This window comes from Actinomycetospora sp. NBRC 106375 (assembly GCF_030269665.1).
GTDB lineage: Bacteria > Actinomycetota > Actinomycetes > Mycobacteriales > Pseudonocardiaceae > Actinomycetospora.
The window spans coordinates 115,343-172,161 of the sequence record NZ_BSTS01000007.1 but is presented as its reverse complement, the minus strand read 5'-3'; the positions used below and the strand labels follow the sequence as shown (position 1 = coordinate 172,161).

Here is a 56,819-nt window from a genome sequence, read left to right as displayed (position 1 = left end):
CGTCGGACGGGCCAGGCGCAGGGCGCCGACGAGCGAGAACACCGGCACGAGCAGGCCGAGCAGGCCGAGCAGCGGGCGGCCCTTGAACAGGGCGACGACCGAGAGCAGGCCGCCGACGACGATCGTCACGACCACCGCCACGACGCCGTCGTTCGTGTCGGAGTCGAACGGGTTGGCGCCGACCACGAGCAGGGCCATCAGTGCGCCGACGACGAGCACGGCGTCGACCGAGACCCGGCCCTCGCGCTCCCAGTAGACGTCGGAGAGGTGCAGCCAGAGCGCGAACTCGTCGAGGGTCAGCGCGGCGCCGGCGCCGAACGCGGCGGCCAGGACGTAGAGCCACGGCGGCTCGGGCTGGTAGGTGAACTCGCCGACGCCCGCCAGGAGCATGAGGAAGATGCCCCAGACCAGGTGGTGCAGGTGGACGCCGCCCACCGACTGGTTGCGGAACGGCCCCCTGCCGGCCCGGATCATCCGCACGATCACGCGCGTGAGCACGAAGACGGCGACGAACGACCCGAGCATCCAGGCCGCCGCCGCGCGGTGCTCGATGTCGAGGGTGATGGTCACGGCACCTCCACGGGGACGGGCGCCGGGGTCGCCGCCGCGGAGGACCGCGACAGCGCCGCGGTCGCGGCGATCATGAGCGCGACGAGCACGGCGATGAGCCCCCACTCCACGCCGTCGGCGCGCACCTGCTCGGACAGGACGACGACGCCGAGCACGGCCGCGACGACCGGCTCGCCCACGGTCACGGCCGGCAGCGACGCCGCGAGCGGGCCGGCGCCGAACGCCGTCTGCTGCAGGAACGTGCCCCCGGCCACGGCGGCGACGAGGGCCCACGTCTCCCAGGAGGTCAGCAGCGCGACCGGGCCGTCGCCGAGCGCGTCGACCACCGACTTCGTCAGCGCCGCGACCAGCCCGTAGACGAGGCCCGTCGCCACCGCGAGCATCGCGGCGCGGCGCGGGCCGCGGCGGCGCCCGGCCAGCAGCACGCACGCGGCGACGAGCGCGAGGAGCACGACCAGCGACGGCGCCCAGGTGCGCAGCGGGGCCCGGTCGGCCCCGGCCGCGGGCTCGCCCACGACGACGAACAGCGCGAGCGCGGCGACGAGGACGCCCGCCCACACGACCTCGGCCCGCCCGATGCGCCGCCCGGTCAGGCGCGCCTCGAGCGGCAGCGCGAACAGCACGGTGGTGACGAGCAGCGGCTGCACGAGCAGCAGGGCGCCGAGTCCGAGCGCCGCGGCCTGCACCACGAACCCGCCGGTGTCGCCAACTGTGCCCGCCCACCAGCGCGGGGAGCGCACGAGGCGGGCGATCAGGCGCCCGCCGCGCGCCTCCTCGTCGGGCACGTCGGCCGCCGCGCCCCGCTGGGCGACCGACGCGATCGCGAAGAGCAGGGCGGCGAGGACCGCGAGCGCGCCCGCGAGCAGCGTCACCACGTCGTCCCGTCGCCGGCCGTCACCCGGACAGTGCAACATCGGGGTGGTACGCAGCGCGATATCCGGACGATCACGCCACCCGATCGGTGCACGGGCGTCCGATTCCGCTGTCGTGATCATGACAGCGTGTACGCGGTCGGCGCATTACCGGGGCGGGATGCCGCGTTTGGGAGGATGCGCCGGATGCGCGCGACCCCTGCGGTGACCGCCGTGACCGCCACCGCTCTCCCGGCCCTCGCGCTGGCGTTCCTCGGCAGCACCCACCCCGCGATGCTGACCCCCGAGACGGCGCCGTGGTGGCGCGACCTGCACGTCATCGGCCTCGTCCTGTTCCCGCTGCTCGCGCTCGGGCCCTGGGCGGTCGTGCACGTGTCCCGGCCGGCGGGCCCGCTCGGGTGGGTGCTCTCGGGGCTCGCCGCCGTCCTCGGGCTCGTCTACGCGGGCTTCTACGGCGCGCTCGACGCACTGGCCGGCGTGGGCGGCGGTCACGAGACGATGCGCATGGGCCCCGGGCCCTGGGTCGGGTGGCTGTTCGAGATCGCCGACGAGCTCGGTGTCGTCGGGTCCTACGCCTACCTCGCCGCGACGCTGCTCGCCGCGGTCCTGGCCCTCGTCCGCGCCCCGGGGCTCTGGCGCCTGGCCGCCGGCATCGGGGCGCTGTTCGCCGTCGTCGGCGCCTGGTCGTTCCTGACCAGCCACATCTACTACCCCTACGGCGTCGCGACGATGGTCATGCTTGCGATCGGGCTCACCCTGCTCGCGGTCGCGGCGTCCCGGCGCCGGTCGGCGATGGTGTCGACCTCGGGCGGTCACGCTGCAGCCGGACGGTCGATGAGCGGTTCGTAGACCTCCGCAGTCGGCGACCAACCGGTAGCTAGGCTGCGGAGGTTCCGAGACGGCTTTTCGGCCAGGTCGACGCGCGGCAGGATGAGGAGGAGGGCACAGTCCGGTCTGATGACTCCGAAGGTCGACGAGTGGCCGGGCAACGGAGCGGCCTCGCCCACCGGCACCCGTCACGGCTGCGCCGCTGCCGGCGCGGGCAGCTCCAGGGCACGCTTCCGACCAGAGATCGAGGGGCTCCGTGCGCTCGCGGCCCTTCTGGTCGTCGTCTACCACGTCTGGATCGGGCGCGTCTCCGGGGGCGTCGACGTCTTCTTCGTCCTCACCGGGTTCCTGGCTCTCGGCCAGCTCCTGCGTGCAACGGAGCGCGGCGGTATCGACCTGCTGGCCCATTGGGGCCGTACGCTGCGACGTCTGGTGCCCGCGGCGGCCGTCGTGCTGGTGGGGACCGTGGCCGCATGCCTCCTGGTCCTGCCCCAGACGCGGTGGTCGCAGACGATTGTCGAGGTCGTCGCCTCGGCCTCCTTCATGGAGAACTGGAAGCTCGCCGCCGACTCGGTCGACTACTACGCCTCCCACGACACGGCGAGCGTCGTCCAGCACTTCTGGTCCCTCAGCATCCAGGGGCAGTTCGCCGTCCTCTTCCCCCTGATGCTCCTCGGCGCGATCGCGCTCGGCCGACGATGCGGGTGGACCTCCCGCAGGGCGATCGCCGGAGCGGTCGCCCTGGCCGCCGCCCTGTCATTCGCCTTCTCCGTCTGGTTGACCGCCGCGGATCAGCAGCTCGCCTACTTCCATTCCCTGACCCGGGTGTGGGAGTTCATGCTCGGCGCGCTCCTGGCCCTCGTCATCGACCGCATCACCCTGCCGCTGGCGGCGCGTGTCGTGGTCGGCTGGGTTGGCGTCGTGGGTCTGGTGGCCTGCGGGCTCGTGCTGGACGTCGAAGGAGGGTTCCCGGGGTACCTCGCGGCCTGGCCCGTCGCCTGCGCCATGGCCGTGCTCGTCGCCGGGACCACCGGCCGTCGACTCGCCGCCGACAGGACCCTGAACGCACCTCTGATGCAGTACCTCGGCCGGGTCAGCTTCCCTCTCTACCTCTGGCACTGGCCGGTCCTTCTCGTCACGCTCCACCTCGCGGGTCGCGAGGAGCCGGGCCTCCTGCTCGGTGTCGTCATCATCGCCGTCTCCCTCGCTCTGGCCGTGGCGACGGGGCGGTGGGTGGAGGAGCCGGTGCAGCGATTCTCCGGAGGCAGGGGTGGGCGGTCGCGGGAGTACCGGGTGGCCGCCCTCTTCCTGGCCCCGGTCCTGGTCGCCGCGCTCTGCTGGCAGGGCTTGGCCACGACGCAGGGCCGAACGGTGGGAGCCGTCGGTGACCCCGACCATCCCGGGGCGGCCGTGCACATGGCGGGCTACGTCGAGCGGGGCTTGCCGGACGCCGAGCCGCTCCCGCCGGCGGTGCGGGCCGCGGAGGACTGGGTGTACTACCAGGACATGGGGGACGGGTGCTCCGAGGTCCCCACCCACCCCGATCTGTCGCTGTGCTCCGTCGTTCCCCAGCCCCGTCCCGACGCACCGACGGTCGCGGTGGTCGGCGACTCGAACATGTCGCAGTTCCTCGGCGCGGTCATCCCCGTGGCCCGGGAGCGGGGCTGGCGCCTCGAGGCGCTCCTGAAGTCCAGTTGCCCGTTCTCCACGGTCTCCGAGCTCGCCCCGCATGACGAGGGCTGCGTCCGCTGGAACCAGCTGGCGATCGACTACCTCGCCACCACGACGCCCGACGCTGTCGTCGCCCAGGCCACCCTCGACGTGCACGCCGGCCTGACGGAGCGCTCGACGCCTGAGATGGTCGAGGCCTGGGACCGGCTCTCCGACGCCGGGATCCCGATGCTCGCGGTGCGAGGCACCCCCCGCTTCGACGAGGCGCCCGCGACGTGCTCGGACCGGAACGGTCGGGACAGCCCCGCCTGCGACGTCCCGCGGACCGCGTTCTATCCCTCCGATCCGCCGGTGCTCCTGGACACACCGAGCTCGGTGAGCGTGCTCGACCTGGCCGACCTGGTCTGCGAGCCGGCCGTCTGCCGACCTGAGGTCGGACGTGTCTCGGTCTACCTCGACGAGCGGCACCTCACGGCCACCTTCGCGGCGTCCCTCGCCCCGGTGGTCAGTCCGGCGCTCGAGGAGCTGCTGTCGTGACCGGGCCTTCCGCTTCCCGCCGGAGCTGGCTACGGCGCGGCGGCTCGACCCACAGCCCGTCCGACCGGAGCGTGTTCCCATGACCGACGTGCAGACCTCGTCCACGGCACCGCCCACGGACCTGTCCACGGCCCGAGGCGAGTGGTCCGTGGTCGGCCGCGGGCTCTACCTCGGTCCGACCGTCGATACGCCGGAGGAGCTCTACGCCGAGGTGCACCGTGGACGGGCAGAACGGCGCCGGGACCGCATCCGCGTGGGCACGAACAGCCACGTCGGCACCAACACCTACTTCGGGCGTTTCCCGGCCAGCTACTGGCAGCGGTGGACCACGGCGAAGGACGTTCGCTTCGAGGGACGGACCACCGGTTCCGGTCGTGTGCTGCTGCGGGCCTCCGACACCAACGGCGTGCCCCGCACGGTGGCCGTCCACGACGCCCGTGCGGACGATCACGTTGTCCTCGCCGCGACCCTCGACCGGTTCCTGGACGGCGGCGGCCTCTGGATCGAGATCGTCACGGAGGACGACGAGCTGGTCCTCCGCGACGCCCGGTGGACCGTCCGCACGCCGCAGCGCTCCCGCGCGACCTCGGTGGTCATCTGCACCCACAACCGGGCCGACGACTGCCTCGCCACCCTGCAGACCCTCGGCGCGGAGCAGACCGTCCTGGACATGCTCGACGGGGTGATCGTCGTCGACCAGGGCACGGACCGGGTCGAGACCCGGCCCGCGTTCGAGGAGGTCGCCTCGCGCATGGGCGCCGGCTTCCGGTACATCACCCAGCCCAACCTCGGGGGGTCCGGCGGCTTCACCCGGGGGCTGTTCGAGGTCGTGGAGCGCGGCCGGCCCGACACCGACGTCCTGTTCATGGACGACGACATCCGGTGCGAGCCCGAGGTCGTGGTCCGGCTGGCCGCCTTCGCCCGGCACACCGCCGACCCGACGATCGTTGGCGCGCAGATGCTCAACCTCCTCCACCCGACTCAGGTGCTGGCGGGCGCCGAATACGCGGTGCTCGACGAGCTGGCCAACGGTCGCGTCAGTCCCGGAGCGGTGGGCGAGTCGGACGTGACCACCTACTTCCCCGACGGCACCAAGAACGTCCAGGACCGTCGGGTCGACGCGGGGTACACCGGCTGGTGGACCTGCCTGATCCCCGCCGAGCTCGTCTGCGCCGCCGGGTACCCGCTGCCGTTCTTCTTCCAGTGGGACGACGTCGAGTACTGCCTCCGCGCCCGCGCCCACGGCGTGCCGACCGTGACGCTCCCGAGTGCCGGGGTGTGGCACGCCGACTTCCCCTGGAAGGACTGGGACGACTGGCACCGGTACTTCAACTTGCGCAACGCCATGATCACGGCCGCATTGCACTCCCCCTTCCCCGTGCGCCGCATCGCGAGGACGGTTGGAACCCTCCTGTCCCGCTACCTGGTCGCGATGAACTACGGACTCGCTGCGACGCTGGTGCGCGCCGTGGCGGACTTCCTCGCGGGACCCGCGGTGCTCGACGACGGCGGGGTGTCCGCGACTGCCGCCGTCCGACGTCTGCGCGCCGAGTACGGGGAGACCGTGCCGCACCGGATCACCGAGGCGCCCGGGATGGGTCCCACCGAGATGCCGATCGCACGTCCCGGTCCCGCGCCGTCACGCACCGCGCTCGTCATGGCCAAGCGCGTCGCGCAGCAGGCCCTCGGCCGAACCCCGCGCCACGAGGGGCTCGTCGGGGCCGGTGAGGCGGACTGGTGGCACGTCGCCCTGTTCGACCGGGTCGCGGTGACCGACGCCGGTCAGGGTGGGGTGCGGGTACGCCGGCGCGACCCCGACCAGCTCCGTGCCCTCAGCGCTGAGGGTGCACGGGTGCTGTGGCGTCTCGTACGCGAGGGCAGCGGGGCCGCGCAGCGGTGGCGCGAGGCCGCCCCGGAGCTCACCTCCGCCGCGAACTGGCGCCGCCTGTTCGGCTCCTGAGCGCGGTCACCTCGGCACCATCGGGTCGGGCTCGGGCGAGAGTCGCCCCCACTGGTGCACGCCGGGGGCGCGGGTGATCGGCCAGTCTCCGGGCTGGTGGTCGGGATCGCCGAGATCCACGCGGTAGCGCACCGGCACTGGGGGCGGGACGCGGTAGTACCGGTAGTTCACCTCCCACCCGGGATGGAACCGGCGCCACCGGGACACCAGCCCGTCCACACGGCCCGGGTCGGAGAGCACGGGGTCGACGACGTGACACTCCGGCACGCGGTCCTGGCAGTAGAAGGCGTAGGAGCCGATCTCGCCTCCCATCACGACGCCGTCCGTCGGGAGCTCCGCGATGATCGCCCGGTACTCCGCGACCGTGGCGATGTTCTGCCGCATCGGGGCGAGGCCCTCCGCCCACAGCGGGCCGTGCGCGACGGACAGGACGACGCAACCGGCGAGGATGCCCGTCGGGACCGCGAGCGCCCACCGTGGACCACGGGCCGTCACCAGGAGGAGCGCCGTCGCGAGTCCGGCGATCGAGGGGCCGAGGTAGTACTCGATGGGTGGGGTCTCGGTGCAGGCCAGCGCGCCGAGATGCGCGGCGCCGCCGAGCCCGATCGCCGCGGCGTCCCACTGCCGTCGCCACGCGGCGACGGCCACGGCGACGCCGCCGGCCACGAGCGTCGCCGCAATCGTCAGCGCGGGCCCCGGGAACGTCCCCCACCAGTAGCCCGGGACGGTGAGCGTCTCGCCTCCCCACGACCCGTTGGCCCACTTGACCGCCACGCTGTTGGACCAGGCGGATCCGAAGTGGACCCACGAGAACAGGACCCAGGGGGCCACGACGGCCGCGCCGAGGGGCAGGGCGAGGAGCAGGCGACGGCGGGACGTCACGGCGAGGACGAGCACGACGACGACCGCGGGGATCACCAGGTCGGGCCGGGCCAGGTACGACGCGCCGACCAGCACCCCGGCGGTGCTCCAGCGGCCCTCGGCCGCCTGGACCAGCAGCCACACCAGGACCGCGGCGGCGAGGTAGGTCTCCAGCCCGAGGGAGGAGGTGAACACCGGGGAGGTCGCGAGGAGCGCCGGGCCGAGCACGGCCGCCGGCGCGCCCCCGAGCCGCCGCAGCCCCAGGCCGACGAGCGCGAGGCTCACGCACAGGAGCACGGCGGCCGCGACGACGGCCCGGTACCCGGTGGCGATGTGCAGCGCCGCGAGCATCCAGACGTTCAGCGGCGAGGTCGCCGTGTTCGTCTCGATGCCCGTCGTGATCGCCCACTGCCCGTGCTCGGCCAGGTTGCGCGCGAAGGAGAGGCTGATCAGGCCGTCGTCGGGCATCGCGTCGCGCGCCACCAGGAACAGGGCGGCGCCGAGAGCTGCGCCCCAGGCGGCCGGCCATCCGAAGACCAGCCACCGCCGGGCGAGCCGGGCGCCGCGCCGATCTCCGTCGACCGGGGGCGTCCGGTCGACGGCCAGCTCCTCGACTGCGCTCACGGGGTCCATGGTCCCGGAGGTCGGCCGGCGGAGCGCCGGGGGTCCCCGCAACGGTCACCGGGAGCAGGCGGTGCCGTCAAGCGGCGGGCAGTCCTCCGAGACGCGGTAGTAGGCGAGGACGTCAGCGGGCGTGAGCGGCGGCGTCCGCCCGTTGCGCTCGTCGAGCATGTAGAGCATCGCGAGGGTGCGCGTGCCACCCCAGCCGTCGCCGACCTGGTCGACGGTCAGGCGTCCGGCGCGCAGGTCCTCGGCGAGGCGGGCCAGGGTCGACGTCTGGTCCCCGCCGGGGTCGAGCGGGAACGGCCAGTCGATCGGCAGTGGTCGCTCGCCGGAGGCCACCTGGGCCCGCCAGGTCGTCGTCGGTCCGACCAGCGGAGCGACCACGGCGACGGCGGCCACCACGGTGACGACGGCCGCGACGAGGGCGGGGAGGCGCCCGGCGAGCACGACGTCCAGCCCGACGCCGGCCAGCAGGGCTAGCACCACCACGGCGAGGACGAGGCGCCGGGTGCCGGGGACACCGCTGGAGACCGCGTAGAGCACCAGCGAGGCGCCGAGGGCAGCGGCCCAGGGCCACACCAGCGCCGGGCGGGACCACGTGGCCACGGCCGCGCCGGCGAGGAGGACCACGGCGATCACGGGCCCGCCGAGCGCGGGGAGGTCGGAGAAGTAGTAGTAGGACGCCCCGGATCGGACGGCGTAGCCGAGCATCTCCGCAAGGTGCGCCCCCGCCTGCGCCGGGTCGGCGCCCGCGCGGCCCCCACCGGTCACGACGATCCCGCCGTTGCTCCACCACGCCAGCGGCGCGAGGACGATGGCGAGGCCCCCCGCCACGCCCGCCGCGACGGCCACCGCGTCCCGCCACCCGCGGATGCGGGAGAGGGCGACGAGGACCACGGCGGCGGCGCCCGCCAGGCCGGCGGTGTAGGTGGAGACCGCGAGGCCGGCGATCGTCGGGCCGGCCCACCAGCCCCGCCGGGAGGAGGTCACGACCAGCAGCGCCGCGAGACCGACGACGACGTCGAGCGGCGTCTCGATAGCCACCCAGGCGAGCATGGAGACACCGGGCAACGCGACCGTGAGCACGGCCGCCAGGGCGGCGGGGCCCCGGCGGCACGCGAGGCGCCTCCGCGCGGTGCCGAACACGAGCGGCGCCAGCAGCGCGGTGCCGAGCGCCTTCCACGGCCGTGCGTAGAAGAGGCCGTAGTCGCTGCTCAGGTGACCGGCCGCCCAGTAGTAGAGCTGCGCCCCGACGTTCGTGCTCCAGACCGAGGGCTGCCACCCCAGCCGCAGGGCGAGGGTGTCCCGATGCGTGATCGACGCCTCCTCGCCGGTCAGGACGCCTTGGGTCGAGGCGCCCGCCGCGAGCCAGTGGAACCAGATCGCGGCCCCGAGGAACAACGCCACGGCCAACGCGGTGTCGGCGCCGGTCCATCCCCGGGCCGCCGCGGAGTCCGCCGAGGGAGCCGCGCGGCCCGTCCGCTGGTCCGCTCCCGCGGTCGCCGTCATGGGCCCGTCCTCCCGCCGTCCTCAGCCGGCCGCCGCGCGGGCGACGTAGAGCCGGCTCGCCCACCGGGGGCCTGCGCTCGTGTCGGGATCGGCGGCGAGCACCTCGCCCCCGCTCGCCGCGACGAGGGCGCGCACCTCCTCTTCCGGGGTGCCGTGCATCTCCATGCCGCGGCGCAGACGTCGCGCCAGCGCGGCGGGCAGCAGGCGCAGGACGGTGCCGGCGAGGTTTGCCGCCGGGGCGGTGGGCAGCTGGAAGACGACAAGGGCGCTCGGCTTCGCGAGGGCGAAGAACCGCCGGACATAGCGGTGCGCGAGATCGGCGGGCATGTGCTGGAGCACGCGGTTCGTGTAGACGAGGTCGGCGCTCCCCGCGGCGACGCCGTCGAGCTCGGGGCCCTCGGCCAGCTGGAACCGGGCGGCGGGGTCGTCGACGATCTCCCGGGCCTTCTCCAGCATCGTCGGCGAGATGTCGAGGCCAACGACGTCGGCGAAGCCCGCTCGGCACAGTCCGTGCGTCAGGCGCCCGGCGCCACAGCCGAAGTCCACCGCACGGCCGCGCTCCAGGTCGAGGCCGAGCTGCCCGAGGCGGGCGAGCAGCGCCTCGATCTCGGACCTGCCGGTCGCCAGGAAGGCCTCGGGCGTCCAGCCGCCCCCTGCCTTGTCGCGCTCGGTCAGCACCGCCCACATGGGATCCTCCCGACCCAACCGCGTCCAGGTCCGGGAGACCTCGTCGATGCCCACGTTTCCTCCTCCGTGTGCCGGGCTCACTGGCCGGTCTTGGCGAGAACCGCCTCGTAGGCGTCGAGCACAGCGTCGACGCTGTAGAGCGACGCCGCGGACGCGGCGCCCTCCGCGACATCGGGCGGGTCGTCGCGCAGGCGCGCCAGCGCCGACGTCAGCCCCGGCACGTCGCGCGGCGACACGACCGCGCCGAAGCCGGTGTTGTGGACGACGGTCCGCACCCCTGGCAAGTCGCTGACCACGGCCGGGACGCCCGCCATCATCGCGACCACCTGCACGATCCCGAAGGCCTCGAAGGCATTCACCGAGGGCAGGGCGAACACGTCGAGCGAGGCGTAGAAGTCGTCAAGGTCCTCCTCGGGCACGAAACCGAGCATCTCGACGCGCGGGTCGTCGCCGATGTGGCGACGCACCCGCTCCACGACGCTGCCCCCGGCGACGTCGACGTAGTCGCCCCCGACGAGCAGGCGGGCGTCCGGGTCGTCGAGGGCGAGGAACGCGTCGACCAGGTGCTCGACGCCTTTCTCCTCCACGATGCGTCCGAGGAAGCCGACGTGGAACCCGCCGGTGCGCCGGAACGACGGCCGGCCCGCGCGGCGGGGCGGGCAGGGCGGGGGGACCGCCACCATGCCGCCACGGATCGCCGGCCACAGTCGGCTGTGCCGCGCGTAGTCCTCGCTGGAGACGACCACTGAGGCCGACCGGCGCAGCGCCACGCGGCTGGACAGGTCGATCGCCCGGTGCTGCGCGGCGTTGACCAGGCGACGGGTCAGCGGGCCGTCGCCCGTGGGCAGCGACACGTCGCAGTGGTAGGTCGACACCACCGGCACTGGGGACAGGCGCGCGAGCAGCCCGGCCTCCACCAGCGGGAGGTGCAGGTTCGCCACCCTCGAGCGCGCCATCTCCCGCAGCGCGAGGCGGGTGAGGTTGAGACCGATCGTGCCCTTGCCCACCTTCGCGAGGACGGGCGCACGGACCACCTGCACCCCGTTGACCACCTCGTGGGTGGGCAGCGCGGGGTCGTGCTTGGAGGCGACGACGCACACCCGCCACCCGCGAGCGGCGAGCCCCTCAGCCAGGTCGCGGGCGACGTTGGTCAGTCCGGAGACGTACGGGCTGTAGTAGGTCAGGACGAGGCAGAGGTCGTGGTCCGGGTGCTCGTCCAACGCCTGTTCCGCGTCCTCCGCGTCGGCCCCGCCGCGTCGGGTCGGGGATGCGGGACGGTCCCGCGCGGCCACTGTAGAGCGGCCACTGTAGAGGGGACGACACGTCCGACGTGCCGTCGGGCGGCGTCGCGCTCGGCGTGGGCAACCCCCACCCGGGGATCGCGTGCACGGCCGCGGCGGGGCCACATCGGCCGACGGCGCGGTGGCGTTGCTACGGTGCGTCATCCACCGCCGGACCCCGGAGCGCGCTCGGTGACCGCGACCTCGCGATCCTCGTCCCCGACCGACGAGGACGACCTCGACCGTGTCGGGGCACCGCGGGGTGGCTCGACCGAGGGGCATCGGCCGTCCTGGCCGACCCTCCCCACGCTGGCGGGACTCCTCGCCCTGGTCTGCGCGGTGCTGCTGCCGCTGCTGCCGGTCGACGTCTCGACACCGGGAGTCGCCTGGCCGCTCGACCCCGGGGTCCCGCGGTCGACGGCCCTGCAGCTCACGACGCAACGTCCGCTCACCCTCGACGTCCGCGCCGACTGCCGCGCGGCCCGCGCGGCCGCGTCGGCGGACACGGGCCGGGCGCTCGGGGAACCCGGCGACGGCCTTCTGCTCGCGACGCTGCCCCCGGTCTCCCCGGCGGCGGGGGCCGGCCTGCTCGCCGCGGTCCGGGACGGCCGGCTGTCGGTCGTCTCCCGCGGCGTGCCCCTCGTGGACCGACCCCTCCCCGCCGGCCCGTGCACGATCGGGATCGTCGGCGACCTCCGGTCGACGACCGTGACGCTGGACGGGCAGGTCGTCGCGGCGGCGGGCCTCGACGCCCTCCCCGACGTCGACGCGCTGGTGACCTCGGTGCCACCGGCGCCGGGCGGGGCCGGTCTCGCCGTCCGGCTGACCCTCGACGACCAGTTCGCGACCTCCTCCACCCCAGTCAAGATCGCGGTGACGGTGCTGCTGCTGGTCGCGGTCGCGGTGGGCGTGGCCGCCCTCCATCGCCGGGACCGGGCGGTGCACGCGCCGCCCGCGGGCGCAGGGGCGCGCGGCTGGCGCCGGTGGCGGGAGCTGGGCCGGTGGCGGGAGCTGGGCTGGTGGCAGGAGCTGGGCCGACCGCGCATTCCCCGCCCGCGGGCGGTGGACGCGGTGGTGCCCGCGCTGCTGGCGCTCTGGACCGTTCTCGCCCCGATGACCGACGACGACGGCTACTACGCCGCGATGGCGGCCAACGTGCCGTTCACCGGCTACGTCGCGAACTACTACCAGCTCTACAACCAGGGCTTCACACCCTTCACGTGGATCTACTACGTCCTCGCGGGCTGGCAGACCGAGGTCGGCGTGTCGCCCGTGCTGCTGCGGGTGCCGTCTCTCGTGCTGGGCCTGGTCACCTGGGTGCTGCTGCGCGCCTACGTCGCCCGGGCTCTCCCCGCCGGCACGGGTCGTGGCCGGGCGGTCGCCCTGCACGCCGCGCTGGCCGTCGGGTTCCTCGCCTGGTGGCTGCCCTACGACGTGGGTGTCCGCGCCGAGGCGGTGGTGGCGACCAGCATGGTGGGCAGCCTCCTCGCGCTGGCGGTCGGGCTGGAGCGCGACCGGTGGAGCCTGCTCGCGCTGGCCGTCGGGATCGCCGCCTTCGGCGCAACCGCCGCGCCGACGGGGTTCGTCGCCCTCGCTCCGCTCCTGGCCTGCCTCCCGGCGGTCTGGCGCCGCCTGCGGGCCCGCGCGACCCGGTCACGCGCGCTGGCCCACCTGGTCGGGCTCGCCGGACCGGGAGCGCTCGTCGGCGTGCTGGCGTTCGCCGACGGGTCCCTGCGCGACTTCCTGCGGGCCCAGCAGATCTTCCTCGGCATGCAGTCCCAGGAGACCTGGTACACCGAGATCGTCCGCTGGACCTTCCTGCTCTCGAACGAGCCGATGGGCGCCTACGCCAAGCGAGCCCCGGTCCTCCTGGGGCTCCTCGCGCTGGTCGTCCTCGGACTCCTCGCCGCCTTCCTGCGGGGCCGGGGCCGACGGCTGCCGGCCCGTACCGGGCTCGCCGGCACCACACTGCTGCTCGGTCTCGCCCTGCTCTGGCTCACGCCGAGCAAGTGGACCCACCACTTCGGCACCCTCGCCGGGGTCGGCGGCGCCGTCCTCGCCCTCGTGCTCGTCGGGACGCCCGTCCTGCTGCACGACCTCGTGAGCGCCGACCGCTCGCCCCGCCCGCCCATCCGCACGTCGGTCGTCGCCGCTGCCGGCCTGGCGGTCGCCGTCGTCGGGGCCCTCGCCGGGCACGGTCGCAACTCCTGGCCGTACTCGTGGCTGCTCGGTCTGCCCGATCCCGGCGAGATCCCCACGGTCGCCTCCGTCTCCCTCGACCAGCCGGCGTGGTGGGTCCTCGCCGGGATCGTCGCGGCCGCCGCCCTGGTCCTGCTAACCCGCCGGTGGGCGCGCACGTGGCGGCCGATGGTCGGCGTGGTCGCGGTCGCCGTCGCCGCCGCGTCGGTCCTCCTCGTCACGTCCACCTACCTCGTCGGGAGCTTCGTCCTGGCGACCGCCCGGACCGCCGACACCTGGTCCCCGTGGGCGGACGCGCTCCGTGACCCGCTGGGCCGCGACTGCGTGGCCGCGTCCCAGATGCAGGTCCTCGACCCCGCGAGCGCCCGGCCGATGGCCCCGCTCCCCGGGTTCCCGCCGCCGGGCGGCTCCGGCTTCGTTCCCGGCGGGTGGTTCCCGGCCAGCCCGCCGCCCTCCGGCGCGGTCACCTGGGGCAGCTTCACGCCTCCCGCCCCGGGATCGGGCGCCGCGGGCGGCAACGACGGATCGATCGGCACCTTCGCCACCCCGTGGTACGCCATCCCCGACCGACCTGGCGCCGCGATGACCACGTCGGTCTCGGGACGCACCGGCGGGGGCAACGTGCTGCGGGTCGAGTACGCCCGTCCCGAGGGCGGCCGGCTCGTGCCCGTGGCGAACCGGGTGCTCGGCCTCGACCCGGACGGGTCCGCCGTCGACTCGCCGACCTGGCGAGGGCTCCTCCTCGAGGTCGGCAACGGGCCGCCGGAGGGCGCCACCGCGATGCGCCTCGTCGCCGAGGACACGTCGACGGCGGCGGGCGGGTGGCTCGCCTTCACGGCCCCCGGGGTCGCGCCCTGGACCTCCCTGCAGGACGTCGCGCGGCCGGGCGAGGCCTCGGCGGTCAGCTGGCAGTACGCCTTCCTCTTCCCCTGCCAGCGCAAGCCGGTGCAGGCCGACGGCATCAACGAGCCCTCGACCCTTGCGGTCGTCTGGGGCGACCAGCAGCTCGCCTACACCCTCGACGGCATCTGGCAGATCGGCCGCGGCGGCCTGTTCGCCCAGAGCGCGCGGGACTCCGTCATGACCGGCATGGTCACGCGCCTGCGCGACGCCCCGGAGGCCGAGGCGGGCACGGTCTACCGGCTGCGACCGTACGTCCCGGACACGGGCGCCTTCCGTCTCGAGCGGGGGACCACGCGTGTCGCGGGGTGGTCACCCGCGCCGAACACCACGATGTCGGTCCCGGTCGACGGCGGCTAGCGAGCTCGTCAGGGCCGGCGCAGGACGAAGATCGAGGACTCGCCACGACCGGGCGGCAGGACGAGCCGGCCGGACAGGAACTGCAGGAACGCGGGCACCGCGTAGCGTGCCGCGTCGACGAGCTTCGGCAGGCGCGAGTACGGGACGTCCCAGAGCCCGTCGGTGCCCTCGCGCTCGACCTCCAGGCCGTGGTCGGTGACGAACCGGCGCCACTGCGCGTGTGTCTTGAGGTTGATGTGCGTCGGGTCGGCGAAACCCATCCACCGCTCGCCCGCCAGCCGCCGACCCCGGCCCGCCGGGTCCGGCATGACGACCAGGGCGCGGCCGCCCGGACGCAGGACGCGTCGCCACGTCGCCAGGGTCTCCGACGCCATGGCGTCGTCGAGGTGCTCGAGGACGTGGATGGCCGTCAGCGCCCCGAACGCGGCGTCCTCGAGCTCGGCGGGGTCGGTCGAGACGACGCAGCCCGGCGCGTTGCGCCGCGCCGTGCGTGCCGAGTACTCCGAGACCTCGAAGCCCGCCGCCGGGCCCAGCGCCGAGAGCCGTCGCACGAGGTGGCCGGTGCCGCACCCGAAGTCGAGGTAGGGACCGCCGGCGGTGTAGCGACGCACCAGACGCGTGTAGTACCGCAGCGCCGGACGGTCGTCGGCCTGCCCGTTGGAGCGGTAGTACTGCTCGTCGTACTCCAGGCTCACGGCCTTCCTTCCCATGGGGAACGGCGGCGCGAGACCGCCAGGATCGAGCAGCTCGTAGCGGCGCCGACCACCGATCCGACGAGGAAGGCGACCTCGCCGGAGAGGATGACCCCGGGCACCGACCAGAACGTCACCCCGGCCGCGAGCAGCCCCGCGAGCCAGCTCAGGGCGACGTCGACGTGCCGGCCCCGGGCGACGTGGACCTGGGTGACGACGACGAGCCCGATGTGGGCAAGCACCCCGCAGATGATGAGCGCGAGGTCGATACCGGCGATGACGTAGTCGTCGCCGAAGACCAGCGAGATGATCGTCGGCCCCGCCCACCACGCGAGGGGCACGCCGACGGCGGCCGTGGCGAGCAGCCCCGCCGCCCCCTTGACGAGCAGGACGAGCACCTCGCGCCGGCGCCCGCCCGCGATGAGCCGGGTCAGCGTCGGGACGACCGCCGACTGCAGGGGCACCACCATGGACAGGGGGGCCTTGGCCAAGGTGAAGGCCGCGACGAACACGCCCGCGGCGGCCATCTGCGGGCCGTCGGCGGCCTGGGCCACGACGAGGACCGGCAGCCCGTTGAGGAGCAGCTGGGCGCACACCGAGCCGACCAGCAACGGCAGCGCGGCCCGGGTGACGTCGCGGGTGGTCGCCCGCGGGGCGCTCGGGTCCGCGGCGGGCCGTCCCCAGGCCACGGCGCGCCGCCAGGCGCCCGGCAGCTGGGGCACGTGGGCCAGGGCGATGGCGGCGACCAGGGCCCAGCAGAACGCGGCGGCGTCGGCTCCCGCGGCGACGAAGAGGACCACGGCCAGCCCGAGGCGGACCACCGCGTCGAGCACCATCACCGCGGCGTGCCGGACGAGCCGGTCGGTGCCGATCAGGGTGCCGCGGACGAGGAACTGCCCGGCCGACACGACGCACAGGGCGGCGAGGGCCAGCAGCACCGAAAAGTCGTCGTCGAGGGCGCGGTAGAGGATCGGGAGCGCCCCGCCCAGCACGAGCAGGGCGAGGACGGTGAGGACCCCGGTCGCGCCAGTCGCGGCCCGCAGGAGCGCGCGCCGGTCACCGGGCAGGGGGAGCCGCCGCGCGAGCTCCTGCTCCAGGGGCAGGAAGGCGCCGAACCCGAGCACGAGGGCGAGGGCCCAGAAGGACCCGAAGGTGGCGTACTCCGCCGGCGGCAGCGCCCGCGCGACCACGGCCAGATAGATGTTGACGACGATGCCGGAGACGAGCACGCCGAGGCTCGCCGCGCCGACCAGTCGTCTGGCCCCGACCTTCCCGGGTGCCCGGTCGCCCACGGCGAGCGACTCCTCACTCGGTGCTGCAGCGATGGCGCCACGATACGGCCTCGACGAGGGGACGCCGTCGGCCGCCACACCGTCGGTGCGGGTTGTCGTCACCGGCGCAGGAGTGCCTCGAGCGGCATCGTGGGATGGGGGAAGCGGAAGCGGTTCTGCGCCAGCTCGAGGAACATCCCCTCGGCGACACCCGGCAGACAGTAGTTGCCGAAGTACCGGTCGGGCGACGTCAACGGCGCCACCTCCTCGTGCACGACGCCCAGCTCCCGGTACGTCGGGTCGGGCCCGAACACCGCGAAGACGGCCGCGTCGACGAAGCACATGAAGCGCAGGTCGCTGCAGCGCAGGTGCGTGTCCTGCACGGCCAGGGCCGGCACCCGGTCGCGCACGAACCACAGCGATGCAAGATCCCGCACCACCTGGTCGAACTCGTGGGCCCCGTCGTGGTGCACGACCGCCCGCTCGGCGGTCTCGACCATGAGGACCTCCCGCACGTAGGTGGGGAGGTCGCCGTGGAACATGCGCACCCGCTTCGCGACCTTCGGGAACGCGCGGCGGAGGCGCTCGTGGGTGAACCGCAGGTAGGTCGGGCTGGTGTCGACGAGGTCGAGCGAGAGCCCGAGCTCCTCGGCGCACCCGGCGAAGACGGCCGAGGTCCCGCCCATGAAGACGCCGACGTCGACGATCCTGGTCGCCGGTGCAGGTGCCGGTGCCGGTGTGGCAGCGGCCCGGCGCGACGTCCGCCATCGGGACCAGCGCGCCGGCCAGGAGCTTCCACCGGCGGCCCCCGCCACCGGCCCCGCCTGGAGCTGCTCGATGCAGCGGACGACGTCGGCGTAGTGGCGCGCCGAGCACTGGTCTTCGTAACCCACCCCGGACCGGTCGATGGCGTCGGCGACCCGGGTGAGGATCCCGCCGCGCTCGTCGGCCGATCGCAGGTCCGCGCGGTGCCCGCTCTTGATCTCGATCTCGAGATGGTCGTGGAGGCTGGTCACGTGTTCGAGCGCCGGGTCGGGCTCGAGGAACTCGCCGACCGCATCCGCCATGCGCGGGCCTCCGTGGGTGTCGTCCGTGGCTGGGTGATGGAGCCCGCCACGTCGCATCCGACGGTGTCCGGTCAGACCGGGGCGAGTGGCCGGCCAACATAACGGACGAGTCGGTCGCCGACGCGCAGGACGCGCCGTCGGCGGGCGTCGGGAGGCCGAGGAGAGGTCGATGCCATGCTGTTCGGGTCGACCCCGAGGTCGGTGGAGAGGACGGGATCGTTGTCGGTGCACCCTCCCGGTCGGGCCGATGCCCCCGGACACGCGGACCCCGCCGCCGTCGACGGGCCGGCAGAGAGCGTCACCTCTCGGCTGGTCACGCGACTCCTGCGGCTCGTCACCGACGGCTCGCTGCGGGTGCTGTCGCTCGACGTGTTCGACACGCTGCTGTGGCGGCGGGTGCCCCGGCCCGTGGAGCTGTTCGCGGTGGTCGCCCACCGGCTACGGAGCGAAGGGCTCCTCGCGGAGTGGGTGACCGACAGCGCCTTCGTCGGCCTGCGCGCCCGGGTCGAGGGTCTGGCCCGCGACGCGCGCGGCCCCCTGGGGCCCGAGGTCTCGCTGCGTGAGATCTGGCTGGCCATGCCGCCGGAGCCCTTCAGCGACGTGCCGGTGGACATCCTCATGGGTGTGGAGATGCAGGTCGAGCGGGAGTTCACCGTCGTCGACCTCGACACCCGCCGGCTCGTGGACGCCGCGCGCCACGCCGGGCTGCCGCTGGTGCTGGTGTCGGACACCTACTTCGACGACGAGCAGCTGCGGTACCTGCTCGACCGCCCCCAGCTCGAGCTGCCGCCAGGGACCCGCATCTTCCGCTCGCAGGAGTACGGCACGGCGAAGGGTGACGGCCTCTGGCCGGCCGTGCTCACCGCCCTGGGGGTCGCTCCCGACGAGATCGTGCACATCGGGGACAACCCGGTGGCCGACGACGAGGTCCCCGCCCGGCACGGGATCCGCACCGTGCACTACGAGCGCGTCGACGAGGAGTTCGCGCGCGTCCTCGAGCGGGAGCGGACCACCCCGACCGCCCTATCGACGGCGGGCACCCTCGTCGATCCCGAGCACGGCGACGCCGGGCTGACCACGATGCGGGCCCGCGCGGTCGGGCTCGCCGGGCGGGACGGACGCCGTACCGACGTCGCCCGCCGCTTCGGGGCCGGCGTCCTCGGACCGGTGCTCACCGGCTTCGCGGAGTGGGTCGCGCGCTCGTGCGCCGCCCGGCGTGTCCGGACCGCGTGGTGCCCGATGCGGGAGGGCGAGCTGCTGGCGGCGCTGGTGAACGACGCGGCGCGCGCCCACGGCCTCGAGGTCGAGGCCCGGCCCCTCTGGCTCTCGCGCCACGTCGTGTGGCTCGCCACCGTCGACGAGCTCGACGCGGACTCCGTCGCGGACATGATCCGCCGCAGCTACGGCGCCACGGTCCGCTCGCTGCTGTCCACCCTCGCGCTGCGGCCGGGCGACGTCCCGTCCCTCGCGCCGCACCTCGACCGGGTGCTGGACGACCAGGAGATGGTGGACCGGGTCGCCGCGGCCCTCGTCGAGGCGCCCCACCTGCGCCACCGGCTCGCGGTCACCGCCACCGGGAAGCGGCGCCGGCTCGTGCGGGCCCTGCGGGATGCCGGCGCGCTCGACGAGCCCGAGATGGTGCTGGTCGATCTCGGGTGGGGGGCGACCATCCAGCTCCAGCTCGCCGCCGCCCTCGACAAGGCGGGCGTCGACGTGGTCCCGAGCGGCATGTACGTGGCCACCGACTTCCGCTCGCTCCGGCTCCTCGCGCGCGGCCTGCGCGTCGAGGGCTACCTCGGGGCCGCCGGCCGTCCCGCGCCCCTCGTCGAGAGCCTGGCGCGCAGTCCCGAGGCGCTGGAGATGTCGGTGAACGCGCTGTGCGGCTCGCTGCTCGACTTCTCGGAGGACGGCACGCCGATCCTCGGGCCCACCGTCGGGACCGAGGACCAGCACGCCGAACGGCGGGCGGTCCAGACCGGCATCGTCGACTTCCAACGTCGGTGGCACGCCTACCGGGCGACGGACCGGGACTGGCCCTCCCTGCTCATCCCGTCGGCACGGGACCACCTCGGTGAGGTCCTGCGTGCCGCGATCTGCGCGCCGACAGAGCAGGAGGCGTCGCTGTTCGCGCTGTGGTCGCACGAGGACAACCTCGGGTCGGACCACGCGGCCCGCCTCGTGCCCGACGACCTCGAGGGGGTCCTGCCTTACCTGTCCCCGAACGACCTCGCCGATCTGGGCATGCGCGACGCCTTCTGGCCGCAGCTGCTCGCGCCGGGCGACGCCGGCCTCGCCGCCGCGGCCCGGGCCCTGGCCGCCGGGGCGATCGACGCGGACGCGTTCGAGGCCGCCGAGCCGTCGCGGGCCCGGCTGATGGTCCACACAGTGGACGACCGCTGGTCCCCCGGGTCGGAGCACCAGGTCCGGATCAACCACCACGGGCTGAGCTTTGCGCGGCTCGCGCTGGAGCCCCGTGCCGCGGACGACGCGCCCCGGTCCACCCCGCACGTGCTCGACGTGTCCGTCGAGCTCACCGGGCGCCCCGCGGTCGTCCGCGTCGACCGCGTGATCGTCTCCCTGCGCACCGTCGACGGGGTCGAGCAGGAGCACCGCTGGGAGACCCCCGCGGACCTCGCCGGCCTCCACCTCGCGGACGCCGCCTGGCTCGGCGGCAACCTCGTGGAGCTCCGGTCGGCGACGTCGGCCGTCGTCCTCCCGCTGGCGGCCCGCGCCGGCGCGCCCGTGGTCCACGCCCGCGTGACCGTGGCGTTCGCCATGCTCCCCCAGTCCCCCTCCGGTCTGTCCCCGGTGACGCGCGGGGCGCCCACGACGGCGCGGATGTCGGGACGCCTGCTGGCCGAGTTCCGCCGCGGCGGCGTGCGCGGCGTCGCGTCGGGGGCGACCCGCCTCGCCCTCCGGCGGGTGGTGGATCGCGGATGACCGCATCGCGACCGGTGCCGGCCGCTCTCGGCTCCCGGGACGACCCCCACGCTCAGGCCCGCGCCGCGCGCACCGGACCCCTGCTCCTGCACTCCCTCACGTTCTTCCGCGACGTGTTCGTCACGCTGTTCGCCGCCCGGCGGATCACCACGGTGGTCGAGGTCGGTGTCGAGTCGGGCGCGGTCACGGCTATGTACGCCGACCTCGGCGCGACCGACGTCTTCGCCGTCGACCCCTCGCCGACCGTCGATCTACAGGAGCGCTACGAAGGCGACGAGCGCCTTCACCTCGTGTCGCGCCACTCGCCCGCCGCCCTCGACGACCTTCCCGTCGCCGACCTCTACGTCATCGACGGCGATCACAACTACGCGGTCGTGCGGCGGGAGGTGGACTGGGTGCTCCGCCACGCGCCCGACGCGCTGATCGTGCTCCACGACGTGCTGTGGCCCTGCGGGCGGCGCGACCAGTACTACGCGCCCTCCACCGTCCCGGAGGGGGAGCGTCACCCGTCCTCGGAGGAGGGCGCGACCGTCTGGCACGACGACCTCACCCCGGCGGGATTCGTCGGGCTCGGGGCCTTCACGGCCGCCCTGACTGCCGGCGGCGAGCGCAACGGCGTCCTCACCGCCGTCGAAGACGCGCTCGAGGACGCGGCGGGCACGTGGACCCTGCGCATCGTCCCCGCCGTGTTCGGCCTCGGCGTCGTGGTCCGCGAGGGGGCGCCCGGCGCGCAGGAGATCCTGCGCGGCGTCGAGCCCTTCGCCTCGTCGACGATGCTGGCCACCCTGGAGAACAACCGCCTCGCGCTCTACACGCGGGTGCTGGAGATGCAGTACGAGGCGGGGCGCCACGCGGACGACGCCGACGCCATGGCCGAGGCCCTGGTCGAGCGGACGCGTCGGATCGAGGATCTCGACCGGGAACTCGCCCGGACGCGCCGGGAGCTCGACGAGGCGAGGGCACCGCGCCCGGAACCCGAGCCCCGCCCGCCGAAGGAGCTGGCGAGGGCTGCGGTCCGGCGGCTGCGTCGCGCCGTCAGTCGGTGACGAGGGTCGGTCGTCCCGACGCCCCGCCCTCACGGGTGGCGTCGGCGAGGTGAACGTCCCGACACGAGGCAGAGGAGCAGCGGCAGGGTGAGCACGGACGCGCCGCCGGAGGTGTCGGCTCCGGCGACCGACCCGTCCCCGGACCTGCACGCTCCCGGCCGGGCCGGCTCGCTCGCGTGGGCTGTCACGGTGGTCTCCGGACTCGTGGCCCTCGTGGGCGCCGTGCTCCTGCCGTTCGCGCCCGTCGCCATGAGCACCCCGGAGGTGACCTGGCCGGTCGACGTGAGCGACCCCGCGCCGACGATGCTCATGCTCACGGCCTACGAGCCCGCCGACATCGATGTCCGCTTCAGCTGCCGGAGCGCGCGTGCCGCTGCGGCCACCCCGGACGGCGTGGTCCTCTCGACGATGGGGCCGGCGTCGGACGATGCGGCGGCCGAGGCGCTGACCGTGGTGGCCCGCGGCGAGACGGTGACCGTCCGCAGCGGCGGAGCCCAGCTGTTCGCCGGTCCCCTGCCGACGGGCGACTGCCGCTTCCTCGTCACCGGCGACCCCGCAGGGATGCGGGTGGTGCTCGACGGCGCGGTAGTGACCACGACGCCGACCACCCTGCCCACCCCTGACCTCCCGACCGACGGCGACCGCTCCGAGATCCTCCCCGACTCCCGGCCCGAGGTCGCCCCGATCACGCCCCTGCCCGAGGTCGACGCCCTGCGGTCATCGGTGCCGTCGCTGCCGGCCCCGACGTCCGACGACCTGTCGGTGCGCATGAGCCTCGACAACTCCTTCGACCACACCCCGACACCCGTCAAGTCGGTGCTCATCGCCGTCATCGTCATCGCGCTTGCCGTCGGGGCCCTGGCGATCCCGGTCGGACGCGCCGCCCCCGAGTGGGGCACCCGCGGACAACAGCGGCTCCTACAGTGGGCGCGCCGCCGGTTCGTGCGGGCGGGGACGCGGCTGCGAACGCTGCGCCCTCGTGTCGTGGACGCCGTGGTGCCGGCGGTCCTGGTCGCGTGGCTGTTCCTCGCGCCCATCACCGACGACGACGGGTACTACAGCGCGATGGCGGCCAACGTGCCGTTCTCCGGGTACGTCACGAACTACTACCAGCTCTACGACCAGGGCTTCACGCCCTTCTCCTGGCCCTACTACGTCCTGTCCTGGTGGCAGACCACCTTCGGCACCGCGCGCGTGGTTCTGGGTGGCCCGGCCCTGGTGCTGGGTCTCGGCACGTGGTTCCTCGCGCGGGCGTTCGTGGCGCGGACCCCGATCGGTGGCTCCGGTCGTCTGGCGGACACGGGCGCGCGTGCGGCCCTCGCCGCGGCGTTCCTCGCGTGGTTCACGGCCTACGACATGGGCGTGCGACCGGAACCGGTCGTCGGCTTCTTCACGGTCGCCGCACTCGTCGCCGTCGCCGAGGGACTGGAGCGCCGTCGTCTGCCGCTGCTCGGTCTCGGGGTCGGGCTCTCCTCGGCCGGGCTGATGGCCGCACCCACCGGGTTCATCGCGCTCGCCCCGCTCGTCGCCGCGGCGCCCGCGACCTGGCGTCTCGTGCGCGAACGCGTGCGCGGCTGGTGGGCGGTTGCGGGGTGCTGGACCGTCGTCCTGGCCCCGCTCGCCGTGGGGAGCCTGCTCGGCTTCGCCGACGGCGCGTACCGCGACTTCGCCCGGGCCCGGGACATCTTCGCCCCCGTCCAGCGTGCGCAGACCTGGTATCAGGAGGTCCTGCGCTACACCGCACTCCTCGACACCACCTCGCACCACGGCTCCTACGCCCGGCGGACCGCCGTGCTGGTCTGCCTGCTGGCGCTGGTCTGGTTCCTCGTGCTCGTCGTCGCCGCCCGCGCCCGCGACCTCGTCGTTCCCGCACGCCTCCTGCTCGCCGGGTGGAGCACGCTGCTGGCGTTTGTCCTGCTGCTGCCCACCCCCAGTAAGCCGACCCACCACCTCGGCGCCTTCGCGGGCCTCGGCGCGATCCTGATCGCACTCGTCCTGGCGGCCGGCCCACGACTGCTCGCGGCCCTGGACCGCGGACGGCGGGTGTCCCAGCCCGCGCTGGTGGCGGCCGCCCTGGCGACCGTCCTCGTCGCCGCCCTCGCCGGTCACGGTCGGGCGATGTGGCCCTACGACTGGGGTCTCGGGCGGCCGGCGTTCGGTGACTACCCCTCGGTCCGGGGGATCGATTTCGACCAGCCGCTGTGGTGGGCGCTCGGTCTGGCCGTGGCGTCCGTGGCCGCGCTGCTCGTCGCCCGGCGGCGGGCCCCCGAACTCCAGCGCCTGGCCCTCGGGTTCTCGGTGCCCGTGCTCGTCCTGGTGCTCCTCACGGCGACGACGGTGTGGACGGTCGGCGACTTCGTCCGCGCCGCCGACCGGACCGCGACCAGCTGGTCCCCGCAGGTCGACGCCCTCGCCGACCCCGCCGCTACCCGCTGCGGGCTGGCCGGGCAGATCGACGTCCTGGACCCCGCGAGTCCCCGCGGGCTGTCGCCCGCCGGACCGCCCGAGCCCGCGCCGCTCCCCCTCGACGCCGCCGATGCCCCGCTACCCGAGCTGCGCACCGAACCCTTCCTGCCCGGCGCGTTCTTCTCCGCCAGCCCGCCACCGCCGGACATCCCCGCCGGTGTCCCGGTCTGGGGAAGCTTCCTGGTGCCCGAGCCCGGCGCCAACGCCGACGCACGCACGGGGACGTTCACCACTCCGTGGTCGCGACTCCCGCCGGATCCGGCGGGCACGGGCCTCGCCGTCTCCGTGTCCGGCCGCACGACCGGCGACGTCTCCCTGCGAGTGGAGTACGGGCGGCTCGTGCCCGACGGCGTCACCCCCGTCGCCGGGGCACCGGTCGGGGACGGGGAGCCCGAGTCGCTCGCATGGCGCGACGTGCCGCTGCTCGACGGGGCCGCCGCCCCGCCCGGGGCGGACGCCGTCCGGCTAGTCGCCCAGGACTCGAGCACCACCACGGGGGGATGGCTGGCGTTCTCGGCGCCGGTCGCCCGCTCGTGGGTGCCGCTGCCGCAGTTCTTCCCCGCCACCGCCCCCGTGGGCGTGTCGTGGGCGATCCGCACGCTCTTCCCGTGCCTGCGCCAGCCCCGCCAGCAGGCCGGGATCACCGAACCGGCCGTCGGGGCGATCGGCTTCGGCTCGACCCCCGAGCAGGCGCTCCAGGACTGGACGTTCGACCCCACCCGTGGCGGGCTTCTGGGTCACGCTGACCGCGAGGTCGGCGGCGCGACCGCGCTCATCACCCGCGTCCGCGACGTCGGGGAGACCGTCGACGACGTCTACGTCTTCGACCTGCGCCCGCCCTACCGGAGTAACGGGTACTCGCTCGTCCGGGAGCGGCAGGTGGTGTCCGGCCTGCCCGACGAGGGCCTGGACCTCGAGCCGACGCTCAGCCGTCCTGCTCCGCCAGCTGACGGATGAGCCCGCCGTCGAGGACCATCCGGACCTGGCGCTCGGAGAGCTGGTGACGGAACGTCATCTCCTTGCCGTCGACGTGGCCGGTGACCTCGTGTCCCTGCTGCAGCTGCTCGTGGAGGTTCTCGAACGACAGCGTGGCGCCCTGCTCGATGCCCTCGCGATCGCCGTCGGAGGCGAACTCGAGGGCGAGGATCCCGAAGTTGGCCAGGTTCTGCCAGTGGATGCGGGCGAAGGACTCGGCCACCACGACACGTAGCCCGAGGTAGCGCGGGCAGATCGCCGCGTGCTCGCGCGACGAGCCCTGGCCGTAGTTCGCGCCGCCGACGATGGCGTGACCGGTGCTGTCCTTGATCTCCTCCGCGTTCGCCGGGTAGTCCGGGTCGATGCGGATGAAGGCGAAGCGCGCAAGCGCGGGGATGTTCGACCGGTAGGGCAGCGCCTCCGCCCCGGCCGGCGAGATGTCGTCGGTGGAGATGTCGTCGCCGACCGCGAGCAGCACCGGCACCTCGAGGGAGTCCGGGAACGGGTCGAACTCCGGCAGCCCGGAGATGTTCGGGCCCTTGACCAGCTCCACCTCCCGCGCCTCCTCCGCGGGCGGCGGCTCCTCGAGCATCCCCGGGATGACCGTCGGTTCGGGCAGGTCCAGCCCGTCCCACGCGAGGCCGAGCTCGTCGGCGAGCGCCCGCGGGTCGGTGATCTCCCCGCGCAGCGCACTGGCGGCCGCCGTCTCGGGCGAGCACAGCCAGACCCGGTCGTCGACGCCGCCGCCGGAGCGGCCGGGGAAGTTGCGGGGGAACGTCCGCAGCGAGTTCGTGCCCGGGGCCGGCGCCTGCCCCATGCCGATGCAGCCCATGCAGCCGGACTGGTGGATGCGCGCGCCGGCGGCGACGAGCGAGGTCGTACCGCCCCAGCGCGTGAGGTCCACGAGGATCGGGCGCGAGGTCGGGTTGACGTCGAAGCTGACGCCGGTGTGCGTCTGACGGCCGTCGACGATCCGCGCGGCGATCGCGAAGTCGCGCAGCCCCGGGTTCGCCGAGGAGCCGATGACCACCTGCCCCACCGGCGTGCCGACGACCTCGCGGACCGGCACGACGTCGCCGGGCGACGACGGCTGCGCGATCAGGGGCTCGAGCTCCGAGAGCTCGATGTGCTCGGTGACGTCGTAGGCGGTCCCCTCCTCGGCGAGCAGCTCGGTGAAGTCGTCCTCACGGCCCTCGCCAGCGAGGAAGCGACGCACCGCGTCGTCGGCGGGGAAGACGCTCGTCGTCGCGCCGAGCTCGGCACCCATGTTGGTGATGACGTGGCGGTCCATCGCGCTGAGCCCCGCGAGCCCGGGCCCGTGGTACTCGAGGATGCGGTTGGTCCCGCCCTTCGTGCCGTGGCGGCGCAGCATCTCGAGGATGACGTCCTTGGCCGAGCACCAGGGCGGGAGCTCGCCGGTCAGCTCGATCCCCCAGATCTCCGGCATCCGGATCGAGAGCGGCTTCCCGGTGATCGCGAGCGCGACCTCGAGGCCGCCCACCCCGATCGCGAGCATGCCCAGGGAACCGCACGCCGGCGTGTGGGAGTCCGACCCGATCATCGTCTTGCCCGGCGCACCGAAGCGCTGCATGTGGGTGGGGTGCGAGACACCGTTGCCCGGCTGGGAGTACCAGAGCCCGAACCGCCGGCTCGCCGAGCGCAGGTAGGCGTGGTCCTCGGCGTTCTTCTCGTCGGCCTGCAGCAGGTTGTGGTCGACGTACTGCACCGACACCTCGGTGCGCACCCGGTCGAGGCCGAGCGACTCCAGCTCCTGCATGACGAGCGTGCCGGTGGCGTCCTGCGTGAGCGTCTGGTCGATCCGCAGGGCGATCTCCTCGCCGGGGGTCATCTCGCCCTCGACCAGGTGGGACGCGATCAGCTGCTGAGCAACACCGTGCGACATCGGGCCTCCCGGGGACGTGCGGCGGTGAGGACCCGGGTACCCGATCTTTCCCCAGGCCCTGCACGGCCGCCCCGGTGTCAGCCCGGCTTCGCGGCCGCCTGCGTCACGTAGGTCTCGACGACCTGGCGGGCGTCGTAGACGGTGCGGGCACTGCCCCACGCGTTGGGGTCGAGGCGGTTGTGGGTCCATCCACCCGGCAATTGCCGGGTGCCGAGGACGAGATATCCCACCTCGCGCTGCCAGAGAATCTCCGACTGGAATCCGCGCGGGTCGTCCCAGTGCCACGAATAGCCGTAGTCCTCCGACTGCTCGAAGACCTCCACGCCGTCGATCTCCATGGCACCCGCCTCTCCATCGGGACCCTGCGGTGCAGGCTCCGCGATCTAGGATCGGTGGCCGCCGTGGTTCGCATGCGTGGCAACCGGAGCAATTTCGCACCGGCGCCCGGCGCAATGTCCCCGCCGCCGGACGGAACGAGGTGGAGGAGAACCATGACGGTCTACGTGTCGCTGCCCCAGATTCCGCTGACACTGAAATTCGAGGAGGACCTCGAGAGGGTCGTCACCCGCTTCCAGGAACTGATCCGGGACGGCGAGGTCCACCGCTACGCGTTCGCCGACAGCCAGGCGGTGCTCGTCAATTACGGCGTCATCGCCTCGGCGACGTTCTCGGAGGGGCCACGCACGCTCGAGGTGTCCGAACTGAACCGGGGGCTGTCGGCCCGGATCGACGACGCCTGACCCGGAACCTGCGCCGCCCGGCGCATCCTGATCATCCTTTGTGGTCAACGAGAGCACCGCTCGCCGCACCGCGCGTGACGGACACGACGGTGGCGGTTACGGTACGGAGCATGCAACGGGTGGTAGGGCTGATCGTCCTGGCCCTTGTGCTGTTCTGGATCATCGACTCCCCGGCCACGGCCGCGGCGACGGTGACCAGCATCCTCGCGATCCTGGCGAGCTTCGCCGAGTCGATCATCGACTTCTTCCAGGCCCTCGTCTGAGCTGCACGTCCTCTCCCGCACGCCCCCACGTGTGAACGTCCGGGGCTGTCGGGCACCCGCGCGCGTCACGGACCCGTGAACACGCGAGAGGAGAACGATGCAGCAGCAGGAATTCGTCAGTGCGGTCAAGGAGAGCCTCGATCTCCCCGACAACCAGAGCGCCGAGCGCGCCGTCCGCGCCACGCTCACCGTCCTCGGGCAGCGGCTCGAGGGCGGCGAGGCCAAGGACCTGGCCTCCCAGCTCCCCGCCGGGCTGAAGGAGGCCCTGCCGGACGAGGGCGCGGGCGAGCGCTTCGACGTCGACACCTTCTACCAGCGCATCGCCGACCAGGAGGGTGACGGCGTCACCGTCGCCCAGGCCCGCCAGCACGCCCGCGCCATCGCGAAGGGCCTGGAGACCGCGCTGACCGACGGCGAGTGGCAGAACTTCACCAGCCAGCTCCCGAAGGACTTCCAGGACTTCCTCGGCACCGAGCCGGTCGAGAAGCACTAACTGCTGGTCGACAGCGCCCGGGTCGCGACGTCGACGACGTAGGCGCCGTAGCCGGAGCTGGCCTGGCGTTCGCCGAGCGCCAGTGCCTGCTCCGGGCTGATCCAGCCCTTGACCAGGGCGATCTCCTCGAGACACGCGAACCGCACGCCCTGGCGGTGCTCCAGGACCTGCACGTACTGGCTGGCCTCGATCAGTGATTCGTGGGTGCCGGTGTCGAGCCAGGCGAACCCGCGCCCGAGGTCGAGCAACCGGGCGTTGCCTCGGGCCACGTAGGCCCGGTTGACGTCGGTGATCTCGAGCTCGCCCCGCGCCGACGGGGTCAGGCCGCGGGCGATGTCGAGCACGTCGTTGTCGTAGAAGTACAGCCCGGTGATCGCCCGATTGCTCCTGGGTCTCTCGGGTTTCTCCTCGATCGAGAGCAGCCGGCCCGCCTCGTCGGCCTCCCCGACCCCGTAGCGGCCGGGGTCACGCACCGGGTAACCGAACAGCACGCAGCCCTTCTCCGCCTCCAGCCGCGCCCGCTCGTGGGCGAGGATCGTGGAGAAGTTCTGGCCGTGGAAGATGTTGTCGCCCAGCACCAGCGCGGCGGTGTCGTCACCGACGTGCTCGGCGCCGATGAGGAACGCCTCGGCCAGCCCGTTCGGCGCCTGCTGTTCGGCATAGGAGAACCGCACCCCCAGCTCGCTGCCGTCGCCGAGCAGCCGCTGGAACGCCGGCAGGTCGACCGGGGTGGAGATGACCAGGATGTCGGTGATCCCGGCCAGCATGAGCACCGAGATCGGGTAGTAGATCATCGGCTTGTCGTAGACCGGCAGCAGCTGCTTGGACACCGCCCGCGTCACCGGGTGCAGCCGCGTCCCCGACCCACCGGCGAGCACGATCCCCTTCACCGGCTCTGGCTCCAGTTCGCGTCGGCGCCCTCGACCACCGGGGAACGGCCGATCAGGGGGCGCCACCAGGCCTCGTTCGCGCGGTACCAGTCCACCGTGGCCGCGATGCCCTCGTCCCAGCCCACCTGCGGGGCCCAGCCCAGCTCGGCGCGCAGCTTCGAGGAGTCGAGCAGGTAGCGCCGGTCGTGGCTGGGCCGGTCGGGCACGATCGTCTTGTACTCCGGGCCCAGCCCGAGCGCCCCCAGGATCGTGTCGGCGATGCCCTCGATGTCGACCTCGTGCCCGGACCCCACGTTGTAGGTCTCCCCCACCCGCCCGTGACCGATCACCGCGTCGATCGCGCGGGCGTGGTCGTCGACGTGCAGCCACTCCCGGCGGTTCTTCGTCGACGCGTACAGCGGCAACGCCTCCCCGGCCAGCGCCCGGGTCGTGAACAGCGGGATCACCTTCTCCGGGAACTGGAAGGGCCCGTAGTTGTTGCTGCAGTTGGTGATCGTCACCGGCACGTCGTAGGTCAGCCCGTAGGCGCGCACCACGTGATCGCCGCCGGCCTTCGCCGCGTTGTACGGGGTCCGCGGCCGATACGGGGAGTCCTCGGTGAACGCCGTGCCGGGACCGTCCACGTCCAGGGGCAGGTCGCCGTAGACCTCGCAGGTCGAGATGTGGTGGAACCGCCCCACCCCGACCCGGCGCACCGCCTCCAACAGCCCCTGGGTGCCCATCACGTTGGTCGCGAAGAACTCCCCGGGCCGCAGGATCGCCAGGCTGTTGTGCGACTCCGCGGCGAAGTTCACCACCACGTCCACCGCGCAGGTCCGCAGCAGGTGCTCCACCAGCTCGGTGTTCGCGATCGAGCCGTGGACGAACTCCACCCCGTCGAGACCCTCGACGTTGCCCCGCACCCCGGCATAGGTCAGCGCATCCAGCGCCACCACACGGTCACCCGGGTGCGCCGCCCGCCAGTACCGCACGAAGTTCGACCCGATGAACCCCGCCGCACCGGTCACCAGAACCGAAGCCATCGTTCCCCTCGGAGAGACGTCCCGGCGATCCTGCCACGGGCGCGCGCCTAGGCTGCCCGCCGGTGGACATCGAGCAGCTAGCCGTTCCGGGTGCGTGGCGCTTCACGCCGCCGGTCTTCCCGGACGACCGCGGCGCCTTCGCGGCTCCCTTCCAGGCACGCGAGTTCCGCGCGGTGGTAGGCCACACGTTCCCGCTGGCGCAGGCCAACACCAGCGTCTCCCGTCGCGGCGTGCTGCGGGGCGTGCACTACGCCGACGTCCCACCCGGCCAGGCCAAGTACGTCCAGTGCGTCGCCGGTTCCCTGCTCGACGTCGTCGTCGACATCCGCCTCGGCTCGGACACCTTCGGACGGTGGGACGCGGTGCGCCTGGATCCCGGCACCATGTCCGCGGTCTACGTGTCCGAAGGCCTCGGTCATGCCTTCCTCGCCCTCGAGGAGGACACCGTGGCCAGCTACCTGTGCTCGACCCCCTACAACCCGAGCGCCGAGCACGGAGTCAACGCCCTCGACCCGGCGCTCGGGCTGCCGTGGGACAGGTTCGTCGCAGCCGCCGACCTGATCGTGTCTGCGAAGGACCGCGAGGCGCCGTCCCTCGCCGACGCCAGGGCTGCCGGAGCTCTACCGACCATGGCCGCCTGCCGGACCCGCCTCGACGCACTCGCCGAGTGAGTCGGCCCGACCTCAGAGGGTCGCGCCCGGCCGGGGCGGAGGCGGGGGCGGGGGCGGGGTGGCGCCGGCGTCGGCGTCCTCGCCGCCGGGGAGCTGCACGTCGGTGATGACGACGTTGAGCTCGACGACCGTGACGCCGGCGATCTCCTCCACCGCGCGCGGGATGTGGCGGCGCAGGGCGCGGACCAGCTCGCGGGCGCCGACGCCGTACTCGATGGCGACGTCGACGCCGATGCGGGCGGTCTGCTCCTCGAGCTCGACGCGGACGCCCGCTGTGTTCTCGGTGTTGCCCGTCAGGGTCTGGCGCACGGCGCCGACGGCGCGCGAGGCGCTGCCGCCGAGGGCCGCGACCCCGGGGATCTCGCGCGCCGCGAAGGCGGTCACCTTCTGCACCACCGAGGGGAGGACCTCAGTGGTGCCCTCGACCGTGGTCGGGTCGCCCGCGGCGCCACCGACGGAGGTCGCGGTGGGGGTCGGGCTGTCGGGGGTGCTGCTCGGACGCTGAGCGCTGGTCATGCCCCGGGAGTACCCCGAGGCGCCCGCCCGGAGTCCGCCCGATCGGCGGGGTCAGCGGTCGCGCGGGAGCAGCGGGCCGAGCGGGCCCAGGTCGAGGTTGAGGTCGGCCGGGGTGAGCCCGAACTGCTCGGTGAGCTCGTCCATCGCCTCGGCGAGGAGCATCAGCGACGTGCCGAGGTCCTCCTCCTCCTGCTCGGTGAGGTCGCCCTGGTCCACCCGGCGGATCGCCTGCCGCTCCATGAGCTGGCGCAGCAGCTCCACGATCGTCAGCACGAGCTTCATGAGATCCCGGCGGACCTCGTCCTTGTCGATCTCGATCCGGTTCGGCCGGTCAACCATCGCCGGCCTCCAGCTCCCGCTGCGCGCGTTGCTCGAGAGTCCCCTGGCGCTCGACCGGTGCGATCGACGTGATCAGCGCCCGCAGGGAGACCCGCACGAGGTCGACCCCGGCGAGCGAGATCGTCAGGTCGCCGGCCAGCACCACACCGCCGGCGAGGAGTCGGTCGAGCAGGTCGACGAGGGCGACCTCCTGGTCACCGAACAGCGACGTCGCCCGCGGCTCGAGCTCCCCGGAGTGCGGTGCCGTCACGGGGCCGCTCCCTCCGGGGCCTGCGCGAAGGAGTACGGCACCCACGGCCCGGTGAGCTCGACCCGGATGCGCGGGTGGCCCTCGAGGGACGCGACGACCTCCCGCAGGTCGGCGGCCCGATCGATGGGCACGAGGTAGGCGCGGTTGAGCACCATCGGGTCGGACTCGCCGGACAGCGTCGCGTCCTGGAGACGGTGGCTGCGCGACGCGGCGGCGAGCGTGGTGACCGCGGCGTCCACCTCCGCGGCGGCGTCACGCGCGTCGTCGAGCGCGGTGTCGGTCTCGCGGAGCGCCTGGCGGCGTCGTCGCAGGTACTCGGCGCCCGACCCCGGCTTTTCCTGCGTCGCGGCGGCCGCGGCGCCGCCCGGACGGCCGTAGACCTTGACGCCCCACTCCGCCCGGCCCGAGAGCTGGTCGAGCACCGCCGCGAACGTCGCGCGCCCCTCGTCGAGGACGGCGCGGACCCGGTCGTCGTCGAAGTACACGGTGGCCAGGGCGAGCGGGGCGACGAGGTGGTCGTGGCCGAGGGTGTCGACCACGTGGTGGTGCGCCCGGGCGGTGGCGGCGAGCCACTCGAGGTCCTCGAGGCGCTCCTCCAGCGCCCGCTCCTCGAACTCCCCGCGGTCGACGTCGCTCACCACCGCGAGAACCCCGCCCGCGTCGAGCGTCCGGACGGCACCACCGCCGACGCCCTGGAGCGCGGCGACCGCCGCCGGGTCGACGTCCCTCGCGATCGCGTAGACGTAGGTCAACGTGTCGCTCACCGCGTGGTCCTCCGCCGGCGCTGCTGGCCCGAGCGCTGCTGGCTCGAGCGCTTCCGGGCGGGAGCGGGCTCCGGCTCCTCGTCGACAGGCTCGTCCCCGGCGTCGTCGGGCTCGTCCTCGAGGTCCTCCTCGAGGTCGTCGCCGGCCTCGTCGTCGGGCTCGTCCGCGCGCTCGGCGTCGTCACCGCGGTCGAGGGCGGCCGGCGCCCGGCCGTTCTCCAGCGCCTCGAGACGGTCGCGGAGCCGCTGGTTCTCCTCCTCGAGCTCGCGGTGCCCGGACGACAGGGTGGGGTCGCGTTCCCACCAGTCGATGCCCATCTCCTTGGCCCGGTCCACCGAGGCTACGACCAGCCGCAGTTTGATCGTCAGCAGCTCGATGTCGAGCAGGTTGATCTGGACGTCGCCGGCGATCACGATCCCCTTGTCGAGGACCCGCTCGAGGATGTCGGCGAGGTTCGTGCCGTCCCCGCCGCCGTTCTGGCTCGCGGGCTGCCGCCCCTGCTGGGGTGCGGACGGCATCTGCCCGGTCCAGCGCACCGGGTCACTCATGGTCACTCCCTCTCGTGCCCCCTGGACGGTCAGTCGTCGTCGCCGCGGCCGCGGGTGTAGCGCTTGACCCGGTGGTAGCTGACCAGGTCGCCGTCCGCGTCCATCTCGGCCTCGTAGGTGGCGAGCAGGTCGCTGGTCTCGGGGATCTTGCGGCTCTCCACCACCTCGAGACCCACCACCCAGCCGTCGTCGGTCTTGCGCACCGACGTGACGGCCTCGCTCTCCTTGCCGCTCATCTCCTGCACCTGCTCCGCCGCCCACCGCGCGATCTTCCGCGCGGAAATCTTCTTGGGCTGCGGTTCGGGTTCGGGTTCGGGCTCCGGTTCGGGTTCGGGTTCCGGCTCGTCCTCGACCTCGTCCTCGGCGTCGTCGACGTCGTCCTCGAGGTCCTCCGGTTCGGGGTCGGGCTCGGGTTCGGGTTCGCGGGTGCGGCGGCGGGGCCGCTCCTGGTCCGCGTCGCCGTCACCGGCCGGCCGGCGCCGCCGACGGGGCAGCTCGTCCTCCGACACGTCACCGGCCTCCGTCTCGGGCTCCGCGTCGGACGCCGCCGCGGACGGGCGCCGTCGCCGGCGCGCACGTTCCTGGTCCGGTGCCTCCTCGTCGGGTGCCCGGCGGCGCCTCCGGGGAGGGTCGTCCGCATCGGCACCCCCGTCGGCCGAGCGACGGCGCGGCGGACGGTCGGCGTCCGACGTTCCGTCGCTCGCGGCCCGGCGACGCCGGCGCGGCTGCTCGCCGTCCGACGTGTCCGTGCGGCGCCGGCGCTGCGGCCGGGCCTCGCCGTCGGTGCCCTCCGCCGCGTCGTTGGTGCGCCTGCGCTTCCGCGGCGTGGCCTCGCCGTCGGTGCCCTCGGCCGCGTCGTCGGTGCGCCGCCGCGTGCGCGGCCGGGTATCGCCATCGGTGCTCTCGTCGGCCGCATCGTCGGTGCGGCGTCGCTTCCGCGGCCGGGCCTCCTCGTCACCGCCGGCATCGGCCCGGCGCCGTCGCGGACGGTCCGACTCGCCGTCGCCCTCGCCGCTCGCCCGTCGCCGCCGAGGCCGTTCCGCCTCGCCCTCCTGCTCGTCGGAGGACCGGCGGCGCCGGGGCCGCTCCTCGTCGGACGACGCCGCCTGCGTGCGCCGTCGGCGCGGGCGTTCCTCGGCGCTGGAGCCGTCCTCCGCCGACCGGCGGCGACGTCGCGGACGCCCCTCGCCCTCGGTGGCCGAGGTCTCCGAGGTCTCCGAGGTCGCCGAGGCCTCCGCGGTCTCCGCGGTCTCCGCGGTGCGCCGACGCCGACGCGGCGACTCGGTGTCCGCGTCGTCGCCGCCCACCTCGTCGCCGTTCGACCGACGCCGGCGCGGCCGCTCACCGTCGTCAGCACCGTCGCCGTTCGACCGTCGGCGGCGGGGCCGCTCCTGGTCGGTCAGGGGTGGCGGTTCGTCGTCGCGGGTGTCCTGGTCCTCGGGTGCGGCCTCGCGGTCGGCGGAGCGCGTCACGCCCCACCTCCGCCGACGAGACGCTGCAGCAGGACCTCCTGCTGCTCGTCACGGTCGGCCTCGGTGATCTCGCCCCGCTCGAACGCCGCGTCGAGCTCGTCGATCTGCGCGCGGATGACCGCCGGGTCGTTCATCTGGTGGTCGACCTGGTCGGCGATCTTCTCTCCCACCCACGCGACCCCGCGGACCGGGGCGAGAGGCAGGAGGAGGAGCTCGGTGAAGAAACCCACGTCGCTGCCGCCCTCAGGCCTTGGCCTCGTCGGGTGCGTCGAACTCGGGGAGGAAGTCGAACGCCGCGGTGGGCCCGATGAGCCGCAGCTCGACCCGCCCGGACCATTCGTCGCCGAGGTCGTCGACCGCACGCTCGAAGTCGCTGCGATTGTCGGTGCGGACCAGGAACGCGAGGTGGACGGCGCCGTTCTCGCCGCCGGCCTCCTTGACCTCCGTCGCGACCGCGAACTTCGAGAGCGCATCGACGCAGGCCTGCGCGTCGTCGGCGCGGAACTGGTCCATGGCGTTCGAGATCGCCTCGCCGAGGCGGATGCGGTCGTAGTAGCTCGCGTCCTCGTCGACGCCGGCGATCTTCTCGCGCATCTGCTGGATGCGCGGGTCGGCCTCGACGATGCGGCTCAGCACCGCGTCCTGGTCGTAGTCCCCGCGCAGCCGGAACTCGAGGTGTCCCTTCAGCTGCTCGAGCGCCCGGACGAAGTAGTCCTGGTGCGGGGCCAGCAGCTCCTCGGCCACGGCGTCGTCGTCGGTGACGACCGCGCCGAAGCGCATCGGGAGCACGGGGATCTCCTGCGCGATCGCGTTGAGCACGGCCTCGTGCGCCATGAGGTCGCGACGCGTGCCGAGCGGCCGGTCGGCGGCGACGTCGCTGACGACCGCCGCGAGGTTGCCCTCCGTCACCAGGCCCAGCTGCCCGGCGTCGTCGCCGTGGGGGATCGGGTCGAGCCCGTCGGGGATGCGGATGCCGGCCGGGACGATGCCGTAGATGTAGGACCCGCGAGTCGTGTCCCGGGCCTGCGTGGTGTTCTCGGTGCTGGTCACGTCGGCCTCCTCACGCCTTGTCGCGCCGGCTCTGGCTCTGGCGCTCGCCGCGGACCTCGTCCCACTTCTCCTTACCGGCGTCGAGCACCCCCTTCGTCTTGCCCTTCGCCCCGCCCTGCGTCACGCCCTCGGTGGCGCCGCCCAGGAACTCGCCCAGGTCCTTGCCGCCCTTGGCGTGCAGATCGAGGCGGTTGGTCGCCTCGGCGAACTTCAGATAGGTGTCGACGCTGGCGACCACGATGCGGGCGTCGATCGTGATCAGTTCGATGCCGACGAGCGACACCTTGACGAAGGCGTCGATGACGAGGCCTTTGTCCAGGATCAGGTCGAGGACCTCGGCGAGCCCGCCCTGCGGCTCCTTCTGCACCCCTCCGCCTTGCCGTTGGCTGACGGTCACGGTGCCCCCTCTCTGTGCGACGAGGAATGGCACCGGACCCCGACGGCGTCGGGGTCCGGTGGTGCGACGGTCGACCCGGCTGTGATCTCAACCGGGGGTGGGCCGGTCAGGCCGGCGTGCGCTGACGGCGCGAGCGGCGACGCGGACGGTCCTCGCCACCGTCCTCGTCCTCCGCGGGCACCTCGTCCTCGGCGTCCTCGGCGTCCTCGTACTCGTCTTCGTCCTCGAGGTCCTCGTCGACGTCGTCGAGGTCGTCCTCGTAGTCGTCCTCGAGGTCATCGTCCTCAGCGTCCTCGTCGAGCTCCTCGTCCTCGGCGGCCAGGTCGTCGTCGACCTCCTCGTCGTCACCGAGCTCGTCGTCGGCGAGCTCGCCCTCGTCGAGGTCGTCGGTCTCGCCGTCCTCCTCGGCTGCCCGCTGCTCCTCCTCGAGGGCCTCCTCGTGGGTCTTGACGACCTCGCTGTCGCGGATCTCGCCGCGCCAGCCCTCGAGCTCCTCACGATTGATGAGCGTGTCCATCATGACGTGACGGCAGAAATGCTTGAATTCGAGACGCGCACGTCGGCCGACCGCCCGCCAGAGATTGCCGGTCTTCTCGAAGAATCCCTGCGGGTAGTACTCCATGATGAGCACGATCCGCGTGAGGTTCGGCGCCAGTTCGCTGAAGGTGACGATTCCGTCCGCCGAGCCCTTCGCTCCCGACGAGACCCACAGGATGTGACTGTCGGGGACCTGCTCCCGAATCGTCGTCTGCCAGGAACGCCGCGACCAGAAGACCTTCGCGGTCCAGGTGACCTTCTCGTCGGACTCCTGGTTGACCGTCTCGACCTTCTTCATGAAGCTCGGGAAGTCGGCCATCTGGGTCCACTGGTCGTAGACCACGCGCAACGGGACCCCGACGTCCTGGACCTCGTAGATGTTCATGAACTTGAACTTGCCCCGGCCGGTGCTGTTGCCGCCCCCGCCGCCCCCGCCTTCGCTCTCGCTGTCGGAGTCCTCGTCCGAGTCGTCGCCCATGCCGAGTGCTCCCATGGCCTTGTCCTTCACGGCCGAGAGGCCGCCCTTCAGTGCGCCCCCGACGCCGCTGCCGCCCTGCAGCATCGACGAGCCGCCCCCGAGGGCGGCCGACAGACCGACGCTCGGGTTCTCCGCGACGTCGGTGAGCTTGTTGGTGAGGCCCTCGACCTGGTCGAGCGCAGCGTTCAGCGCCTTGTCACCCGCCGCCTTCAGCAGCGCCGTCGCGGCCTGCTTGAGACGGTCGGTCGGGAGCATGTCGGTGAGCGATCCGGCGTCGGCGTCCGGCCGGTGCCCATTCGAGGAGACCTGCTCCGTCGCGGCATCAGTCATCGCGCTTCTCCGTACCGCGGCGCGAGCCCGTCCCGGCGGTGGCCCGGCTGCGCGAGCCGCCGGACGACGAGGACTTCGCGCGCCCGCCGGACCCGGAGGTCGACTTGCGAGTCGAGCCGTTCGTGCTGCTCGAGCTGCGGCCCGAGCCGGAGGAGGACGAGTCGTCGGACGACGTGCTCCGGCGCTTGCGCTCGCCACCCGAGGAGCTGCCCGACGAGCCCGACGACCGTCCGGAGCTCCCGGACGACGAGGACGACGAGGACGACCCCGACGAGCGGCGACGACCGGAGGACCCTGACGCAGACCCGGACGCAGACCCGGACGCGGCGCGGGCCGGAGCGGGCTCCTGGGCCGACTCGTCGCCGTCCTCCGCGTCCTCCGCGTCGCCGGTGTCGGCGGTCTCGTCGGCGACGTCCACGCCCTCGTCCGCCGGCTCCTCGTCCGCCGCGCGACGCTTGCGTCCCGTGACACCACGGGCCGTGCTGCCGACCGCGCCACCCACGGCACTGCCGGTGCTCGCGGCCGCGTCCCCGACCGCACCGCCGGCCTGACCGACCGCGTCGCCGGCGGCCCCGGCCGTCTCGCCGACCGCCTGCCCGGCCGCGCCGGCGGCGTCCGTCGCCGGCTTGCCGATGTTCTCGACGCGGTTGACGAGGTTGTCGGTCAGCGACTCCATCCGCGAGCTCGCGATGGCGAGCGCGGCGTCCTTGCCCGCCTCGAGCAGGCGACCACGGACCGCCGAGTCGAGCCGCTGGAGCTCGGGCGACGCCTGGATGAGCTTCGAGGCCTGACCCAGCAGCTGCGCCGGATCAGTGGTGATCTTCTTCCCGGCGAGCGCACCGCCCAGCATGATCGCGAGCTTCATCTTCTTCGTGCGACCCAGTAGATAGCCGCCGATGATGGCCAGGGCCAATTTCAGGCCGGTTCCAGGCACCGTGCACCTCCGAACGGTTTGGTCTCACCTCTGCGGTGGACCACGCGCCCGCCGCCATGCGAGCCGGACATTACATCGCGCCCTTCCGGAAAGCGCTAGACCAGGAAGATCAAATCGGCGGTGCGCCGAACGACGCAATTTTCGATCACTGGGGGAGGGCGATGTTTGACAGTCTAGGTCATGATTCTTCTGCGAATTGGTCGCCCGCCGTTTGCGTATTCTCCGATGGGCGCGCCGCCAGAGCGTGATGGGCCGTATGCGCTGTGTTCTCAACGCGGGTCGTGGTCACCGAGAGCACACGATCTCTGCCTGCTGGTGACCGGTTGCAGTGAGCTGGGTCACGAGGACCTGAGCGTACGCCCAAGTCGTCGTCTCGGTCATGAGAAGAACGGCGCAACCCGCTACGTCCAGTTGCGCACGGCCGGAACCCGGGGCGGCGTCCTCAGGTCTCGTCAACGGTGTCCACGACCGCGTCGACCGCCCGGCGCAGGGACCGCCAGGCGCGGACGCGCGCCCGGACGATCCGCCTCCCCAGCTCGGTGAGCCGGTAGCACCGCCGTTCGGTGTCGTCCGCACGCTCGGCGAGACCGTGTCGGACGAGCTGGTGCAGGGTGCGCTGGACCGTCGTCGGCGGCGGTGCGAGATCACCGGCGCTGTCGGTCCGGAGCCGCCCCGCGAGCTCGCGACCGTCCGCCGGACCCCGGCTCAGCGCCACCAGCACCAGCAGCTCGACGTGCTCCGGCGACGCCAGACGGACGGAGCCCCAGCGCCGGTTGCCGGTCGTGGCACGCGCCTCGCGGCCGGTCGTCCGTCCCGCCGATCGCGCTGTCGTGGTGGGCCGCCCGCCGGGCCGCGGCGCCTGCTCCGGCGCCGCGCGCTCGGGTGGGTGGGCGCCGGGTGCGGCCGGGGACGGCGCCGCACCGTCGGGCGCGGCGTCGGGCGCACCGTCGGGCGCGGCGTCGGGCGTCGCGGCGGCCGCGTCCGGGGTCTCCGCCTCCGTGGTGTCGGGTTCCGTCGCCTCCGGGGGCCGGGCATCGGACGTCGAGGCCTCGGGCTCCGTGGTCTCGGGCGCGGGGACATCCGACGTCGAGGCCTGCGGCACCGCGTCGCCCGGCGCCGCATCGTCCGGCACCTCGTCCGGCACCTCGTCCGGTGTCGCGTCGTCCGGCGTCGCCTCGCTCGGCGTCGGGGCATCCGGCCCGTCGACCGGCGGCTCCGTGCGCGTACCCGGGACGCTGCGCAGGGGCACCGTGTCGGCGGCACGGATCGGCGTGCTGTCGGTGTCGCGGCGGGGCCGCGGCGGCAGCAGGCCGCGCAGGGAGGCCGTCGCCGGGCGGCCGAAGGCGTCGCTGAGGTCGGTCGTCGAGCGGTCCTCGGCGTCGCCGGATTCCTGGGGAGCTGGCGCGGTCACGGGGTGGCCTCCTGTCCGCGGGCGTCCGCGGTGCTGGTGGGGTCCTCGGCGGTGCGGAGCAGCGTGAGGAGCTCGACCCCGAGGTCGCGGTAGTCGCCGGCGACGCTCGCGGCCGTCGTCGAGAGCCGGCGTGGTGGCGGGGCTCCGGCCGCGGTCTCGCGCAGGGCCGCCCACCACGCGGGCTGGGCCGCCGCCTCCTGCTCGAGCTCGTGGGCGAGCCGGCCGAGGCGCCGCGCGTCCTGGGCCGTCCGTTCCGCGTGCCGGATCGAGGTGGTGAACAGCGGGGAGTGTCCGCCGAACGCCTGGGCCACGGCGTCGCGGACCTCGGCGTGCACGACGCGCGAGCGCGAGCCGGTGGCGAAGAGGACCGCGCCGAGCAGCCCGAGGTCCGGGTTGAGCTCGCGGGCGAGCGCGAACCGCTCCCCGACCAGGCGCATGCCGACCAGCCCGCCGCCGTCCGACTTGGTGGGCATCAGCACCCAGCGGGCCGCGGTCAGGGCGAGGTCGGTGAGGATCGTCGTCTCGGGAGGGCAGTCGACGAAGACGAGGTCGTAGTCGCCGGCCACGGGCGCGAGGACCTCGGCGAGCACCCCGAACGCGTCCCGGCCCCGCTCCTGCACCCGCGACACCATCACCGGCACCAGATCGGCCAGCCGTGCCCCGCCCGGCACGATGTCGAGACCGGGGCGGACGTCCGCGGCCGGGCGCAGCGGCGTGCCGGCGACGACGGACATGAGGAGCCCGGCTCCCTGGTCGTCCGCGGGCCCGTCGCGGAAGCCGAGGTCGTCGGCCAGGTTCGCCTGACGGTTGAGGTCGACCAGCAGGCACCGGTACCCGGCGGCGGCGAACTGTCCGGCGAGGTTCGCGACCAGCGAGGTCTTCCCGACCCCGCCCTTGTCGTTGACCATCGCGATGGTGCGGGCCAGCGCCTCCCGATCCGGGGCGACGGGCTCCGGTGCGGGCTCCGGTGCGGGCTCCGGGGCGGGCCGCACGGGCCGGACGCGGCCGATGCCGCGCTCCCGGCGTCCGGCGGAGCTGCGGGGGCGGCCCGCCGGTCCGGTCATGCGGGGGAGGGTGCGTCGCGACCCCCGCCCGGGCAAGGCGACACCCGCACCGGCCGCGCGCTTGGGTACGGGCGGCCGCACGGCTCCGCGCGGGTGGTCCACGTCGCGCGTGCCGACGGGTCAGTCGACTCCGACCGACGCCACGGAACGTCACGGGGCGGGGTCGCGGCCCTCCCGCTCGTACACGTCGGGCACGCCGTCGGCGTCGCGGTCGATCCGCTCGCGTTCCTGGATCCCGCGGTGCACGCGGTTGCGGTAGCGCAGCACGACCGTCGCGAGCAGGGCGGCGAGCAGGGAGGCCGTCAGGACCCCGATCTTGACGTGATCGTCGGCGGCGCTGCCGGTGCCGAAGGCGAGCTCGCCGATGAGCAGGGACACCGTGAAGCCGATCCCGGACAGCAGCGCCAGGCCGAGCACGTCGCTCCAGGCCAGGTCCTCGGACAGCCGCGCCCGCGTCACCCGCTGGACGACCCACGTGGCGCCGAGGATGCCGACGGTCTTCCCCGCCACGAGCCCGGCGACGATGCCCCAGGTGACCGCGTCGCCGAAGGCGGCGCCCAGCCCGCCGCCGACGACCGTCACGCCGGAGGCGAAGAACGCGAAGACCGGCACGGCGAACCCGGCGGAGAGCGGCCGCCAGCGGTGCTCGAAGTGCTCGGCGAGGCCCGGCCCCGGACCCTCCTTGCGCCGGATCACGGGCACCGCGAAGCCCAGGAGCACGCCCGCGACGGTGGCGTGCACGCCGGATGCGTGCACGAGCCCCCAGGTCAGCGCGGCCAGCGGCAGCAGCAGCCACCACGAGCGCACGCGGCGCTGGACGAGCACCGTGAACGCCCCGAGCGGCAGCAGCGCGAGCAGCAGCGGGACGAAGGCGAGCTCCTCGGTGTAGAAGACCGCGATGATCGTGATCGCGAGGAGGTCGTCGACCACCGCCAGGGTGAGCAGGAAGGTCCGCAGCGCGTCGGGCAGGCACGACCCGATCAGCGCGAGCACCGAGAGCGCGAACGCGATGTCGGTGGCGGTCGGGATCGCCCACCCCGCGAGGCCGTCACCGCCGGCGTTGATCGCGGTGTAGATCAGCGCGGGCGCGATCATGCCGCCGACCGCGGCCGCGACGGGCAGCAGGGCACGCGACGGGGATCGCAGGTCGCCGGCCACGAACTCGCGCTTGAGCTCGAGCCCCGCCACGAAGAAGAAGATCGCGAGCAGGCCGTCGGCGGCCCACGTCGCGAGCGTGAGGTCGAGGTGCAGGGACGCCGGCCCGACGGTGAGGTTCGCCAGCGCGGTGTAGGCCTCGCGCCACGGCGAGTTGGCCCACAGCAGGGCGAGGGCGGCGGCGCCGACGAGCAGGACCCCGCCGACCGTCTCGCGGCGCAGGATGTCGGCGATCCGCGCGGTCTCCGGCCACGAGCGGCGGGCGAAGAGGCGGGGCGTCGACCGGGTCACGGTTCCTCCGGAGGGCAGGCGTCAACGACTGCCGACCAGACTTCCCGGCGCACCGCGCGTGACCCTACGTCATCCCGGTCGTCGAGCGCTCCGTGATCGACGTCCCGATACGGACGCTGAGCGTCTGCGAAGCGCCGTCGCTGACCACCCGCGCGCTAACAGGTGGTGTTCGGGGGCGGCAGGGTGCCGTCGACGAGGTAGCGGTTCACGGCGTCGTCCACGCACGGCACGCCGTTGGTGTAGACGGTGTGGCCGTCGCCCCGGTAGGTCAGCAGCGCCGAGCCCGGCAGGCGTCCCGCCAGCGCGACGCTGTTCTGGTACGGCGTCGCCGGGTCGTTGGTGGTGCCCAGGATCAGCATCGGCGGGCCCGCGTAGTTCTCGAGCGGCGTGAGCGGCTGCTGCGGGGCCGGCCAGTCCGAGCAGGTCAGGCCGCTGACGAGCACGTTGCCCGAGAAGTGCGGCGCCCGCGCCTCGGTGGCGCGGGCGGACGCGACCACCTGGTTGTCGTCGGTGGGCCACGCGTTGTCCAGGCACGTCACGGCGTTGTAGGTGTCGGAGTTGCTGCCCCGGAAGTAGGCGTCGGCGAGGCGGCGCATCGGGCCGCCGTCGCCCCGGTCGGCGGCGGCGATCGCCTGGGCCAGCTGCGGCCAGCTCGACTTGCTGTAGAGCGGGTAGACCACGCCGATCTCGAGCAGGCCCGCCGAGAGCGGGGTCGTGCCCGCCACGGGCATCGGCGCGGCGGTCACGCGGGCGCGCACGCGGTCGAGGGTGCCGATCGGGTCGGTGCGCACGGGGCAGGTCGGGTCGAGGCGGCAGGCGGTGTCGAACTGCCGCAGCGAGTTCTCGAAGCTCTCCGCCTGCGCCGAGTCGAGGCCGGGCTTGGTCACGTCGACGACCCCGTCGAGCACGATCGTGCGCAGCCGGGTCGGGAAGAGCTGCGCGTAGGTCTGGCCGATCGACGTGCCGTAGGAGAAGCCCAGGTAGCTGATGCGGTCCTGGCCCAGCGATTCGCGGATGCGGTCCATGTCGCGGGCGACGTTGCGGGTGCCGAGGTGCGGCAGGAGGTCGCGGTAGCGCTGCCCGCACGCCGCGTCGTAGTTGTCGACCGCGGTGTTGGTCGCGGCCTCGTCGGCCGGGTCGCCGGGGTCCGGGTCGCCGAGGTAGGGGGTGTCGGGCCCGAGCGGGCAGTCGAGCCCCGCGCTCTGGCCGACGCCGCGCGGGTCGAACCCGATGACGTCGAAGCGGTCGGTGACCTCGCGGGGCAGCACACCCGCCTGCACGAGCTCGATGCCCGACCCGCCCGGTCCCCCGGGGTTCACGAGCAGCACGCCGGCCTTCGCGGCCTGGTTCGTGGCCGGGCGGCGGGCGATCGAGATCGGGATGGTCGGGCCGGCGGGGTTCGCGTAGTCGACCGGCACGGTCACCGACGCGCACTCCAGCCCGGCCTGGCAGGGCCGGAACGCCGGCCCGCCCCCGGGCCCGGACGGGGCGACCGAGGGCGCCGCGGGCGTCTCCGAGCTCATCGGGATCGGCGGCACGGTCGGCTCCGGGGGCTGCGTGCACGCGGTGAACGCGAGCAGCGCCGTGCCCAGGACGAGCACGTGACGGGCCCGGCGCCCGGCCCGAGCGGAGCGCGCCCTCCCGGGTCGCACCCGTCGGTCGTCCCGCTCCGCCATGAGCTCTCCTGCCGTCTGCGCTCGCCCCCGGCTGCGCCGGGCGGCCCATCATGCCCGTCCGCTCGTCGCAGTCGCGCAGGGCTCCACCGGCACGCTCCGTGAACCCAGATCACACGGTCCACGCGGGTGGTGCGGGGTTGGCCCGGCGTCGGGGCGACGACCCCGGGGCCATGGACACGGGTGCGGGCTCGGGACTCGAGCGGGCGGGGACCGCGCCGCGTCCCCGTCGCATCGTGCACGAGGTGACCCGGGATGTCGTCCGCCCCGAGGACCTGCGCGCGCTGCGCACCGAGCTCATGACCCACGTGCGCGCGGCGGCGGGGGACCCGGACGCCGCGGAGGAACGCGACGACCCCGCCCTCGCCGACCAGCTCGCCGACGTCGCCACCGCGCTGTACGAGGCGCTGACCAACGTCGTCGACCACGCCTACCCGCACGGGGCCGGGCCCGTCCGGGTGACCGCCCGCGTCGCGGCCGGTCGCCCGGGCCCGGAGCCGGCGCGCGAACCGGGCCCTCCGTGGCTCGAGATCGAGGTCGCCGACCACGGCGACTGGCGTCCCGCCCCGACCGATCCCGGGCACCGCGGGCGCGGCCTGGTGCTGCTCGCGCGGCTCGCCGACGGCCACGACCTGCGCACCGGGCCCGCGGGCACCCGCGTGCGGCTGTGGTGGCACCGGCCGGCGTGAGCTGGCTACCGTCCCCGCCATGAGGACACCCGAGCTGGTGCTCGTGCCCGCGCTGGTCGGGCTCCCGGCGGCGCAGGCGCACGAGGTCGCCATGGCCGCGAGGGTGGTGGCCGTCGATCCCGACCCGGACACCCCGGCGACCGTCGAGGGCACGGTGACCGCGCAGCAGCCCGAGGCCGGCACGCGGGTGCCCGCAGGCGAGGCCGTGACGATCTGGGTGGAGCCCGACTCGGGCGGGGGCGGCGGTGGGGGCGGCGGCAACATCCCGCGCGTCGAGCCCGACAAGCCGCTCGACGGCGCCGGGGCCAACTGAGGACCGCACCGGCAAGGCGGTGAAGGCCGCGGGGCCGACGGGTCGGGGGTCCGCCAGCCCCGCGGGCCACCCGTGTGTCGTCGCCCGCGGCCGCGGCGTTACGCCCGCCCCGGAGCGAGGGACGCCCCGGCTGCGTCCCGCGCAGCGAGGGTGACCCTCGCTCCCCCCGCGGGGTGACGCCCGCCCCGGAGCGAGGGACGCCCCGGCTGCCTCCCGCGCAGCGAGGGTGACCCTCGCTCCCCCCGCGGGCGGCCGCGGCGTGACGCCCGCCCCGGAGCGAGGGACGCCCCGGCTGCCTCCCGCGCAGCGAGGGTGACCCTCGCTCCCCTCGGACGGGCGCTCGACGGGAGGCGGGCGCCGCCGTGGCCTCGCGCCACCGGGCCGTAACCTCGGATCACGGGGCGGGTGGGTGCCCCGCGAGGGAGGAGAACGCATGACCGCGGTGTCCGCGCCGTCGACCGAGGCCGCCAACGAGGCCGACGATCCCGGGACCCAGGCGCGGCGCCGACGCACGTTCGCCGTGATCAGCCACCCCGACGCCGGCAAGTCCACGCTCACCGAGGCCCTCGCCCTGCACGCCGAGGTGATCTCGGCGGCGGGGGCCGTGCACGGCAAGGGCGGGCGCCGCGGGGTCACGTCCGACTGGATGGACATGGAGCGCGAGCGCGGCATCTCGGTGACGTCCGCGGTGCTCCAGTTCGCCTACCGCGACCAGGTCGTCAACCTCCTCGACACCCCCGGGCACGGCGACTTCTCGGAGGACACCTACCGGGTGCTCGCCGCCGTCGACGCCGCGGTGATGCTGCTCGACGCGGCCAAGGGCCTCGAGCCGCAGACCCTCAAGCTCTTCGACGTCTGCCGCGACCGCGGCGTGCCGGTGCTGACGTTCGTCAACAAGTGGGACCGGCCGGGCCGCGAGCCGCTGGAGCTGCTCGACGAGGTCGAGCAGACGATCGGCCTGCGCCCGATGCCCATCACCTGGCCGGTCGGCATCGCCGGCGACCTGCGCGGTCTGATCGAGCGCGCCGACGGCTCGATGCACCGCTTCACCCGGGCCGCCCACGGCGCCTCGAGGGCCACCTCGGAGCGGCTCGACGCCGACCGCGCCGCCGCCGAGGAGGGCGCGGACTGGGAGCGCGCCACCGAGGAGCTCGCGCTGCTCGACGAGATCGGCGCCGGGTTCGACGACGCCGCGTTCCAGGCGGGCACCGCCACGCCGGTGATGTTCGGCTCGGCGCTCTCGAACATCGGCGTGGCGCGCCTGCTCGACGCCCTCGTGGAGCTGGCCCCGCCGCCGGGCCCGCGCCCGGACCGGAAGGGGGAGCCGCGGCCGGTCGAGGCGCCGTTCTCCGGCCTGGTGTTCAAGGTCCAGGCGTCGATGGACAAGTCGCACCGCGACCGCGTTGCGTTCGTGCGGGTGTGCTCCGGGCGCTTCGAGCGCGGCATGGTGCTCACCCACGACGCGACCGGCCGCCCGTTCGCCACGAAGTACGCGCAAGCGATGTTCGGGCGCGACCGGTCGACGATCGACGAGGCGTTCCCCGGCGACATCGTCGGCCTGGTCAACGCCACCGCCCTGCGCCCCGGCGACACGCTGTGGGCCGACGAGCCGGTGACCTTCCCGACGATCCCGAGCTTCGCCCCGGAGCACTTCGCGGTGTGCCGGGTGGCCGACATGTCGAAGACCAAGCAGTTCCGCAAGGGCATCGAGCAGCTCGACTCCGAGGGCGTCATCCAGGTGCTGTCGTCGGACCTGCGCGGCGACCAGGCGCCGGTGCTGGCCGCCGTCGGGCCCCTGCAGTTCGAGGTCGTGTCCGCGCGCCTCGCCGACGAGTTCGGCGCGCCGGTGAAGCTCGACCGCCTCGACTACCAGATCGCGCGCCGCACCGACGCCGCCGGCGTGGAGACGCTCAAGGGCGCGGTGGGCATCGAGGTGCTCACCCGCCGGATCGACGGCGAGCTGCTCGCGCTCTTCCCGCACAAGTGGCGCCTGCAGGCCGTCGCCCAGAACAACCCCGACCTGCTGCTGGCCCCCCTGGTGGCGGACTCGCTCTAAGCGGGGAGCCGGCGCGGCGGCAGCGCGTCGTTGATCGTCCTGCTGGTCTCCGCGGGATCGGGGACCTCGACGACCACCCGGTGGTACGGGTCGCCGCGCAGGTAGATCGCGAGCAGCTGGTCCGCGCGGCGGACCATCCAGAGCTGTCGGCGCTCGCCGACGCCGAACGACCCGGCCCGCAGCACCCGCGGCACGCTGACCCCGGGCAGGTGGACGCGCGGGCTCGCCGAGACGGCATCGCGGCGCGCCAGCGGACGGGCGAGCAGCACGCGGCTCAGCGGGAGGTACACCCCGCGACAGCAGGCCCAGACCCGGTCGCTACCGGTGAAGCGCACCACCACGCCGTCGGCGGTGATGCGGAGCTGGACCGCCATCTCTCACCTGTCTCGTGCGAACGTGCCGCGCGTCGGTGTCGGCGCGGCGGTTCGGTCCGCGCCCGGGGACCGCGCATCAGCTCATGCGGTCGTGCTTGGCCGCGGCCTCCTCGTAGGCACGCTCGGTGGCGCGCTGCGCGTCGTCGAAGCCCTTCTGGACGGCCTCCGCGCCGTCGCTGTGGGCGTCGCGGACGGCCTGCTCGGCCTCGCGGGCCGCCTGCGCGAGCGCCCGCTCGGCCTCGGCGGCAGCATCGGCCACCGAGGACGCGTCCCCGGACGACCCGCCGGCGGAGGCGGACGCGCCCGACGACGGGGTCGATGTCGAGGTCGACGACGGGGTCGACGACGGGGTCGACGACGGGGCCGACGACGGGGCCGTCGCGGTGGCGGTCGAGGTGCTCCCGGACGGCGTCGAGGAGGTCGAGGACGCTCCCCCGCTGCTCACGGTGCTCCCGATCGATGACGCGCCGCCCGGCGTGGCGGCGGGCGTCGTGGCCCCCGGACCGGGCATGCTGCTGCCGCCGGGGACGTCGTCGCTGTCGGGGCGACGGTGCTGGGCAGACCGGTCCACGGACTGCTCGTCGGACCCGACGGGACGGTCGGCGTCGTCGGCTGCGCTCACGGCACGACCTCCGGACTCTCGCTCGGACGGCCGCGCGCCGGGCCCCGGAGGACGCGGCACCCAACCCCCCGATCGGCTTCGGTGCGCCGACCAGCATGGCAGGCGACGCCACGAACGGCCCGCGCACCCTCCCTGACCAGCACCCTGAAAACACCCGGTGAGAAGCGGCTGCGCCGAGCGGAGTGCGATCTACCACCCGGACGGGGGAGCCCTCCCCGCCGATCGGTCCGCCGCCGCGACGATCCGGGCGTCCGGGGCCGTCCGATCGGATCTCTGGTGATCCACACCGCGCGGGTCCCGGTGTGACGGCCGGGCGCACCGCCGCACCCGGCGATGACACGATGTCGGGAACGTGGACGCCGCCGGACACGGGAGACGACGTGGACAGCAACGACCCGGGGACCGCCGCTCCCCCGGTCCCCGAGCAGGCGCGCTTCTGCGCGCGCTGCGACGGGCCCGTGGGTCGGGGCCGCTCCGGTCGTCCCGGTCCCGAGCGCGGCACGTGCCCGTGGTGCGGCGCGCCCTACGACGTCCGCCCCGATCTCCCCGCCGGCACAGAGCTCACGGGGCGGGCGGGGCGCTACCGCGTCCGCGCGCCGATGACGCGTGGGGCCCGCGGGTGGTCCTACACCGCGACGCGCCGCGGCGACGACGCGCTGATGGTGCTCGGCCGCCTCGACGGTTCCGAGGGTCCGGCGGCCGGCGAGCTGGCGGTGCGCGAGACCGAGGTGCTGCTCGCGCTCGACGTGCCGGGGCTGGTGCGGGCCCGTGACGTGGTGGCCGCCGAGGGCCGCGGCGGGCGTGTCCGGCTGCTGGTGCTCGACCACGTCACCGGCGAGTCGCTGGAGGCCCGCCGGCCGTGCGCGCCGGGCGAGGCCCTCGACGCCGTGCTCGGCGCGGTCGGCCCGCTCGCGGCCCTGCACGCCCACGGCCTGCTGCACGCCGACCTCAACCCCAGCAACCTGCTGACGGGCCCGGACGGCATCACGCTGATCGACCTCGGCAGCGTGCGCCGCACCGGGGACCTGCACAGCGACGTCTGGGCCACCACCGGCTTCGTGGCCCCGGAGATCCGCCCCGGCGGCACGGGTCCCTCCGTGGCCTCCGAGGTCTACGCGCTCGGGCGGACGCTCGCGGTGCTGCTCGCCGACTTCGACCACCAGCGCAACCACGCCATGCGCCTGCCGGATCCGGCCGGCGTCCCGGTGCTGCGCGACGACCCGGACCTGCTCGCGCTCCTCGTCCGCGCGACCGACCCCGACCCCGCTCGGCGACACCACGGCGTCGAGGCGTTCGCCGCCGACGCCCGGCGGGTACGGGCCCGCTACCCGGTCCGACCGGCGGCCCGTCCGGGGGACACGGGCGTGGGGGTCGCCGGCCACCGCGCCCCCGACCCGGAGGATGACCCCACCCGGCTCCCCCGGGACCCCCGCGCCACCCCCGGCGCCCGCCGTGCCCGCCGCGCGGACGGCGCGGACCGTGGGGACAGTGCCCGTGACGCCCGAGGAGCGACGATCCCGTGACGGAGATGGCCGGGACCTCCCCGACGCCGGGGGCCGGGGCCACGAACAGCGGCGACGCCGGCGGCGCCCCCGTCGTCGAGCGCACCGACCTGCGCGCCGACCTCGCCGAGGGCGTCGCGCCGCCCTGCCCGCACTGCGGTGACGAGGCGCCCCCGGCGCCGGACGGCGCCTGCACGGCCTGCGGCACACACCGGCCCGCGCTGCGCGACCACGTCGAGCTGACCCTCGGCGACGCGGCGGCCGTCACCGACCGCGGGCTGCGCCGGCGACGCAACGAGGACGCGATGGAGCTCGGGCGGCGGGTCGAGGGCAGCGGCGAGCACCGGGTCGAGACGTGGGTCGCGGTCGTGTGCGACGGGGTCGCGTCCGCGCGGCGCGGCGACGAGGCCTCGCTCGCCGCGGTCGGCGCGGCCGTGGGCGCGGCGCTGGAGACGGCCGCCGCCCCGGCGACGCCGCCGACCGGGTTCCCGGTGGTGTCGTCCACCCACGACACCGGCCCGATCCCGGTGGTGCCGGCCGAGGGCGGTGCCGCGCCGGACGAGGAGCGGGCCGGTCAGGGCCGCGCCGGCACCGGCGTCGGCGGCGAGCTCGACGCGCTGGCCACGGCGGCCTCAGCGGCGGCCGCCACGGCGGCGGCCGACCTGGGCCGCGGCGGCGGGGACAGCCCGGCGTGCACGTACGTCGCGGCCGTCGTGCGCGGCGGCGACGCGGTGGTCTCCTGGGTCGGCGACAGCCGCGCCTACTGGCTCGCCGGCGACGGCTCGTCGCGGCTGCTGAGCACCGACGACTCCTGGGCCGAGGAGATCGCCGCCGCCGGGATCATGTCGCGGGAGGAGGCAGCCCGGGACCGCCGGGCCCACGTCCTGACGCGCTGGCTGGGCCGGGACGCCCCCGGCGGTCCCGCCCACGCCCGCCGGGTGCGTCTCGGCGTGCCCGGCCTGCTGCTGCTGTGCAGCGACGGGCTGTGGAACCACCTGCCCGATCCCGAGGTCCTCGCCCGTCTCGCGGCGCCCGCGCTGGCCGGGAACGGCACGCCGGGGGTCGCCGTCGGCACCGGCGTCGACCTCGCCGCGGACATCACCGCGGCCGACGACGACCCGCCGGCCGAGGGTGCGCACGTCGTGCTCGCGGCGGCGACCGCCCTGCTCGCCGCCGCACTGGACGACGGCGGCCACGACAACGCGACGCTCGCGCTCGTCCCCGTGGTCCCACCCGCCGACGCCGCCGGGAGGCCCTCGGTCGCGGTCGACGCCCGCGGGCCCGACGAGCGCACCGGCCCCATCCCGCTCGACGGGGAGGGGGTGGTCGACCGGTGAGCGACGAGGCGACCGGCGACGAGAGCACCGCCACGAGCACCACCGGTCCGCGCGGCTCCTGGGTCGTGACGATCGCGGCCGACCGCGACTACCACGACCAGGTGCGGGCCCGGCAGGTCGCGGACGAGCAGGCGGCGGTCACGCCCGACGACTTCCCGAGCGCTCTCGCTCCGCGCGAGGTCACGCTGTGCGGCGAGGAGGTCCGGGTCGGGCGGACCGGCGACCCGACGGGCACCGACGTGCCCGAGATCGACCTCAGCGGACCGCCGCGCGACCCGGGCGTCTCCCACCTGCACGCCGTGCTGCTGGCCCTGCCCCGTGACCGCTGGGTTGTCATCGACGCGGGGTCGACCAACGGGACGACGCTCAACTACGCCGAGGACCCGCTGACCCCCGACACCCCGGTGCCGCTGCGGTCGGGCGACCGGATCCACGTCGGTGCGTGGACCACGCTGACCGTCGAACGCCGGTAGGTCAGCGGGGGCCGGGCAGCGGCAGCGGCCGGGTCACGGCGTCCATCAGCGGGACGGGGCCGGTCGTGGCACGCGGAGGGTCGCCGACGTCGGTCGGCGATGCGAGCGCCCGCGTGATGAGGAAGCGGGCGGCCAGGAAGCTCACGGGCAGCGCGAGCGCGGCGGCCACGAGCGGGGCGAGGCGCTCGTCCACCCCGAGGTGCACGAGCCCGACGACCCCGACCGTCGTGGCGAGGATGTTGACCACCTGCGAGGCCGGGTAGAGCAGGAGCCGCGTCCAGGTGGGTCGCACGTGGAACGTGAACCGGCAGTTCAGCAGGAACGACACCACCATCGCGACGCCGAGCCCGACGGCGTGCGCGACGAGGTAGCTCGCGTGCGGGAGGGCGAGCAGGTAGGTGCCGTAGTAGGTGGCGGCGTTGGCCAGCCCGACCAGCCCGTAGCGCACGAGCCCCGCGAGGAGGGAGCGCAGCGACCGGGCGCGTCCCGGGGCCGGAGCGGTCATGCCGGGGTGTTCGCGCGAGGCGGCCGAGCGGGTCAGGCCGGAACCGTCGCCGTGTAGACCGCGAGGCCCATGAGCACGACCCAGACCACGCCGAGCACCTGGAGCACCCGGTCGCCGAGGACGATCTCCTCGGGCTCGCCGCCGTTGCCGCCGTCGACGTCGACCGCGTAGCGCAGCACCGCGATGACGAACGGCACGATCGAGACGATCGCCCAGGTCGAAGGCGGGGTGGGCGCGCCGCCGGGCATCCGCGTCACGCCGATCCCGAACGCCCACAGCCCGTAGGCCATGATCACGACGGTGGCCGAGAGCGACCACACGAAGCGCAGGTACGACGCCGAGTAGCGCTCGAGCGACTTGCGGATCTTCGCACCGGTGCGCTCGGACAGGCGCATCTCGGCGTACCGCTTGCCCGAGGCCATGAACAGCGAGCCGAACGCCATCGTCAGCAGGAACCACGGCGAGAGGTAGAGCCCGGCGGCGGCACCGCCGGCGATCGCCCGCATGAGGAAGCCCGACGAGACGATGCAGATGTCGATCACCGGCTCGTGCTTGAGCCACAGGCAGTACGCCAGCTGCACGGCGATGTAGATCGCGGTGACGATCAGCAGGTCGGGGTCGGCGAGCAGGCTCACCCCGAGCGCGGCGGCGAACAGCACGATGCCCGTGATCACCGCAAGCGTCGGCGGCACGACGCCGGCCGCGATCGGCCGGTAGCGCTTCTTCGGGTGCGCCCGGTCGGCCTCGACGTCCTTGGTGTCGTTGATCAGGTAGACACCGGAGGCGGCGAGGGAGAACGCGACGAAGGCGAGCCCCACGTACGGCAGCACCTGGAGGTCGAGCAGCTTGCCCGCCGCGAACGGTGCCGCGAGCACCAGGACGTTCTTCACCCACTGGCGCGGGCGCATGGCCTGCAGCAGGCCCAGCGGCACGGCGAGCGGGCGGGGCCGTCGCGAGGCCGTCGCGGCGGCGTCGGTCTCGTCCGTCACCGTGGGCTCCGGCTTCTCGACGGCCGTCGAGGGGCGGTCGGCGTCCTCGTGCTCCTGGGCGGAGCTGGGCGAGTTCACGCTGGTCATGCGGTCCTCCAGCGGCCGATCGAGCCCCGGCGCACGGCACGGCGCGCGCCGAGGGCGCACGCCGTCCCGAGCACCGAGCCCGCCAGCACGTCGGTCGGGTAGTGGACGCCCAGGACCAGGCGCGAGAGCGCCATGCCGGGCACGAGGAGCGCCGCACCGCCGGTCAGGGCGGCACCGCCGACCAGGCCGCCGTAGAGCACGGCGGCGGCGGTGGTGGACGAGGCGTGCGACGAGGGGAAGCTCAGGCGGCTGGGCGTGCCGACGTGGACGGCGACCCCGGGGTCGTGGGGCCGGCGGCGGCGCACCACGCGCTTGACGACGATCGAGGCCCCGTGCGCGGCGACGACGCCGCCCACGGCGGTGGCCCACTGGCGGCGGCGCGGCGCGTCGAGCGCGGCGCCGAAGGCGCCGAGGGCGATCCACCCGGCGGCGTGCTCACCGAAGAACGACATCGCGCGGGCGGCGCCGACGACGGTCGGGGAACCGATGCCGTGCTGGACGGCCCGCAGGACGGCGACCTCGCCCCGGGCGGGCCCGGCGGTGTCGCCGGGGCCCTCGGCACGATCGAGCACGTGGTGGTCCCTCCAGCTCGCGAGGACGTCCTGTCCGGCGTCGGATGTTACGCGGGCCTTGACAACGGCCCTGCAGTGGTCCAGCGCGCCACGCCGTGCGGCGGTCGCCGCGGGATCCGTGGAGATCCCCGCCGCGCGGGGGTCAGAACCACCTCTCGAGGACGGACGCCACACCGTCGTCGAGGTTGCTCGCGGCGACCTCGTCCGCGACGCAGAGCACATCGGGGTGGGCGTTCGCGACGGCGACGCCGTGCCCGGCCCACCGGAGCATGGCCAGGTCGTTGGGCATGTCACCGAAGGCGACGACCTCGTCGGCGCCGACGCCGTGGTGCGCGGCGGCGCGCGTCAGTCCCGTCGCCTTGGTGACCCCGCGCCGGGCGCACTCGAGCAGCCCGCCGCCCGCCGAGTACGTGACGTCGACGAGGTGACCGACCGCCGGGCGGGCCGCGCGGGCCATGTCCTCGCTGGCGCGGGTCGGGTGGCGGACCAGCACCTTGGTGACGGGCTCGGCGAGCAGGTCGCCCGGCGCCACGCGGCGGTGATCGGGGTGCGGCCAGGCGTGCACGTAGGCGGCCTCGGACACGAACTGCTCCTCGCGGCGGTCGAACGCGCCGTCCCCGACGCGCTCCACGGCGAGGCCGCAGCCGGGGATCGCGGCGCGCAGCCCGTCGACGACCTCGGCGAGCGCCGCGAGGTCCAGCGTCTCCGCCGCGAGCACCCGGTCGGCGGCGGCGTCGTAGAGGACCGCGCCGTTCGCGGCGACGGTCAGCGGCGCCAGGCCCAGCGCGTCGCAGACCCGCGGGATCCAGCGGGGTGGCCGTCCGGTGGCCAGGACCAGCGGCACCCCGGCGTCGACCATCCGCGCGACGACCGCCCGGGTGCGCGGCGAGACCTCCTCGTGGGCGCCCAGCAGCGTCCCGTCGACGTCGGTGGCGACCAGCCGCGGCCTCTGCACCCCTCGAGACTATGACCTGGGGCGACGGGTAACCGCCGGTGATGACGACGATCGACACGCTGCTCGACGACGCGGGCCGGACCTTCGCCGACGAGGCCGGCATCGCGCTGAAGGACGAACCCGCCCCGCTCTACCGCCTGCTCGTGCTGAGCGTCCTGCTCTCCGGCCGGGTGCAGGCGAAGCTGGGCACGCGCGCCTGCCGTGAGCTCGTCGACTCCGGGCTCGGGACGCCGCAGAAGGTGCGCGACGCGCCGCGCGACGAGGTCCTCGACGCGCTGACCCGGGCGAAGTTCCTCGCGAAGGAGCAGACCACCGGCGCGCTGCAGGACGGCGCCGCTCTCGTCGCGGACCGCTGGCACGGCGACCTGCGGCGGATGCGCTCCGAGGCCGACGGGGACGCGGCGCGCCTCGCCGAGCTGCTCACCGAGGTGCCGCGCCTCGGCCCGGTGGGCGCCGACATCTTCACGCGCGAGGTGCAGGCCGTGTGGCCCGAGTTCCGGCCGCACCTCGACGTCCGGGCCCTCGACGGCGCCGAGGTGCTGGGGCTGCCCCGCGACGCCGGGAAGCTCGCCGAGCAGGTGTCCGGCGACGACGTCGCCCGGCTCGCCGCGGCCCTCGTGCGCTCGGGGATCCAGGCTCAGCCCACGGCTCCCTGCGGTTCCACCCCGATGTAGTCCTGCCGCGCCAGCGTCGGACCGCGCTCCCACCCCGGCTTCGAGCGCTCCACCGTGGTGATCCCGTAGTGGCCTGTGGGCAGGTCGCGGACGACGAGGTCGACGCGCCCCCAGGGCTTGGCGGTCTGGGAGCCGGGGGCGACGGACGTCGCGAGCCGGACGTAGGTGGCGCCGACGGTGTCGAGGCGCCAGACCCCGGCGCGGTAGTCGCTGTCCTGGAGCCCGTAGTACGACGAGGTCAGGTCCTCGTCGGCGTGGATGCGCACCGTCGACGGCGGGGCGATGCCGTCGTGCGAGGCGACCTGGTCGACGCAGGGCCACAGCACCGCCGACATCTGGTCGACCAGCACCGGCTGGCCGGCGAGCACCGGGCCGATCGGCTGCGGGCGGGCCAGGAAGGGCTGGGCGACGGCGAGCCGGTCCGATCCGCGGGCGCCGGTGCTGTCGACCTGGATCCGCACGAACGTCGGGTCGCCGGGGGCGTCGACCAGCGACACGGGCCGCTGCTGCCAGGTGCGCTCGTCGGCGTGCGGGAGGTAGTCGATGCCGGTGCGCCCGAGGACGCGGGGGTTCGCCGGGTCGCCGTCGCCGAACTCGACCGACACCCGCTCGTCGGGCGGGCCGGTCTCGAGCATCGGGACGACGACGTCGGTGGCGCCGGTGCCCTGTGGCACGGGGTACCAGCCGGTGGTCACCGTGCCGCGCCCGCTGGAGTCGTCGGTGGCGTCGTGCCACACCTGGCCGAGGCCGGGGACCGGCTCGGGTGTCGGGGCGACGCTGCTGTCGACGAAGTCGCCGGTCGTGCGCGCGGGGCCCACGGGCGCGCCGAGCGGGGCGCCGGTCGGCAGCAGCGCGGTGACGTTGTCCTCGAGCCCGCAGCCCTGGCGCACGACGTCCTTGGTGTTGCCCAGCGCCACGGTCCACCCCGGGTACTGGCGCAGCGGCGCGAGCACCATCACCGCGACCAGCCCGACGAGCACGCTGACGCAGGCCACGGCCAGCACGGCGGTGTCGGGGGCCGGGCGGGGCAGCCAGCGCTGCGGCCAGCGCTGCAGCGACCAGTGCGCCCACAGCGAGGCGAGCAGCGCGACCCCGATCCACACCAGCGGGTTGCGCAGGAAGATCGGGCCGAAGTGCGGGGCGAGCAGGTTCTGGCTCAGCGGCG

Annotated in this window: 53 protein-coding genes (2 of these 53 running past the window's edge); 18 read left to right on the top strand and 35 right to left on the bottom strand. The window is 74.4% G+C overall.

Annotation, left to right across the window (positions count from 1 at the left end):
* On the bottom strand, positions 1-570 hold the 5' portion of the coding sequence (locus tag QSK03_RS13810) for a hypothetical protein (protein ID WP_285652858.1). The gene continues 231 nt to the left of window position 1, outside the view; the window shows 570 of its 801 coding nt (coding positions 1-570); its start codon is at positions 568-570; its stop codon lies beyond the left edge, outside the window.
* Complete coding sequence (locus tag QSK03_RS13805) at positions 567-1,442, bottom strand: DMT family transporter (RefSeq protein ID WP_285652855.1); 876 nt, start codon at positions 1,440-1,442, stop codon at positions 567-569. The genes QSK03_RS13810 and QSK03_RS13805 overlap by 4 nt, the downstream gene beginning before the upstream one ends.
* A gap of 213 nt (positions 1,443-1,655) precedes the next feature.
* Here QSK03_RS13805 and QSK03_RS13800 point away from each other — a divergent pair, with 213 nt between their 5' ends.
* The 3 genes from QSK03_RS13800 (at position 1,656) to QSK03_RS13790 (ending at position 6,438) form a co-directional block, all read left to right on the top strand.
* Positions 1,656-2,291, top strand: coding sequence for a hypothetical protein (locus QSK03_RS13800; RefSeq protein ID WP_285652852.1), 636 nt, complete (start codon positions 1,656-1,658; stop codon positions 2,289-2,291).
* A gap of 108 nt (positions 2,292-2,399) precedes the next feature.
* Complete coding sequence (locus tag QSK03_RS13795; RefSeq protein ID WP_285652849.1) at positions 2,400-4,478, top strand: acyltransferase family protein; 2,079 nt, start codon at positions 2,400-2,402, stop codon at positions 4,476-4,478.
* 79 nt (positions 4,479-4,557) lie between these two features.
* A complete protein-coding gene (locus QSK03_RS13790; RefSeq protein WP_285652846.1) occupies positions 4,558-6,438 on the top strand; it encodes a glycosyltransferase in 1,881 nt (626 codons plus the stop codon).
* Positions 6,439-6,444: 6 nt separating this feature from the next.
* Here QSK03_RS13790 and QSK03_RS13785 read toward each other — a convergent pair whose 3' ends face one another.
* Genes QSK03_RS13785 through QSK03_RS13770 form a run of 4 tightly spaced genes read right to left on the bottom strand, consistent with a single transcriptional unit; the run spans position 6,445 to position 11,339 of the window.
* Entirely contained in the window at positions 6,445-7,923 is a 1,479-nt protein-coding gene (locus QSK03_RS13785; protein ID WP_285652843.1) for a hypothetical protein, read from the bottom strand.
* Between the two features lie 54 nt (positions 7,924-7,977).
* Positions 7,978-9,432: a hypothetical protein gene (locus tag QSK03_RS13780; RefSeq protein WP_285652840.1), complete on the bottom strand. Its 1,455-nt coding sequence runs from the start codon at positions 9,430-9,432 to the stop codon at positions 7,978-7,980.
* A gap of 21 nt (positions 9,433-9,453) precedes the next feature.
* Positions 9,454-10,173, bottom strand: a complete 720-nt coding sequence (locus QSK03_RS13775; protein WP_285652836.1) for a class I SAM-dependent methyltransferase — start codon at positions 10,171-10,173, stop codon at positions 9,454-9,456.
* Positions 10,174-10,196: 23 nt separating this feature from the next.
* On the bottom strand, positions 10,197-11,339 hold the full coding sequence (locus tag QSK03_RS13770) for a glycosyltransferase family 4 protein (RefSeq protein ID WP_285652834.1): 1,143 nt from the start codon (positions 11,337-11,339) through the stop codon (positions 10,197-10,199).
* 252 nt (positions 11,340-11,591) lie between these two features.
* Between QSK03_RS13770 and QSK03_RS13765 the strand changes: the two genes are divergently transcribed.
* Positions 11,592-14,858: an arabinosyltransferase domain-containing protein gene (locus tag QSK03_RS13765; protein ID WP_285652832.1), complete on the top strand. Its 3,267-nt coding sequence runs from the start codon at positions 11,592-11,594 to the stop codon at positions 14,856-14,858.
* 8 nt (positions 14,859-14,866) lie between these two features.
* Here QSK03_RS13765 and QSK03_RS13760 read toward each other — a convergent pair whose 3' ends face one another.
* The 3 genes from QSK03_RS13760 to QSK03_RS13750 form a co-directional block, all read right to left on the bottom strand.
* Positions 14,867-15,553 carry a class I SAM-dependent methyltransferase gene (locus tag QSK03_RS13760; protein ID WP_285652830.1) on the bottom strand — a complete coding sequence of 229 codons (687 nt, stop codon included), beginning with the start codon at positions 15,551-15,553 and terminating at the stop codon, positions 14,867-14,869.
* Positions 15,550-16,842, bottom strand: coding sequence for a lipopolysaccharide biosynthesis protein (locus QSK03_RS13755; protein WP_285652828.1), 1,293 nt, complete (start codon positions 16,840-16,842; stop codon positions 15,550-15,552). Before QSK03_RS13755 ends, QSK03_RS13760 begins: the two co-directional genes overlap by 4 nt.
* A gap of 98 nt (positions 16,843-16,940) precedes the next feature.
* Positions 16,941-17,888: a class I SAM-dependent methyltransferase gene (locus QSK03_RS13750; protein WP_285652826.1), complete on the bottom strand. Its 948-nt coding sequence runs from the start codon at positions 17,886-17,888 to the stop codon at positions 16,941-16,943.
* A gap of 225 nt (positions 17,889-18,113) precedes the next feature.
* Here QSK03_RS13750 and QSK03_RS13745 point away from each other — a divergent pair, with 225 nt between their 5' ends.
* From QSK03_RS13745 to QSK03_RS13735, 3 genes are all read left to right on the top strand, one after another.
* Positions 18,114-20,828, top strand: a complete 2,715-nt coding sequence (locus QSK03_RS13745; protein ID WP_352232001.1) for an HAD family hydrolase — start codon at positions 18,114-18,116, stop codon at positions 20,826-20,828.
* Positions 20,825-21,874, top strand: a complete 1,050-nt coding sequence (locus tag QSK03_RS13740; RefSeq protein WP_285652824.1) for a class I SAM-dependent methyltransferase — start codon at positions 20,825-20,827, stop codon at positions 21,872-21,874. The genes QSK03_RS13745 and QSK03_RS13740 overlap by 4 nt, the downstream gene beginning before the upstream one ends.
* 87 nt (positions 21,875-21,961) lie before the next feature.
* Positions 21,962-25,297 carry an arabinosyltransferase domain-containing protein gene (locus QSK03_RS13735; protein WP_285652822.1) on the top strand — a complete coding sequence of 1,112 codons (3,336 nt, stop codon included), beginning with the start codon at positions 21,962-21,964 and terminating at the stop codon, positions 25,295-25,297.
* Here the strand turns inward: QSK03_RS13735 and QSK03_RS13730 are convergent.
* Positions 25,266-27,218 (bottom strand): aconitate hydratase, encoded by a 1,953-nt coding sequence (locus QSK03_RS13730; RefSeq protein ID WP_285652819.1) that lies wholly within the window; start codon positions 27,216-27,218, stop codon positions 25,266-25,268. The two genes, QSK03_RS13735 and QSK03_RS13730, sit on opposite strands and share 32 nt — an antisense overlap.
* A 77-nt stretch (positions 27,219-27,295) precedes the next feature.
* The gene (locus QSK03_RS13725; RefSeq protein WP_285652818.1) at positions 27,296-27,556 is read right to left on the bottom strand and encodes a hypothetical protein; all 261 of its coding nucleotides are present in this window, start codon (positions 27,554-27,556) and stop codon (positions 27,296-27,298) included.
* A gap of 153 nt (positions 27,557-27,709) precedes the next feature.
* On the opposite strand from QSK03_RS13725, the gene QSK03_RS13720 reads away from it, so the two are divergent.
* The 3 genes from QSK03_RS13720 to QSK03_RS13710 all read left to right on the top strand — a co-directional run bounded on the left by QSK03_RS13720 (position 27,710) and on the right by QSK03_RS13710 (position 28,714).
* Positions 27,710-27,958, top strand: coding sequence for a hypothetical protein (locus tag QSK03_RS13720; protein WP_285652816.1), 249 nt, complete (start codon positions 27,710-27,712; stop codon positions 27,956-27,958).
* Positions 27,959-28,068: 110 nt separating this feature from the next.
* On the top strand, positions 28,069-28,221 hold the full coding sequence (locus tag QSK03_RS13715; RefSeq protein WP_285652814.1) for a hypothetical protein: 153 nt from the start codon (positions 28,069-28,071) through the stop codon (positions 28,219-28,221).
* A gap of 97 nt (positions 28,222-28,318) precedes the next feature.
* On the top strand, positions 28,319-28,714 hold the full coding sequence (locus tag QSK03_RS13710; protein WP_285652812.1) for a DUF2267 domain-containing protein: 396 nt from the start codon (positions 28,319-28,321) through the stop codon (positions 28,712-28,714).
* Here the strand turns inward: QSK03_RS13710 and rfbA are convergent.
* Both rfbA and rfbB read right to left on the bottom strand, forming a co-directional pair.
* Positions 28,711-29,604: a glucose-1-phosphate thymidylyltransferase RfbA gene (gene rfbA / locus QSK03_RS13705; protein WP_285652810.1), complete on the bottom strand. Its 894-nt coding sequence runs from the start codon at positions 29,602-29,604 to the stop codon at positions 28,711-28,713. The genes QSK03_RS13710 and rfbA overlap by 4 nt on opposite strands.
* Positions 29,601-30,626 carry a dTDP-glucose 4,6-dehydratase gene (gene rfbB / locus QSK03_RS13700; protein WP_285652808.1) on the bottom strand — a complete coding sequence of 342 codons (1,026 nt, stop codon included), beginning with the start codon at positions 30,624-30,626 and terminating at the stop codon, positions 29,601-29,603. Before rfbB ends, rfbA begins: the two co-directional genes overlap by 4 nt.
* 62 nt (positions 30,627-30,688) lie before the next feature.
* On the opposite strand from rfbB, the gene QSK03_RS13695 reads away from it, so the two are divergent.
* Complete coding sequence (locus QSK03_RS13695) at positions 30,689-31,297, top strand: dTDP-4-dehydrorhamnose 3,5-epimerase family protein (RefSeq protein ID WP_285652806.1); 609 nt, start codon at positions 30,689-30,691, stop codon at positions 31,295-31,297.
* A 12-nt stretch (positions 31,298-31,309) separates the two neighbouring features.
* On the opposite strand, the gene QSK03_RS13690 is transcribed toward QSK03_RS13695, so the two are convergent.
* From QSK03_RS13690 to QSK03_RS13620, 15 genes are all read right to left on the bottom strand, one after another.
* A complete protein-coding gene (locus QSK03_RS13690; RefSeq protein WP_285652791.1) occupies positions 31,310-31,813 on the bottom strand; it encodes an Asp23/Gls24 family envelope stress response protein in 504 nt (167 codons plus the stop codon).
* A 51-nt stretch (positions 31,814-31,864) separates the two neighbouring features.
* Complete coding sequence (locus QSK03_RS13685) at positions 31,865-32,152, bottom strand: gas vesicle protein K (RefSeq protein WP_285652789.1); 288 nt, start codon at positions 32,150-32,152, stop codon at positions 31,865-31,867.
* Positions 32,145-32,402, bottom strand: a complete 258-nt coding sequence (locus QSK03_RS13680; RefSeq protein WP_285652787.1) for a gas vesicle protein — start codon at positions 32,400-32,402, stop codon at positions 32,145-32,147. Before QSK03_RS13680 ends, QSK03_RS13685 begins: the two co-directional genes overlap by 8 nt.
* Entirely contained in the window at positions 32,399-33,166 is a 768-nt protein-coding gene (locus QSK03_RS13675; RefSeq protein ID WP_285652784.1) for a GvpL/GvpF family gas vesicle protein, read from the bottom strand. The genes QSK03_RS13680 and QSK03_RS13675 overlap by 4 nt, the downstream gene beginning before the upstream one ends.
* Positions 33,163-33,714 (bottom strand): gas vesicle protein, encoded by a 552-nt coding sequence (locus tag QSK03_RS33415; protein ID WP_502872168.1) that lies wholly within the window; start codon positions 33,712-33,714, stop codon positions 33,163-33,165. Before QSK03_RS33415 ends, QSK03_RS13675 begins: the two co-directional genes overlap by 4 nt.
* 29 nt (positions 33,715-33,743) lie before the next feature.
* Entirely contained in the window at positions 33,744-35,186 is a 1,443-nt protein-coding gene (gene gvpO / locus QSK03_RS13665; protein ID WP_285652782.1) for a gas vesicle protein GvpO, read from the bottom strand.
* On the bottom strand, positions 35,183-35,416 hold the full coding sequence (locus QSK03_RS13660; protein ID WP_274283050.1) for a gas vesicle protein GvpG: 234 nt from the start codon (positions 35,414-35,416) through the stop codon (positions 35,183-35,185). The genes gvpO and QSK03_RS13660 overlap by 4 nt, the downstream gene beginning before the upstream one ends.
* A gap of 13 nt (positions 35,417-35,429) precedes the next feature.
* Positions 35,430-36,236, bottom strand: a complete 807-nt coding sequence (locus QSK03_RS13655) for a GvpL/GvpF family gas vesicle protein (protein ID WP_285652777.1) — start codon at positions 36,234-36,236, stop codon at positions 35,430-35,432.
* A gap of 10 nt (positions 36,237-36,246) precedes the next feature.
* Positions 36,247-36,603 (bottom strand): gas vesicle protein GvpJ, encoded by a 357-nt coding sequence (gene gvpJ / locus QSK03_RS13650; protein WP_502872167.1) that lies wholly within the window; start codon positions 36,601-36,603, stop codon positions 36,247-36,249.
* A 136-nt stretch (positions 36,604-36,739) separates the two neighbouring features.
* The gene (locus QSK03_RS13645; protein WP_285652774.1) at positions 36,740-37,978 is read right to left on the bottom strand and encodes an SRPBCC family protein; all 1,239 of its coding nucleotides are present in this window, start codon (positions 37,976-37,978) and stop codon (positions 36,740-36,742) included.
* Entirely contained in the window at positions 37,971-38,912 is a 942-nt protein-coding gene (locus QSK03_RS13640; protein ID WP_285652773.1) for a hypothetical protein, read from the bottom strand. Before QSK03_RS13640 ends, QSK03_RS13645 begins: the two co-directional genes overlap by 8 nt.
* A gap of 442 nt (positions 38,913-39,354) precedes the next feature.
* A complete protein-coding gene (locus QSK03_RS13635) occupies positions 39,355-40,323 on the bottom strand; it encodes a helix-turn-helix transcriptional regulator (protein WP_285652772.1) in 969 nt (322 codons plus the stop codon).
* On the bottom strand, positions 40,320-41,387 hold the full coding sequence (locus QSK03_RS13630; RefSeq protein ID WP_285652769.1) for a ParA family protein: 1,068 nt from the start codon (positions 41,385-41,387) through the stop codon (positions 40,320-40,322). The genes QSK03_RS13635 and QSK03_RS13630 overlap by 4 nt, the downstream gene beginning before the upstream one ends.
* A 150-nt stretch (positions 41,388-41,537) precedes the next feature.
* Complete coding sequence (nhaA, locus tag QSK03_RS13625) at positions 41,538-42,833, bottom strand: Na+/H+ antiporter NhaA (protein WP_285652766.1); 1,296 nt, start codon at positions 42,831-42,833, stop codon at positions 41,538-41,540.
* 155 nt (positions 42,834-42,988) lie between these two features.
* Positions 42,989-44,509: an alpha/beta hydrolase gene (locus QSK03_RS13620; RefSeq protein ID WP_285652764.1), complete on the bottom strand. Its 1,521-nt coding sequence runs from the start codon at positions 44,507-44,509 to the stop codon at positions 42,989-42,991.
* Between the two features lie 242 nt (positions 44,510-44,751).
* Between QSK03_RS13620 and QSK03_RS13615 the strand changes: the two genes are divergently transcribed.
* The 3 genes from QSK03_RS13615 (at position 44,752) to QSK03_RS13605 (ending at position 47,564) form a co-directional block, all read left to right on the top strand.
* The gene (locus tag QSK03_RS13615; RefSeq protein WP_285652761.1) at positions 44,752-45,195 is read left to right on the top strand and encodes an ATP-binding protein; all 444 of its coding nucleotides are present in this window, start codon (positions 44,752-44,754) and stop codon (positions 45,193-45,195) included.
* Between the two features lie 19 nt (positions 45,196-45,214).
* Positions 45,215-45,508 carry a PASTA domain-containing protein gene (locus QSK03_RS13610; RefSeq protein ID WP_285652758.1) on the top strand — a complete coding sequence of 98 codons (294 nt, stop codon included), beginning with the start codon at positions 45,215-45,217 and terminating at the stop codon, positions 45,506-45,508.
* Positions 45,509-45,941: 433 nt separating this feature from the next.
* Positions 45,942-47,564 carry a peptide chain release factor 3 gene (locus QSK03_RS13605; protein ID WP_285652754.1) on the top strand — a complete coding sequence of 541 codons (1,623 nt, stop codon included), beginning with the start codon at positions 45,942-45,944 and terminating at the stop codon, positions 47,562-47,564.
* Here the strand turns inward: QSK03_RS13605 and QSK03_RS13600 are convergent.
* Together QSK03_RS13600 and QSK03_RS13595 are read right to left on the bottom strand one after the other, a co-directional pair.
* Positions 47,561-47,938, bottom strand: coding sequence for a hypothetical protein (locus QSK03_RS13600; RefSeq protein ID WP_285652752.1), 378 nt, complete (start codon positions 47,936-47,938; stop codon positions 47,561-47,563). The genes QSK03_RS13605 and QSK03_RS13600 overlap by 4 nt on opposite strands.
* A gap of 76 nt (positions 47,939-48,014) precedes the next feature.
* Positions 48,015-48,560: a hypothetical protein gene (locus QSK03_RS13595; protein ID WP_285652749.1), complete on the bottom strand. Its 546-nt coding sequence runs from the start codon at positions 48,558-48,560 to the stop codon at positions 48,015-48,017.
* 380 nt (positions 48,561-48,940) lie between these two features.
* Here QSK03_RS13595 and QSK03_RS13590 point away from each other — a divergent pair, with 380 nt between their 5' ends.
* From QSK03_RS13590 to QSK03_RS13580, 3 genes are read left to right on the top strand one after another with little or no spacing between them, the layout of a single operon-like run.
* Positions 48,941-50,083, top strand: a complete 1,143-nt coding sequence (locus tag QSK03_RS13590) for a protein kinase domain-containing protein (protein WP_285652747.1) — start codon at positions 48,941-48,943, stop codon at positions 50,081-50,083.
* A 5-nt stretch (positions 50,084-50,088) separates the two neighbouring features.
* Complete coding sequence (locus QSK03_RS13585; protein WP_285653178.1) at positions 50,089-51,399, top strand: PP2C family protein-serine/threonine phosphatase; 1,311 nt, start codon at positions 50,089-50,091, stop codon at positions 51,397-51,399.
* Positions 51,396-51,872, top strand: a complete 477-nt coding sequence (locus tag QSK03_RS13580; protein ID WP_285652745.1) for an FHA domain-containing protein — start codon at positions 51,396-51,398, stop codon at positions 51,870-51,872. The genes QSK03_RS13585 and QSK03_RS13580 overlap by 4 nt, the downstream gene beginning before the upstream one ends.
* A gap of 1 nt (position 51,873) precedes the next feature.
* Here QSK03_RS13580 and QSK03_RS13575 read toward each other — a convergent pair whose 3' ends face one another.
* The 4 genes from QSK03_RS13575 to QSK03_RS13560 all read right to left on the bottom strand — a co-directional run bounded on the left by QSK03_RS13575 (position 51,874) and on the right by QSK03_RS13560 (position 54,980).
* Positions 51,874-52,377 carry a GtrA family protein gene (locus QSK03_RS13575; RefSeq protein WP_285652742.1) on the bottom strand — a complete coding sequence of 168 codons (504 nt, stop codon included), beginning with the start codon at positions 52,375-52,377 and terminating at the stop codon, positions 51,874-51,876.
* A 32-nt stretch (positions 52,378-52,409) separates the two neighbouring features.
* The gene (locus tag QSK03_RS13570) at positions 52,410-53,453 is read right to left on the bottom strand and encodes a decaprenyl-phosphate phosphoribosyltransferase (protein WP_285652740.1); all 1,044 of its coding nucleotides are present in this window, start codon (positions 53,451-53,453) and stop codon (positions 52,410-52,412) included.
* The gene (locus QSK03_RS13565) at positions 53,450-54,025 is read right to left on the bottom strand and encodes a phosphatase PAP2 family protein (RefSeq protein ID WP_285652738.1); all 576 of its coding nucleotides are present in this window, start codon (positions 54,023-54,025) and stop codon (positions 53,450-53,452) included. The genes QSK03_RS13570 and QSK03_RS13565 overlap by 4 nt, the downstream gene beginning before the upstream one ends.
* A 142-nt stretch (positions 54,026-54,167) precedes the next feature.
* Positions 54,168-54,980, bottom strand: coding sequence for an HAD family hydrolase (locus QSK03_RS13560; RefSeq protein WP_285652736.1), 813 nt, complete (start codon positions 54,978-54,980; stop codon positions 54,168-54,170).
* Between the two features lie 41 nt (positions 54,981-55,021).
* Between QSK03_RS13560 and QSK03_RS13555 the strand changes: the two genes are divergently transcribed.
* Positions 55,022-55,654 carry an endonuclease gene (locus QSK03_RS13555; RefSeq protein WP_285652733.1) on the top strand — a complete coding sequence of 211 codons (633 nt, stop codon included), beginning with the start codon at positions 55,022-55,024 and terminating at the stop codon, positions 55,652-55,654.
* Here the strand turns inward: QSK03_RS13555 and QSK03_RS13550 are convergent.
* On the bottom strand, positions 55,618-56,819 hold the 3' end of the coding sequence (locus QSK03_RS13550) for an arabinosyltransferase domain-containing protein (RefSeq protein ID WP_285652730.1). It continues 1,912 nt past the right edge of the window; 1,202 of the gene's 3,114 nt are visible here — the last part of the coding sequence; its start codon lies off the right edge, out of view — the gene reads right to left on this strand; the stop codon is at positions 55,618-55,620. The two genes, QSK03_RS13555 and QSK03_RS13550, sit on opposite strands and share 37 nt — an antisense overlap.

Excerpts from the sequence above, each read along its gene's own strand:
- QSK03_RS13795 (WP_285652849.1), top strand. The coding sequence starts at position 2,400 with ATGACTCCGAAGGTCGACGAGTGGCCGGGCAACGGAGCGGCCTCGCCC.
- QSK03_RS13790 (WP_285652846.1), top strand. The coding sequence starts at position 4,558 with ATGACCGACGTGCAGACCTCGTCCACGGCACCGCCCACGGACCTGTCC.
- QSK03_RS13780 (WP_285652840.1), bottom strand. The coding sequence starts at position 9,432 with ATGACGGCGACCGCGGGAGCGGACCAGCGGACGGGCCGCGCGGCTCCC.
- QSK03_RS13750 (WP_285652826.1), bottom strand. The coding sequence starts at position 17,888 with ATGGCGGATGCGGTCGGCGAGTTCCTCGAGCCCGACCCGGCGCTCGAA.
- QSK03_RS13740 (WP_285652824.1), top strand. The coding sequence starts at position 20,825 with ATGACCGCATCGCGACCGGTGCCGGCCGCTCTCGGCTCCCGGGACGAC.
- QSK03_RS13730 (WP_285652819.1), bottom strand. The coding sequence starts at position 27,218 with ATGTCGCACGGTGTTGCTCAGCAGCTGATCGCGTCCCACCTGGTCGAG.
- QSK03_RS13725 (WP_285652818.1), bottom strand. The coding sequence starts at position 27,556 with ATGGAGATCGACGGCGTGGAGGTCTTCGAGCAGTCGGAGGACTACGGC.
- QSK03_RS13720 (WP_285652816.1), top strand. The coding sequence starts at position 27,710 with ATGACGGTCTACGTGTCGCTGCCCCAGATTCCGCTGACACTGAAATTC.
- QSK03_RS13715 (WP_285652814.1), top strand. The coding sequence starts at position 28,069 with ATGCAACGGGTGGTAGGGCTGATCGTCCTGGCCCTTGTGCTGTTCTGG.
- QSK03_RS13710 (WP_285652812.1), top strand. The coding sequence starts at position 28,319 with ATGCAGCAGCAGGAATTCGTCAGTGCGGTCAAGGAGAGCCTCGATCTC.
- rfbB (WP_285652808.1), bottom strand. The coding sequence starts at position 30,626 with ATGGCTTCGGTTCTGGTGACCGGTGCGGCGGGGTTCATCGGGTCGAAC.
- QSK03_RS13690 (WP_285652791.1), bottom strand. The coding sequence starts at position 31,813 with ATGACCAGCGCTCAGCGTCCGAGCAGCACCCCCGACAGCCCGACCCCC.
- QSK03_RS13685 (WP_285652789.1), bottom strand. The coding sequence starts at position 32,152 with ATGGTTGACCGGCCGAACCGGATCGAGATCGACAAGGACGAGGTCCGC.
- QSK03_RS33415 (WP_502872168.1), bottom strand. The coding sequence starts at position 33,714 with ATGAGTGACCCGGTGCGCTGGACCGGGCAGATGCCGTCCGCACCCCAG.
- QSK03_RS13645 (WP_285652774.1), bottom strand. The coding sequence starts at position 37,978 with ATGACTGATGCCGCGACGGAGCAGGTCTCCTCGAATGGGCACCGGCCG.
- QSK03_RS13630 (WP_285652769.1), bottom strand. The coding sequence starts at position 41,387 with ATGACCGGACCGGCGGGCCGCCCCCGCAGCTCCGCCGGACGCCGGGAG.
- QSK03_RS13620 (WP_285652764.1), bottom strand. The coding sequence starts at position 44,509 with ATGGCGGAGCGGGACGACCGACGGGTGCGACCCGGGAGGGCGCGCTCC.
- QSK03_RS13610 (WP_285652758.1), top strand. The coding sequence starts at position 45,215 with ATGAGGACACCCGAGCTGGTGCTCGTGCCCGCGCTGGTCGGGCTCCCG.
- QSK03_RS13605 (WP_285652754.1), top strand. The coding sequence starts at position 45,942 with ATGACCGCGGTGTCCGCGCCGTCGACCGAGGCCGCCAACGAGGCCGAC.
- QSK03_RS13600 (WP_285652752.1), bottom strand. The coding sequence starts at position 47,938 with ATGGCGGTCCAGCTCCGCATCACCGCCGACGGCGTGGTGGTGCGCTTC.
- QSK03_RS13585 (WP_285653178.1), top strand. The coding sequence starts at position 50,089 with ATGGCCGGGACCTCCCCGACGCCGGGGGCCGGGGCCACGAACAGCGGC.
- QSK03_RS13575 (WP_285652742.1), bottom strand. The coding sequence starts at position 52,377 with ATGACCGCTCCGGCCCCGGGACGCGCCCGGTCGCTGCGCTCCCTCCTC.
- QSK03_RS13570 (WP_285652740.1), bottom strand. The coding sequence starts at position 53,453 with ATGACCAGCGTGAACTCGCCCAGCTCCGCCCAGGAGCACGAGGACGCC.
- QSK03_RS13555 (WP_285652733.1), top strand. The coding sequence starts at position 55,022 with ATGACGACGATCGACACGCTGCTCGACGACGCGGGCCGGACCTTCGCC.